The sequence below is a fragment of the Geodermatophilus chilensis genome (genome assembly GCF_002802985.1).
In the GTDB taxonomy this organism is placed as follows: domain Bacteria; phylum Actinomycetota; class Actinomycetes; order Mycobacteriales; family Geodermatophilaceae; genus Geodermatophilus; species Geodermatophilus chilensis.
In genome coordinates this window covers 1-57,308 of sequence record NZ_NVPT01000006.1, presented here as the reverse complement: position 1 = coordinate 57,308, position 57,308 = coordinate 1, and the positions used below count along the sequence as shown (strand labels likewise).

Genomic DNA, 57,308 nt, shown 5'->3' with positions numbered 1-57,308 from the left:
GCTGTGGCTCGGATCGCCCGCGTCCTGAGCCGGAACGCGCCGGTAGCGTCGCCGGACATGCGGGGGATCATCCTGGCCGGGGGCACCGGCAGCCGCCTGTTCCCGATTACGCAGGCGGTCAGCAAGCAGCTGATGCCGGTCTACGACAAGCCGATGGTCTACTACCCGCTCTCCACGCTGATGATGGCCGGCGTCCGCGAGGTGCTGGTGATCACCACGCCCGGCGACCAGGAGGCGTTCCGCGCGCTGCTGGGCGACGGCACCCGGCTGGGCATGCGGATCGAGTACGCCGTCCAGCCGCAGCCCGAGGGGCTGGCCCAGGCCTTCCTGATCGGCGCCGAGTTCGTCGGCGACTCCTCGGTGGCCCTGGTGCTCGGCGACAACATCTTCTACGGCGCGGGCCTCGGCACGGCCCTGGGCCGGCTGCCCGACCCCGACGGCGGGCACGTCTTCGCCTACCACGTGGCCAACCCGCAGGACTACGGCGTTGTCGAGTTCGACGCCGACCGACGCGTGCTGTCCATCGAGGAGAAGCCGGCGGTGCCCAAGAGCTCCTACGCCGTCCCCGGGCTGTACTTCTACGAGTCCTCGGTGATCGACGTGGCGCGCGGCATCCGGCCCAGCGCCCGCGGCGAGCTGGAGATCACCGCGGTCAACGAGCACTACCTGCGCCAGGGCCGGCTCACCGTGACCGTCCTCGACCGCGGCACGGCGTGGCTGGACACCGGCACCTTCGCCTCGCTGCGTCAGGCCACCGAGTTCGTGTCGGTGGTCGAGGAGCGACAGGGCCTGAAGATCGGCTGCATCGAGGAGGTCGCCTGGCGGCAGGGCTGGCTGGACGACGACGGCCTGCGCCGCGCCGCCGAGCCGCTGGGCAAGAGCGGCTACGGCGACTACCTGCTCCGCCTGCTCGACGACCCGGTGATGTAGTTCGGGCAGGCTGCGGCCCAGAGGGCGGCCCCCTTGCAGGGCCCCGCCGCGAGCCTGCGAGCGGTGGGGGGCAAGGGGGTCCTCTCAGAGGCGGCGGTAGTCGGTCGGGGCGTTGCGCGGGCCGCGCTTGGGCGGGCGGCTGCCGCCGATGCCCAGCAGCCGGACGACGCGCTGCCGCTGCCCGCGCCAGGGCTCGAGCAGCTCCATCATCCCGTCGTCGTCGGTCTTGCGGCCGGCCAGCGACCAGCCCACCAGGTTCTTCAGGTGGTAGTCGCCGTAGCTGACCGTGTCCGGGCAGCCGAACACCCGCTGCACCACCTCGGCCGCCGTCCAGACGCCGATGCCCGGCACCGTCTGCAGCCGGCGCTGCAGGTCGGCGCAGTCCACGGCCTCCTCCGGCTCCAGCCGCGCGGCGACGCTCGCCACGGCCCGCAGCGCCCGGCGACGGGCGCCGTCCAGGCCGCAGCGGTGCCACTCCCAGTCGGTCACCGCCAGCACCCGCTGGGGGGTCGGCGGCACGCGCATCCCCTCGGGGGCCGGGCCCGGCGCGGGCTCGCCGGCCAGCCGCAGCAGCGCGCGCCACACGCGGTGCGCCTCGATGACGGTCACCTTCTGCTCGAGCACGGCGGGCACCAGGGCGTCCCAGGTGCGCCCCGTCCGGCTCAGCCGCAGCCACGGGGAGACGCGGTGCACGCGGGAGAGCAGCGGGTGCCCGCGCGGCTCGAACTCCTCGGGCCGGTCCTCGGCGCCCAGCCATGCGGGCACCGCCGCCCCGGCCCGCTCGGCGCCGGGCCCCCACGCCGTCACCCGCACCTCGCCGCCGCGGACGGTCAGGTGCACCGTCGCCGGGCCGTCGGGCGTGCTGACCGCCCGCCAGCAGCCGTCGTCGACGTGGCGCAGCGCCGGGTCGCCGGTGCTGCGCTGGTGCGGGAAGAGGGTGCGCCGGACGTCGAGCGGCCAGGCCGGCCGCCAGACGTCCTGGAACGCCGGGGCCTCGAGGGTGGTGCTGGTCAGGACGTGCTCCCTGGGGAAGAGGGCCGTGCAGGCGCCGCCGGCGCCGGGGCGAGCGTAGGCCCGGCGCCGGCCCCGGCCCAGGCCGCGGGAGTGCGGGGCGGGGACGCCGGCTCGCCGGCCGGGCCCAGGTCCATCGGCGCGGTCGCGTCGTGCACCGGCGGCTCGTCCTCGACCGCCGGACCGGGGCCCGTCCCCGCCGTCCGCCGGTCCAGCAGCAGGAGCACCGCCGCCACACTGACGGCGACGGCCGGCCAGTAGACGAACCGGTAGTCGTAGCCGATGACCATCGGCAGGTAGGTCACGACATAGACGACCGAGGACGCCCCCAGGGCGACCACGACGCCGGCGTGCTCCGCCGACTCCCGCCTGCGCCAGCCGAGCCCCAGCACGAGCACCGCGGCGAGCAGCCAAGCCCAGGGCATGAAGACGAACCCGAAGTCCCGCGTCGTCGCGCCCACGTAGGACTCCAGCGTCCGCGATGCCGGGTTGGGCCCGAACGCGAGGCCGTACGGGTTGGCACCGATCGTGAACCAGGAGACGAACACCTCGTCGGGCGGCGTGTGCAGGAACTCGCCGAAGACGCGGAGCCGGAAGGTGGCGTAGTCCAGCGGGTGCTCGGCGATGCCGCTGAGGTAGAGGTCCCGCAGCTCGTCGGCGTGCGTCAGGAAGACCGACGGGATGGTCCCCGTCGTGTTCGCGCACCGCCACGTGTAGTTGACGTCGCGGGTCTCCGGTGGGCAGGTGGTCGCCAACGTGACCAGGTAGTCGCGCAGCGGCGGGCTGACGTCGGCCGACCGGAGCTCGTCGAGCGAGTAGAGGTGCAGGACGTCGTCCAGCATGACGCTGGCGGCCGGGTGGGTCTCCTGGACCGGGCGGACGGCGTCGATGACCGGCGTCGCCACCAGCGCGCCGACGACGGCGGCGCCGGCGAGCGCGAGCCGGTACCGCCGGGCCGGCCGCGGCGCGGGCCAGGTCAGGAGGAACAGCAGCGGGATGATCGCCGGGAGCGCGTTGTAGCGGACGGCGCCGGCGTAGGCGCACAGCAGGACGGCCACGGCCACCGCCGTCCAGCGCAGCCAGGTGTGCTCGACCCCACGGCGGACGAACAGCAGGAGGACGACCGCGCCGAGCAGCGCGAAGGCGAGCTGGCCGTCCTTCCAGATCACCGCGGACATGCTGGCGACGTGCGGCAGCACCCCCAGGAGCAGCGGCAGCAGGGAGAGCAGTCGGCGACCGCTGCGCCGGAAGACGTACACCGCCAGCAGGGTCAGGGCCGCCCAGAGCAGGCCGAGCTGCGCGACGAGCATGCTGCCGACGCTGCCGCCGGTCAGCACCATGAGCAGCCACCACGACGCCGTCATGACCGGTGGGTGCCAGTCGGCCAGGGTCGACGGGTCCAGCGCCTGCCCCAGCTGCACGACCGAGTCGAAGGACATGAAGCCCGGGTAGAAGGGCAGCACGTTGCCGACCAGGAGCACCGCGCCGAGGACCACCAGGGTCGACGTCCAGTGCCTCGCCGGCCAGGAGCGCTCGACCCGGGCCCGGACCCGCGACGGCACCCCGCGGCGCCGGTCGGGCGCCTGCCCCGGTGCGGAGTCGGTCGCCGTGGTGGTGTGCGCCATGGGTCTGGACCGCTCCCTGTGTGGACGGCTCCGCCGGCCGTCACCCCCGGGCGCCGCCCCTCAGCGGCCCCGCGGAGCGACTGTAGGCGGGCCGGACGGCGCCGGGCCGGGTCCTCCCCCGTGTCCGCACCACCCGCCCCACCAGGCCCGCGCGTGCCCCGGCGGGCAGGTCAGCGCGGCGCCATCCGCAGGGCGCCGTCCATCCGGATGACCTCGCCGTTGAGGTAGCCGTGCGCCACGATGTCGAGCGCCAGCTGCGCGAAGTCCTCGGGGCGGCCGAGGCGCTTGGGGAACGGGATCCCGGCCGCCAGCGCCTGCCGCGCCTCCTCCGGCAGGCTGCCCAGCAGCGGGGTGTCCACCAGCCCGGGGGCGATGGTGCAGACCCGGACGCCGACGCTGGACAGGTCGCGCGCCGCCGGCAGGGTCAGGCCGACGATGCCGCCCTTCGAGGCCGAGTAGGCCACCTGCCCGATCTGCCCGTCGTAGGCGGCGATCGAGGCGGTGTTCACGACCACCCCTCGCTCGCCGTCCTCCTCCGGCTCGGTCGCGGCCATCGCGGCGGCGGCCAGCCGCAGCACGTTGAAGGTGCCGACCAGGTTGACCATGACGGTGCGGACGAACGGGTCGAGGTCGTGCGGCACGTTGCCCTTGCCCACGGTGCGCTGGGCCCAGCCGATGCCGGCGCAGTTGACCGCGATGCGCAGCGGCCGGTCCTTGCCCGTGGCGTCGGCGACCGCGGCCTGCACGGAGTCGGCGTCGGTGACGTCGGTGCGGACAAAGGTGGTGTGCCCGCCCAGCTCGGCGGCGAGCTCCTTCCCCTTCTCCTCCTGCAGGTCGAGGATGGTCACGGCCGCGCCCCGCGCGGCCAGGGCCCGGACGGTGGCCTCCCCGAGGCCGGAGGCCCCACCGGAGACGACCGCGGCGACGTCGAAGCTCTTCACGTCCCGGAGGCTATCGGCGCGCTCAGCTGAAGCGTGACCCGTGTCTCTCCTCGACGGCGGCGAGCAGCTGCTTGACCCGCTCGGCGTCGGACACCGGGCAGACCATCGTCACGTCGGCGGTGTGGACGACGACGCTGCCGCGGACGCCGACGAGGGCCACCAGGTGGTCGGGGTCGTCGCTGAAGACGATGTTGCCGGCGCTGTCGACGGTCACCGCGAGCCCGGAGACGGCGTCCTCCCCCGCCCGCTCGAGCGTCTGCGCCAGCGCGGGCCAGGAGCCGACGTCGAGCCAGTCGACGTCGAGGTCGGCGACCAGCACCCGGCCCGGCTCGGTCGCCGCGGGCTCGAGGACGGCGTAGTCGACGCTGATCCTCGGCAGCGTCGGGAAGACCTCGGCCAGGACGGCGTCGCGCTGCGGCCCGGCCGGGACGGCGACCACGCGGGCCAGGCCCTCGGCGCTGGCGGGCAGGTGCTCGGCGAGCGCCTCGAGGACCGTGGCCGCCCGCCAGACGAACATGCCTGAGTTCCACAGGTACTCCCCCGAGGCCAGGTAGGCCTCGGCGGTGGCGCGGTCGGGCTTCTCGCGGAACGACGCCGCCTCCGCGACGCCGGGCACCCCGGTCGGCGCGCCGCGCTGCACGTACCCGAAGCCGGTGGCCGGCGCGGTGGGCCGGATGCCCAGGGTCACCAGGGAGCGGGGCCGTGCGGCGAGGGCGTCGTAGGCGGTGGTCAGCGCCGCGGCGAAGCGCTCGACCGGGCGGATGACGTGGTCGGCGCTGACGACCGCCAGCTCGGCGTCGGGGTCGACGTCGGCGACGAGGGCCGCGGTCAGGCCGACGGCGTTGGCGGTGTCGCGGGCCACCGGCTCGAGCACCAGCCGGTCGGGGCGCAGCCGCGGCAGCGCGGCCTGCACCTGCGCGCCGTACCGGGCGGCGGTGCAGACCCAGATCCGGTCGGCCGGCAGCACCGTCTCCAGCCGGGCGAAGGCCTCGGCGAGCAGGCTGTGCGGCGGGCCGTCCCCGCTCGCGACGACACCGCCCACGCCGCCGCTGAGGATGTCGAGCAGCTGCTTGGGCCGCCCGCTGCGCGACAGCGGCCACAGCCGCGTCCCCGAGCCGCCGGCCATGACGACCGCGTGCCGCACGTCAGCTCCTCCTGCGCCGCCGCGCGGTGCGGCCGACACCCTCGGCACGGCGCTGGAAGCGGGCGCCGGCGGCCACCCGGCCGCTCACGTAGGACACGAGCATCCGGCCGCCCAGCCCGGCGCGCAGGGCCAGCCGCAGCGGGGCGTGCCGGCGCAGCGGGTACTGCCCGGAGAGGTAGCGCAGCGCGCTGGTGTGGTGCACCCGCTGCATGCGGTGCGGCTGGCGGCGGGTGGCGTGCCCGCCCTCGTGCTCCACCACCGCCGACGGGGCGTAGACGTGCAGCCAGCCGCGCCGCGACAGCCGCTCGGCGAGGTCGACGTCCTCGAAGTACATGAAGTAGCCGGGGTCGAAGCCGCCGACCGACCAGAAGGCCGCGACGTCCACCAGCAGGCACGAGCCCGACAGCCACCCGGCCGGACGCTCCCGCGGTGCCTCGCGCTCGCGGCGGTAGCGCGCCGTCCAGGGGTTGCCCGGCCAGGCCCAGCCGAGCAGCGCGTGCCCGGCACCCGTGGACAGCCGCGGCAGGTCGCGGGCCGAGGGGTAGAGCTCGCCCTCCGGCGTGCGGATGGCCGGGCCGACGGTGGCCGCGCGGGGCCAGCGGGCGGCCACGGCCAGCAGCTCGTCGACCGAGCCCGGGTCGAAGCGGACGTCGGGGTTGGCGACGACGGCGTAGCCCTCGGTCAGCCCGGCCATCCCGGCGTTCACCGCGGCGCCGTAGCCGATGTTGCCGCCGGTGCGCAGCAGCCGCACGTGGGGGTGGCGGGCCACGGCGCGCTCCGGCGCGCCGTCGGTCGAGCCGTTGTCGGCCAGGACCACCTCGACCGGTCGCGTCGTGGCCTCGGCCAGCGACTCGACGAACCCCTCCAGGGCCTCGCCCGGGGAGTAGGTCACCGCGACCACGCGGAGGGGGACGTCCGGCGGTGGTGCGCTCACGCCGGGAACCCTACGAGGCCCGCCCGAGCACCGCCGGGCGCACCCGGGGACCGGGGTCGTCGGGCCTCGTGGGGCTCGAGGGAACCGGTGTGACGAGGGGGACGGTCCCGTCACACCACTCCCCGTTTCGGCCCGGCGGGGCCGTTCTGCGCCGGTACAGTCGCCAAGCGTGACTCAAGCCAGTCCTGATCTCGTCGTCGTCGGCTCCGGGTTCTTCGGCCTCACGGTCGCCGAGCGGGTCGCCACCCAGCTGGACAAGCGCGTGCTGGTCATCGACCGCCGCAGCCACATCGGGGGCAACGCCTACTCCGAGCCCGAGCCCGAGACGGGCATCGAGGTGCACGTCTACGGCGCGCACCTGTTCCACACGTCCAACGAGCGGGTCTGGCAGTACGTCAACCAGTTCACCGAGTTCACGAACTACCAGCACCGGGTCTTCAGCATCTACCAGGACAAGACCTACTCGCTGCCGATCAATCTGGCCACCATCTGCCAGTACTTCGGCAAGAGCTTCTCCCCCGAGCAGGCCCGCGCCCTCGTCGCCGAGCAGTCCGGCGAGATCGACACCGCCGAGGCCACCAACCTCGAGGAGAAGGCGATCTCGCTGATCGGCCGCCCGTTGTACGAGGCCTTCATCCGCGGCTACACGAAGAAGCAGTGGCAGACCGACCCCACCGAGCTGCCCGCCGCGGTCATCGCCCGCCTCCCGGTGCGGTACACGTTCGACAACCGGTACTTCAACGACACCTACGAGGGTCTGCCGAAGGACGGCTACACCGCCTGGCTGCAGCGGATGGCCGACCACCCGAACATCGAGGTGCGGCTGGACACCGACTACTTCGACGTCCGCGACCAGCTGCCGACGGACGTGCCGACGGTCTTCACCGGCCCGATCGACAAGTACTTCGACTACGAGGCCGGCGAGCTCGGCTGGCGCACGCTGGACTTCGAGACCGAGGTCCTGCCGATCGGCGACTTCCAGGGCACCTCGGTCATGAACTACGCCGACGAGGACGTGCCCTTCACCCGGATCCACGAGTTCCGGCACTTCCACCCCGAGCGCGACTACCCGACGGACAAGACGGTCGTCGTCCGCGAGTACTCCCGCTCCGCCCAGACCGGCGACGAGCCGTACTACCCGATCAACACCCCCGAGGACCGCGCCAAGCTGGAGCGCTACCGCGAGCTGGCCGCGAAGGAGGCCGCCGAGAAGCGCGTCCTCTTCGGTGGGCGCCTCGGCACCTACAAGTACCTCGACATGCACATGGCGATCGGCTCGGCGCTGACGATGTACGAGAACCGCATCCGCCCGTTCTTCGTCGAGGGCGGCTCCCTCGACGGCCGCCTGGAGGACTGAACCAGCCATGACCATGACAACCAACGAGCCAGTGTCACCGGAGCTGGTGAGCGAGCCCAGTCTCGCGGAGCTGGCGTCAGGCAAGGCAGTCACCCAGCTGCAGCGCGTCATCCTCCCGCGCACCGGTGACCCGCTGAAGGTCCGGTCCCTCTACGTCGACGAGGCCCGGGACAAGCGGGCCAAGGTCGCGGACCGCTCCTCGGCGACGATCACCGCCGGGAGCGAGGTCTCCTTCGGCACCTACTTCAACGCCTTCCCCGCCAGTTACTGGCGGCGCTGGACCGTCCTGGACCGCGTGGTACTCGGCATGCGGGTCTCCGGCGCCGGCCGCATCGACGTCTACCGCTCGAAGGCCGACGGCAGCATCATCCACGTCACCGGGACGACCACGGCCGGCGACGACCGCTCGCTGGAGCTCGAGCTGGACCTCGCGCCCTTCGAGGACGGCGGCTGGTACTGGTTCGACCTCACGGCTGACGAGGACGACCTCGTGCTCCACGACGCCGCCTGGTGTGCCGCCGAGCCCCCGGCCCAGGACGCGCGGCTGTCCATCGGGATCTGCACCTTCAACCGGCCGACCGACTGCGTCGCCGCGCTGGCAGCCCTGACCGACGACCCCGTCGTCGACAAGCTGGTCTCCGCGGTCATCGTGGCCGACCAGGGCACGAAGAAGGTCCGCGACGCCGCAGGGTTCGCCGAGGCCGAGGCCGCCCTCGGCGACCGGCTGTCCCTTGTCGAGCAGGCCAACCTCGGCGGCAGCGGCGGCTTCGCGCGGACGATGCACGAGATGCGCATCCACACCGACGCGACGCACCACCTGCTACTCGACGACGATATCCAACTGGAGCCGGATTGCGTCGCCCGCGCTTTCGCGTTCGCCCGGTTCGCGAAGAAGCCCATGGTGGTCGGCGGGCAGATGCTGACGCTGCAGGACCGCTCGGTGCTGCACGCGATGGGTGAGGTCGTCGACCGCGAGCAGTTCTCTTGGCGCCCCGCCCCACACACCCACTACGGGCACGACTTCGCGCACCGCAATCTGCGCTGGGCGGGGATGATGCACCGCCGGATCGACGTGGACTATGCCGGCTGGTGGATGTGCCTGATCCCGCGCGAGGCGATCGAGGAGATCGGCTACGCGCTCCCGTTGTTCATCAAGTGGGACGACGCGGAGTTTTCTATTCGAGCCGGCAAGGCCGGGTTTCCCACGGTGAGCCTCCCGGGTGTAGCCGTCTGGCACCTTTCCTGGACGGACAAGGACGACACGGCCGGCTGGCAGGGGTACTTCCACGCCCGTAATCGGCTGGTGGCCGCGGCGCTGCACAGCCCGTACAAGCGGGGCAGGAGGCTGGTGCGCCACCTGCTCCGGCAGGACCTGCGAACGCTGGTGATGTTGCAGTACGGCACCTCGGCACTGCACCACCGAGCCTACGAGGACTTCCTCGCTGGCCCGGACGAGCTGTTCCGCTCGCTTCCTACGGCGCTGCCGGAGGCGCGCAAGCGCCAGGGGGACTACCCGGACGGCGTGGTTCTCGCCTCCTCGTCCGACCTGCCCCGCCCCGCCATGGGCGCCATCCAGGCCGAGCGCTTCAGCCGGCCGCCGACGACCCCGCTGGCCATCGGTCGGACCTTCGGCGCGGCGCTGCTGCACAACCTGCTGCCGCTGCGGGCCGGGTCCCACGTGCGGCCGCAGATGAACGTCAGCGCGCAGGACGCGCAGTGGTTCCTGCTGTCACGCCTCGACAGCGCGACCGTCGGCACGGCTGACGGTCGCGGGGTGACGTTCCGCCGTCGCAAGCCGAAGGCGTTCTGGCGGCTGCTGCGGGAATCGATGGTCACCCACGCCCGTCTGTACCGGGAGTTCCCGCGCATGCGGAAGCTGTACCGGACGCACGCCGAGCAGCTGACCGGGCCCGAGGCCTGGGAGCAGGCGTTCCAGGCCGGCTCGAGGGACCCCGCGCCCACGGCCTGACCGCCCTTCGTCCACGAACGGCTCGGCCCCCACCTCGAGAGGTGGGGGCCGAGCCGTTCTCGTGAGGTGTGTTGTGGTCGTTCGCCGTGCATGCGGGCCGGCCGGGCTCAGCTGGGGAGCCGGAACCGTTCCTGCCGGCCGCTCCATATCAGGCCCAGCCACTCGCGATACCCGGGCACGTCGCGCCGGGTGACGAGGAAGAACCAGGAGAAGCGGACCAGCTCCAGCGGGAAGAGCCAGCGCATCCCCGGCTGGCGCATCAGGTACCCGCGGTTGCGGTAGGTGTAGAAGCGCTTCCAGGCGGTCTCGGGGTACTGGGCGGACAGCCGCCCCCCGAGGATCGGCTTGAACTCGTCGCGGCCGTTGGGGTGCAGGTAGGTCGCGTTCAGCGCGGTGCCGAAGGGCAGCCCCGCGCGCACCAGCCGGCGGTGGATCTCGGTCTCGTCGCCGCGGGCGAACAGCCGCAGGTCCGGCACACCGGTCCGGGCCAGGGTGCCGGCGGCGAACAGCGCGCCGTTGAAGAGGGAGGCGTAGCCGGGCAGGAAGTCCTCGCCGCCCAGGCGGTCGCGCTCGCCCTTCCAGCGCAGCCCCGTGCGCACCGGGAAGGCGAAGGCCTCCGGGCGGTCGATGTCGGCGACGGCGGGCGAGACCTCGGCCAGCCCGCGCTCGCGCGCCACCGACAGCAGCGTGGCCAGCACGTGCTCGTCGGCGGGCCGGCCGTCGTCGTCGGCGCACCACACCCAGTCCGCGCCCTCGGCCAGGGCCGTGAGCATGCCCAGGGCGAAGCCACCGGCCCCGCCGAGGTTGGCCTGCGAGAGCAGGTAGGTGTGCGGCAGCCCGCTGGCCCGCACGACCTCCTCGGCCGGCTCCTCGGGCCCGTTGTCGACCACGACGACGGAGTCGACGGGCCGGGTCTGCACCGCCAGCGCCTTGAGCGCCTGGCCGAGGGACTCCGGCCGGTGCCGGGTCACGATGACCGCGATGACGCGCTCGTCGTCCGGGCGGGCGGGGGTCCGGGGCGCCGCCTCGGACACTCAGCCCCCCGAGGCCGCGCGCTCGCGGCCCTTGTACGCGTCGAGGACCTCCTCGAGCGGGCCCTGCTGCTTGATGCTGCCGTGCTCCATCCAGAGCGCCGAGGTGCACAGCTGCTTGAGCAGGTCGTTGGAGTGCGAGGCGAAGACCAGCAGGCCGGCGCGGTCCACGAGGTCCTTCAGCCGCCCCTTGGCCCGCTCGAGGAACGCCGCGTCGACCGCGCCGATGCCCTCGTCCAGCAGCAGGATCTCGGGGTCGATGCTGGTGACGACCCCCAGGGCGAGGCGCACCCGCATACCGGTGGAGTAGGTGCGCAGCGGCATGTGCAGGAAGTTGCCGAGCTCGGTGAACTCGGCGATGTCGTCGACCCGCGCCTCCATCTGCTTGCGGCTCATCCCGAGGAACAGGCCGCGCACGAGGATGTTCTCCAGGCCGGAGATCTCCGGGTCCATGCCTACGCCGAGGTCGAAGACCGGCGCCACGCGCCCGTTGACCAGGGCCTGCCCACTGGTGGGCTCGTAGATGCCCGACAGCAGCCGCAGCAGGGTGGACTTGCCGGCCCCGTTGTGGCCGACCAGCGCCAGCCGGTCGCCCTCGGAGACGTGCAGGTTGATGTTGTGCAGCGCCTCGATGACGACGACCTTGCGCTCGTTGGCCGCGACGTTGCCGCCCACCACGCCCAGCACGGTGTGCTTCAGGGACCGCGACTTGGCGTCGAAGATGGGGAAGTCCACGCTCGCGTCGCGGACGTCGATGCTGACCATGGTGGCGTCCTCCTCAGACCCAGTACGCGACGCGGCCGCGGTAGCGACGCATGACCAGCAACGTCAGGGCCCAGCCGACCACGGCGATCCCGATGACGATGAACCAGGTGCGCCACTGCTGGTCCTGGCCCAGCATCGGCCGGCGGATGAGCTCCACGAAGTGGAACAGCGGGTTGATCTCGACCCACCGTGCCCGCTCGGCGACGGCCGGGTTCTCCAGCAGGACGTCGTACATCCACACGATCGGGGTCAGGAAGAACAGCAGCTGCACGATGCTCTGGGTCACCGGCGGCAGGTCGCGGAACCGGGTGCTCACGATGCCGATCAGCAGGGCCACCCAGATGCCGTTGGCGATCAGCAGGGCCATGGCCGGGAACACCGACAGATCGGTCCACCGCAGCGGCTGCGGGAAGACGATGAGCATGACGGCGTAGACGATGAGGTTGTGGGCGAAGAACAGGGTCTGGCGCCACACCAGCCGGTACACGTGGATGCTGATCGGCGCCGGGAGGTGGGTGATCAGTCCGGAGTTGGAGACGAACACCTCCGAGCCCTCGGCGATGCAGCCGGAGATGAAGCCCCACACGATCATCCCGACGAGGACGTGCGGCAGCAGCTCCGCGAGCTCGATGCCGAACAGCCCCGAGTAGAGGATCCCCAGCGCGATGGCGGTGACCGCCATGCTGATGGTGATCCAGATCGGGCCGAGGACCGAGCGCCGGTAGCGCTGGCGGATGTCCTGCCAGCCCAGCTGCAGCCACAGCTCCCGCTGTTCCCAGCCCCGGCGCAGGTCGGCGAAGGCCGACCGGAAGTCGCGGCCGGGCGGCCTCGGCGCCGCCGGCGTGTTCGCGGCACCGGCCGCGGTGGAACCCGGCACGGTCGTGCTCCTGGTGGGCATCCCGACTACTCAGCCCCGCCGTCGAACAGCCGACGCCAGTTGTCCCGGCTGGTCAGCTCGGGCAGCGCCTGCCGGTAGGCCGCGGCGACGGCCCGGCCCTCCTTGGCCAGGCGCAGGCAGGCGGCCGCTCCCTCGCGGACCAGGCGCACGGCCGTCTGCCGGTCGAACTCGCGGATCCGCACGCCCTCCTGCGAGGCGTCGGTGACCACGACCTTGCGGAACCGGGAGACGTGCCACCACTGCGCGTCCTCGAGCGTGACGTTGGCCGACCCGGCGTTGCGGTCGGTCAGCTGCCAGATCAGCCGCTTGGCCAGCACCGCCTTGAGCATCGACGGGTCCGGGGCGGCCCGCTCGGTGGGCTCGCCGCGCAGCGACACACCCGGGACGTCGGAGGCGCTGTGCTTGACGGTCTCGGGGTAGGCCCGGCGCAGCTCGCGCACCTCCGCCAGGGCCCGCTGGCCGCCGTCCTCCAGCATCCCGGGGCCGCCGAGGAAGTCGAGGATGCCCTTCGTCGCCGTGGCGGCCAGGCCGTACTGCATCGAGGTGACGTACGCCAGCATGCGACTGAACAGCACCCGCGCCAGGCCCCGGCTGTCAAACTCCGAGTGCAGCGCGGCGGTGATCAGGCTGTTGCGGACGCTGAAGTACCGCGCCCAGTCGTCCTGGTCCTTCCACGTGAAGTCGGCGTGCCAGACACCGGCGCCGGGCAGCGTGACCGTGGTGAAGCCGTTCTCGCGGGCCCGGTAGCCGTACTCGATGTCGTCCCACTGGAAGAAGACCGGCAACGGGTAGCCGGTGGCCGAGACGATCTCCGACGGCAGGATGGCGCTCCACCAGGCGTTGTAGACCGCGTCGACCCGGACCTCCTGGTTCTCCTCCGTCATGTCGGCGTTCCACATCGCCCGCGGGACGACCTTGCCCGCCTCCAGGGTGCCCAGGTCGGCGTACTCCGCGCTGGTGTGCAGCCGCTTCGGGTGCAGGGCGTAGAGCATCTGCGCGCCGACGATGATCGGCTGGCGCGCCGAGTTGGCGAAGGCGGTCAGCCGGGTGATCGACTCCGGCTCCAGCACGATGTCGTCGTCCATGAACAGGACGTTGGCGTGGTGCTCGGCCTGGACCTCGGTGATCTCGTACATGCCGCGCGTGAAGCCGCCGGCACCGCCGAGGTTGGCCTGGGTGATGTAGCGGAGCCGGCCGGCGAGGTCGGCCTGGATCTGCTCGAACTCCGGCTGCGCCGAGACGCGCTTGTCGCCCTGGTCGATGACGTACACCATGTCCAGCGCGTCCAGCGCCGGGAGGTCCGCGGCCAGCGCCTGCAGCGTCTTGACGCAGTCCGTGGGGCGGTTGTGGGTGCAGATGACGACGGCGGTCTTCCGCGGGCGGGGCGGGTGCGGGATCGTCCAGCGGGCGCCGGAGACGCTCAGGCTGCCCTCGGCGGCGCGGAAGTCGGCCCAGATCGCACCGCCGTCGACGAACTTGTCGATGGCCACGGCGAGGGAGACCCGCCCCTCGCCGCGCAGTTCCTGCCCACCCACGGTCCGCGGCTCGCCCTGGAAGTCGCTGGCGAAGAGCTCGACGACGCCCTCACCGGAGAACTCGGCCTCGAAGGTCATCTCCGTGACACCGGTCCAGCGCTGCCAGTACGAGGCCGGGACCCGGCCGAAGTAGGTGTTGGTGGTCAGCGCCGAGTGCGGGTCGAGTGTGAAGGAGGTGCGCCCGAGGTGCACGCGGCCCTGCACCCGCTTGGCGTACAGCTCTGCAGGCAGCCCGAGGGCCGGCGGCAGGGTCAGCACCCGCTGGGCCAGGCTGGCGGAATCCGGCGTCGGTCCGACTTCGGCGACGGTGGACTCTGCGGAGGTGGTGGTCATGGAGATCTGCAGTCCTCGGGACGGTGGCAGGGCGGGTCCGGCTCGCGGCTCTCGGCCGGGGCGGACCGTCCAGCGGCCACGGCGGCGACGTGCGTCCCCCAGCCCGCTTGGATAACGGCAGCATAACCGTGTCGCTGCCCCGCGGCCCGGGCGCGCGCGGGGGACCGGTCCCCTCCCGTCACACGGTCCCCACGGGGCGCTCCACGGCGCCTCCGCCCCAGCCGAACCGGTCCGTCCCGGGCGCCTTGCTAGCGTCGCCCGGTGGCACCAGGACAGACCGCAGCGGGGCTCCCCGGCTCCATGCTGTCCGGCCTCGACGTCGTCGCCGGCCTGGTCGGGGCCCACGCCGCTCGCAGGCCCGTCGAGACGGTCGCGGTCGTCGGGAACGCAGCCGTCGAGCCGGATCCCGCGCGCGCGAAGGCGATCGACGCCGCCGACCTGGTCATCCGGGTCAACGGCTTCGCCCTCGACGGTCCGCAGCACCCCCGGGGGCTGGGCACCCGCGCGGACGTCGTCGTCGTGCAGTGGGCCCTGCAGGCCACGCCGTGGGTCTTCGCCGGTTACCGCTCCCGGCTCTACCTCTACAACGAGCCCGGGATGATGTACGCCGACGTGGAGCGGCTGCCGGCCTGGTGGCCCCCGGACCTCGGCCTGGTGCCGATCCCCAACCGCGAGGTCCACCAGCCGCTGTCCCGCGCGCTCGGCTTCGACCCGACCCAGCCACGGTGGGCGACGACGGGCACGGCGGCGGCCTGGCTGGTCCGCCTGCTCCACCCGGACGCGCGGCTGCTGCTCGCCGGGTTCTCCTTCATCTGGACCCCGGTGCAGTCGTCCTGGGACCACGCCTACGGCGGGGCCTCGGTCCTGACCGGGGACCACGAGCTCATCGCGGAGGCCACCATGCTGCGCAGCTGGATCGAGGACGGCAGCGCGGAGTACCTGTCGTGAGCGGCGGCCCGGTGCGTCGGCTCGCGCTGGCGGTGCGGGTCAACCCGGTGTGGGCGCGCGTGCAGCGCAAGCTCGACGCCGTCGTCGCCGTCCGGACCGACCCGGCCCTGCAGGGTGTGCACGAGCGGGTGGCGCACCTGGATGCCGACGTCCGCGCGCAGCTGCGGGCCGAGCTCGACGGTCTGCGCCACCACGTCGACGAGCGCTGCGACGCCCTCGCCGGCGACGTGCGGCGTCTCGAGGACGAGCTGCGCCGCGTGGCCGACGAGCTGGCCCAGCTGCGGGAGCAGCACGGCCGGGTCTCCTTCGACGTCGACCGGCTGGGGCCGCACGTCGCCGCCCTCGAGGTCCGGATCGCCGACCGGGAGCGGTCGGAGGGTCCGGTCGAGGTCGGCTCACCCGAGGACGCCTCCGAGGCGCGCCGCCTGCTCGACGAGGTCGTGCGCGAGCACGAGCGGATCCGGGTGCGGTTCAGTGGCATCGCGCTCTACGAGGAGCGGCTGCGCAAGCTGGAGGCCGCCCGCTGGCCCGCCCCCGCGAACGGCTCCGACGGCGCCGGCACCGCCTGACCGACCGCACACACGACGGCGGCCGCCGGTCCCCTCGGCAGGGGTCCGGCGGCCGCCGTCGTCGTCGTACCGGTCAGTGCCAGCGGGCGCTGGCCACCCGGTTCTCCACCACGATCTCGCCGTTCTCGAACTCGGTGCGGGTCCCCGACGGCGTCTCGACCGTGTCCGCGATCGGGTAGCCGAGCGCCGACCTCGTCTCGCCCACCTCGACGTAGTGCCTGGCGGCCTCGCCCTCGACCACGTGGGCGCCGGTCGTGGGTGACCAGTAGACGGCCCCGCCCTCCAGCGCGGCCTTGGCGCCGCGGTCGCCGGGCGCGGGCCCGTCGTCGGTCGTCGGGTAGCCCAGCTCCGCCGGGCCGCCGGCGGCCACGTAGCGCTCGAGGATCGCGCCGCGCATCACCCGCGCCCCGGTGGCCGGCGACCAGTACACGGTGCCGCCGCGGAAGGTGGTCAGGTACCCGCCGTTCGGCGCGGCCGCGTCGTCCCCGGTCGGGTAGCCCAGGGCGCCGGACTCCGCACCCCACTGCCGCCACTTCGCGAGGATGTTCCCGCGCACGACGCGCGCCCCGGTCGCGGACGACCAGTAGATGGCCCCGTTCTGCAGCTCGACCTTGGCGCCACCGTTCGCCGCCGCGACGTCGTCGGTGCTCGGGTAGCCCAGCGCCGCCGGGCCGCCGGCGGCCACGTAGCGCTGCAGGATGGCGCCGCGCACCACCTTCGCGCCGGTGACCGGAGACCAGTACACGGTGCCGCCGCGGAAGGTGGTCAGGTACCCGCCGTTCGGCGCGGCCGCGTCGTCCCCGGTCGGGTAGCCCAGGGCGCCGGACTCCGCACCCCACTGCCGCCACTTCGCGAGGATGTCGCCGCGCACGACGTGGGCGCCGGTGGCCGACGACCAGTAGATCGCCCCGCCCTGCACCTCCGCCTTGGCGCCGCCGCCCGCCGCCGCGACGTCGTCCGTCGTCGGGAAGCCGAGCACCGGCGCGCCGCCGTGGGCGAGGTAGCGGTCGAGGACGGCCCCGCGCAGCACCCTCGCGCCGGTCGGCTTCGACCAGTAGACGTGCCCACCCTGGAAGGTGGTCCGGGAGCCGGAGGCGTACGCCTGGTCGTCGCCGGTCGGGTAGCCGAGGGCGCCGGACTCCGCACCCCACTGCCGCCACTTCGCGAGGATGTCGCCACGGACGACGCGGGCCCCGGTCGCCGAGCTCCAGTAGACCGCCCCGCCGGTGAGGTCGACGGCCGCGCCGCTGCGCGCCGTGGGGCGCTCGTCGGCCGTCGGGAAGCCGAGCACCCGGGGACCGCCCGCGGCCTCGTACCGCTCGAGCAGCGCGCCGCGGACCATCCGGGCGCCGGTGGCCTGCGACCAGTAGAGGGTCCCGCCCTGGAAGCGGCTGCGGAAGCCGCCGGGGACGGCCTCGTCGCCGCCCACCGGGTAGCCGAGCACGCCGGCCTGGGCGCCCTTGGCGCGCCACGCGTCGAGCAGGTTGCCGCGCACCTCCCGGGCCCCGGTCGCTTCCGACCAGTAGATCGACCCGCTCTGGAAGTCGGTGAAGTACCCGGGGTTCACCGGCGCCGCGGTGTCGTCACCGGTCGGGTAGCCGAGGAAGGGCACCCCGCCGAGGGCGAGGAAGTGCTCGAGGATCGCGCCGCGGACGACTTTCGCACCGGTGTACTGCGACCAGAAGATGGTGCCGTGCTGCCAGCTGCGCCGGCAGCCGTCGCCGGGCAGGTCGCAGACCACCTCGGAGGTGGGCGCGCCCAGGTCCACGCCGGAGGCCTTGAGCGCGGAGTACTTGTCGTCGACCGACGACGGGCCCGACTGGGGGCTGCCGAACCAGTCGGTGTAGTAGAGGAAGAAGTTCCGGTTGCCGTACGTGGAGCAGCGGTCGCCGGCGCGGTAGCCGGCGTCCAGCGCGGCCTGGTTCGGCATGTAGGGCGTGTAGTTGTACAGCCCGGCGGTGGCCTGGTTGCGGATGTAGACCGAGACCTTGCCGCAGTCCCGGCTCTGGTAGTTGAAGTCGTTCGCCGTCGGACCCTCCGGGAAGTACCGGATGTCCACGGTCATCCCCGGGCGGTGCGCGAACCTCGTCGGGTTGCCCGCGTAGTACTGGAACCGGCGGGCGGAGCTGTAGACCTGGTTGGCGAACCCGTTGTAGGCCGGGTTGCAGGTGCCGTTGTCGGGGCAGGCGTAGCCCATCGCCTCGCGGTAGCGCCGGGCGTAGAGGGCGTCGCCACCGCTGGTGGTGACCAGGGACTGCTCCTTCTGCAGGATCACCAGCAGCACCTCCTGGCTGATCCCGCAGGCCTGGCCGACCTTGGCGATGATCTCGGCCGCGGTCTCCTGGGGGCGGCCGGCGTACGGGCCGCAGTACTGGTCCGCCGGCTTGTCGACCGTGTCCTGCCGGTAGTTCTTCAGGCACGGGGTCCCGTCGCTCCCCGTCCGGCAGTTCACGCCCTTCGCGTCGATGAACGCCTGCACCTCGCCGACGTCCATCGCCGACCCGGCGAAGAACAGGTCGTCGCTGATGATGTTGCCCGGGTCGTACAGGCGCGCGTCGGCCGACTCGTGCAGGTCCGCCGGTTGCGGCGAGGACCCGGCGACGAAGGCGAGCGCCAGCCCGAGGGCGATCAGGCAGGGGGCGACCAGGCGGAGGCGGGACCTCACGGGACCACGACCTCACTGACCGCGGACTCCCCGACCGAGGTGTCCGACGTGTAGCTGAGCACGGCCTCCCACGTCCCCGAGGTCAGCGCGTCGCCGCCCACCCGCACCTCGCCGCAGTCGGTCGTGGTCACGTTGGCCGTGCCGAGCGACTCGCCGCGCAGCTCCACGCCGTCGCGGCGCAGCACGAGGGTGCAGGTGGCGTCCTCCTCCACGACGCCGTCGGCGTACCCGCCGGCGACGACGGCCGCGGCGGCGGCGTCGTAGCCGGTGTAGCTCAGCGAGACGGCGACCGCCGCGAGCCCGCCGGCGACCTCGTCCTCCTCGGGCTCCGGCGCGGTGGTGGTCGCGGTCGGCCGCGACGACGGCTCCGCGTCGGCATCCCCCTCGTCGGCGGCGGCGTCCGCGGACGGTGCGCTCGACGACGGCCCGGACGTCGACGGTGCAGCCGCCGACGTGGCGGGCGTGGGGACCTCGGCCGCGGCCGGGGCGGGGTCCTCGGACCGGGTCCAGAGCACGAACGCCCCGGCGGCCAGGAGCAGGGTCACGAGGACCAGCAGGGGACGACGGCGGCTACGGCGGGTCTTGCGGGACATGGGCACTCCCAGGTCGACCCACGGCGGGGTCGGTCATCGGCGTCCGGGCGGGGGACGGCGCTGTCCGCTCGCGCGGTGGTCGCGGCCACAGGTGCGTAGCCGTGTTCGAGAGGCTACTGCCAGTGAAGACCCGCAGCGTGGAGCGACGCGGGGACGGCGCCGTCCGGGGTCACTGCGACACGGCGACGGCCCCGCTCGTGGCGTTCCACGTCATCGAGCCGCGCTCGAAGTCGGTGCGCAGCCCGCCGGCGATGGCATAGCTCGACCGGGTCGGGAAGCCCAGCGCCGAGGAGCTGCCCCCCCGCTGCCAGTAGGTCTTCGCCATCGCGCCGGACACCACCTGGGCGCCGGTCGCCGGCGACCAGTACACGTCCCCGCCGGTGAAGCGGACGACGTAGCCGCGGCCGTCGGCGGTCTTCGCGTCGCTGATGGTCGGGAAGCCCAGCGACCCGGTCGCGCCCCCGGCGGCCAGCCAGGTGGACAGGATCGACCCGCGGACGACCTGCGTCCCGGTCGTGGGCGACCAGTAGACGTCGCCGCTCTGGAACCGGACGTAGGCGCCCTTGCCGGGGACGGGGGTGTCGCTGGTCATCGGGAAGCCCAGCGGCCCGGTTGCCCCACCCGTGGCGAGCCAGGTGGTCAGGATCGAGCCGCGCACGATGCGGGGGCCGGTCGCGGCCGACCAGTAGATGTCCCCGCCCTGGAAGCGGACGAAGTAGCCCCGCCCGTCCTTCGTCGCCGCGTCACTGGTGGTCGGGTAACCCAGGAAACCGGTCGGCCCACCGGCGGACCGGTAGGCGTCGAGGATGTTGCCCCGCACGATGCGGGTCCCGGTCGTCGGCGACCACAGCACCTCGCCGCCCTGGAAGCGGACGAACGCGCCCTTGCCGGCCGGGGTGTCGCTGGTCGTCGGGAAGCCGAGGTAGCCCCCGGAGCCACCGGTGGCCAGCCAGGTGTCCCGGATCGAACCCATGACGATGCGGGCGCCGGTCGTCGGCGACCAGTAGATGTCCCCGCCCTGGAACCGCACGAAGTAACCGCGCCCGTCCGGCGTGGGCGCGTCGCTGGTGGTCGGGAAGCCCAGTCCCCCGGTCGGCCCGCCGGCAGTCCGGTAGGCGTCGAGGATGTTGCCGCGGACGATGTGGGTCCCGGTCGTCGGCGACCACAGCACCTCGCCGCCCTGGAACCGGACGTAGGCGCCCTTGCCGGCGGGCGTGTCGCTCGTCGTCGGGAAGCCGAGGAAGCCCGTCGGCCCGCCGGCGGCCAGCCAGGTGTCCCGGATGGAGCCGAGGACGGTGCGGGCACCGGTGGCCTGCGACCAGTAGATGTCGCCGCCCTGGAAGCGCACGACGTAGCCGCCGCCCCCCGGCGTGAGCGCGTCGCTCGTCGTCGGGAACCCCAGGCCCCCGGTCGCGCCGCCGGCGGCGAGCCAGGCGGCGAGGATGTTGCCACGGACCAGCTGCGAGCCGGTCTCGGGCGACCAGTAGACGTCGCCGTGCTGGAAGCGGACGAAGGCACCGCGGCCGCCGGGCGTGGGCGCGTCGTCGGTGATCGGCGGCCCGAGCACCGCCGGCCCACCCGCCGCGAGGTAGCGGTCGAGGATGCCGCCGAGCACCAGCCGGACCCCACCGGTCGGCGAGGAGTACAGCCGCGCGCCGTTGGTATAGACCTGCCAGGTGACGCCGGCTTCGGACTGCTCGTCGCCCACCGGTGCACCGAGCCAGGCGCGCAGGCCGGCGTCGGAGTCGTAGCGGGTGGCGATCGGGGACTTGGTGTCCGCCATCCGGGCGGCGACCTTGTCGCGGATCTCGCCCATCCGCGCGTAGCCGTACTTTCCGGGACACGCCGTGTACTTGGTGTCGCGGTGCGCGAAGACCGTGGGCAGCGTCGCCCGGGCACCCGCCGCGAACTTGTCCGTGCCGCCCGAGGTGAGCGTCGTCGTCCCGCGCGGGTCGACGCCGTACAGCGAGAACTTCCACGCGATGATCGCCGCGACCGAGTCGACCATGGCCTGCGGGGTGTCGACCACGTCGTAGTTGCCCATCATCGACACCCCGAAGGTGCTGGTGTTGAACCCGCCGGCGTGGGCCCCGACCACCGTGCTGGACAGCCCGCCGGCACGGCCCTCCCAGAGCCGGCCGAACTTGTCGACGAGGACGTTGTAGCCGATGTCGCCCCAGCCCAGGCTCTTGGCGTGGTACGCGTACGTCGAGCGCAGGATCGCCGGCACCTGGTCGGCGGTGTAGTCGTTCGACCCGGCGGTGTGGTGCAGCGTCGCGGCCTTGATGGTGCTGGCGTACTGCGGGGTCCAGCTCATCATCTTCTCGTCGGCGCCCCACTGGGCCCGCGAGAACACCGGCGGCATCGCCACGGCCGCGTCGGCGGTCTCGGTGATGTCCGGGGTGCCGAGGGAGCCGTCGGCCGCGCTGTCCCCCGGGTCGACCAGGTCCAGCTGGACGTCGGTGGGCTGGGCGCCCGCGCGGGTCACCAGCTCGGCCTCGACCGCGGTGGCCGGGCCGGTCCACAGCGGCGCCGTGCCGCCCCGGACGGGGCTGCCGGTCTCGGCGTCGGCGGCCTGCTCGACGCCTTCCGCCTCGACCTCGGTCCACGTCCCCCAGTTCCCGGCGAGGTCGCGCACCCGCACCTGCACGATCGTGTCGGTGACCGCCGGGTCCAGCGCCCAGGTGACGCCGACCAGCGAGAACTCCGCCACCTCGGTGGCGCGCACCGACAGCGTGGGGACGGTGTCGGGCACGCCGGCGACCGGGGCGGTGGTGCCCTCCTGCACCTGCGCCTCGGGCGCGGGGGCGGTGAACGACCCCATCGCGACCGCTGCCACCGACGTCTCGACGGGCACGGCCTCGGGGGCCGGCTCGGAGTAGACGGGCAGCACCAGGACGACGCCGGTGAGGGCGACGAAGGCGGTGGTTCCGGCGAGCAGTCGACGACGCACGGGCGTTGGTCCTCCGGTGGAGCGTGGCGGCTGCGCCCGGCACGCGGGCGCATCTGTCCACGGAGAGCATCGGCTCGAATCCGCACGGTCTTGAGCCGACGCGGCCGACGATCCAGGAGAACCGGTCCGTCCCGACCCGCTGACCACTGCGGTCCCACGGGATCCGCGGTCAGCGGGGCGGCCACTCCCGCAGCGCGAGGTGCAGCGCCGTCCGCCACGGCCGGGGCGCCGGCAGCCCGGCCGCCAGCCACGCGCTGCCGTCGAGCACCGACCACGCCGGGCGGGGCGCCGGGCGCGGGAACGCCGCGGTCGTCGTCGGGGTCACCAGGGCCGCGTCGGCGCCGACCTCCTCGTAGACGGCGCGGGCCAGGCCGTACCAGCTGACCGCCCCGGCGTCGGTGCGGTGCAGCACCGGCGGCACCGGCCCGGGCCGGGCCCCGAGCGCGACCAGGCCAGACGCCAGGTCGGCCGCCCACGTCGGCGAGCCGACCTGGTCGTCGACCACCGAGACCGGGGCGCCGTCGAGGGCGCGGCCGGCCATGGTGCGCACGAAGTTGCCGCCGTGCGCGCCGTACACCCACGCGGTGCGGACGACGGTGGCGTCGCCCCCCGCGGCCGCGACCGCCCGCTCCCCCGCCGCCTTGGTGCGGCCGTAGGCCGAGCGCGGCGCGACCGGGGCGTCGACCGGATAGGGCGCGGTGGCCGCCCCGTCGAAGACGTAGTCGGTGGAGACATGCACCAGCCGCCCGCGTCCGGCCAGCTCCTCGGCCAGCCACCCGGGGGCGCGGCCGTTGACCAGCAGCGCGGTCTCCTCGTCGGTCTCCGCGGCGTCGACGGCGGTGTAGGCGGCGGCGTTGAGGACGACGGGACGGGCCCCGCGGACGCCGTCCAGCCAGTGCCGGACGACGTCGCGGACCTGCCGCTCGTCGGTCAGGTCGAGCTCGGCGCGCCCGAGCGCGGTCACGGTGTCCCCGGGCCGGCCGGCCAGGACGGCGAGCAGGTCGCCGCCGAGCTGCCCGCGGGCGCCGGTGACCAGCCAGGCGGTCGGCGGGACGGCCCCGCTCATGCCCGGGCGGTGGCCGCGGTGTCCACGAGTCGGACCTTGAGCGGCTCCCACCAGGCCCGGTTGTCCCGGTACCACTGCACGGTCAGTGCGAGCCCGTCCTCGAAGGTCGTCCGCGGCGCGTAGCCGAGCGCGGCGGTCTTCGAGTAGTCCACCGAGTAGCGCAGGTCGTGCCCCCCGCCGCGGGGGTCGACGATGTGCTCGACGTAGCTCCAGTCGCGGCCGGTGGCCTCGAGCAGCTTCTCGGTCAGCTCCCGGTTGGACAGCTCGCGGCCGCCGCCGATGTTGTAGAACTCGCCGGCCTGCCCCTTCTCCAGCACCAGCTGGATGCCACGGCAGTGGTCGTCGACGAACAGCCAGTCGCGCACGTTGGCGCCCTCGCCGTACAGCGGCACCCGGTGCCCGTCGAGCAGGTTGGTGACGAACAGCGGGATGACCTTCTCGGGAAAGTGGTAGGGCCCGTAGTTGTTGCTGCAGCGGGTGACCGAGATGTCCAGGCCGTAGGTCCTTGCGTAGGCCCGGGCGATCAGGTCGCCGCCGGCCTTGGCCGCCGAGTACGGCGAGTTGGGCTCCAGGAGGTGGTCCTCGGTCCACGACCCCTCGTTGATCGAGCCGTACACCTCGTCGGTGGAGACGTGCACGACCCGGCGGACGCCGTGCCGCAGGGCGGCCTCGAACACCTGCTGGGCGCCGAGCACGTTGGTGAGCACGAACTCCGACGCCCCGGTGATCGAGCGGTCGACGTGCGACTCGGCGGCGAAGTTGACGACGACGTCGTGGCCGGGCAGCGCGGCGTCGAGGTCGGCGGCGTCGCAGATGTCCCCCCGCACGAAGCGGTAGCGCGGCGAGTCCGCCACCGCCGCCAGGTTGGCCGGGTTGCCGGCGTAGGTGAGCTTGTCGAAGACGGTGACCTCGCCGTCCTCGAAGCCGGGGTAGCCGCCGGTCAGCATGGTCCGGACGTAGTGCGAGCCGATGAAGCCCGCTCCCCCGGTGACGAGCACGCGCATGCGTCGATCCTCCCGCGCCGCGGTGCGGGCTTCACCCTCCGGCGGGATGAGGCGTGTCGTGGCGCGCTGTTAGCGTCGCCGCATGCCGGCTCCGGGGGACGCACCGCGGGTGGTCGCCGTCGTCCCGGCGCGGGCCGGCTCGCAGGGCCTGCCCGGCAAGAACCTCGCCCGGATCGGCGGGCTCTCCCTCGTCGGCCACGCCGTCCGCGCCGCACGGGACGCCGGCGTGTCCGAGGTCGTCGTCACCACCGACGGCGCCGACATCGCGGCCGAGGCCCGTGAGCTCGGGTGCACCGTCGTCGACCGGCCGGCCGAGCTGGCCACCGGCGACAGCCGCACGGTGGACGCCGTCCTGCACGCCGTCCGCACGCTGGCGCTGCCCGACGACGCGCTCGTGCTGCTGCTGCAGCCCACCTCGCCGCTGCGCACGGGGGACGACGTGCGCGCCGTCCTGGACCGGCACGCCGCCGGCGACGTGGGCAGCACGCTCACCGGGTGCGCGGTCGCCCACCATCCGCTCAAGCAGCTGCTCGTCGACGACGCGGGGACGGCGTCCCCGGTGCGCACCTGGGCCGACCTCGAGGCGCCGCGCCAGCAGCTGCCCCGCGCGTTGCGCCCGAACGGCGCGGTCTACGTGACCGCCGGCGGCGCCATGGCCGCGGCCGGCGCCGTCCTGGTGCCCCCGCTCGCAGTGGTCGAGATGCCCGAGGAGCGCAGCCTCGACGTCGACACCGCCGAGGACCTGGCCGCCGCCCGCGCACGCGTCGAGGGTTAGACGCCCTCGGCCAGCGGCCGGTCGACGAAGCGCTTCTGCAGCCCGAGGGCCCACACCTCGTCCCCGCAGACCGCCTCGACGATCCGGCCGGCGGCGCCGACGGAGCCGAAGTGCTCCTCGGGCCGGCTGCGCCCCGCGGCCCGGGCGGCGCGGATCGCGCCGGCCACCTCCTCGGCGACCGCCTGCACGTGCCGGACCGAGGCCGCCGGGGAGCGGTCGGTCTGCCGCGAGCCGACGTCGACCGAGGGCGTGCCCAGCACCGGCGCCTCCCGGACGCCGCTGCTGGAGTTGCCGACGACGACCTCCGCGTGCCGGACCAGCGTCAGGTAGGCGCGGAAGCGCATCGACGGCAGGCGGACGACGTCCGGGCGGCCGTCGAGCCGCTCGAGCGCTGCCCGCACGTCGTGGGTGCCCTCGTCGTTGTTGGGGTCGATGACCACCCACGAGCCGCCGGCCGCGAGCACACCGTCCACGACCGCCTCGGCGTGCCGCCGGTTGAGCTCCGGCTCGGTGGTCACCGGGTGCAGCGCGAGGACGCCGTAGGGCGGGGCCGGGGTGCCGTAGTGGGCGCGCACCGGCGCCAGGTCCGACTCCGCCGCGACCGCGAGCGCGTCGGCCTCGGGGCTGCCGACGACGAGCACCCGGTCGCCCTCCTCCCCCAGCTGCAGCAGCCGGGCGCGCGCGTGCTCGTTGGCCACGAAGTGCACGTGCGCGTGCTTGCTCAGCGAGTGCCGGATGGTGTCGTCGATGGTCCCCGAGACCTCGCCACCCTCGACGTGCGCGACGCGGGTGTTGGTGAGGCTGCCGGCCAGCGCCCCGGCCAGGGCCTCGACCCGGTCGCCGTGCACCAGCACCATGTCCGCCGACTCGGCCAGCAGCAGCCGGGTGATCGAGTTGATGCTGTTGGCCAGCACGAGCGCCATCGGCTCGTCCTCGACCTGGTTGGGCACGTGGTGCAGGGCCCGCAGGCCGGCCCGCTCGATCTCCCGCAGCGTGTACCCGTACCGGTGCAGCAGGTGCATGCCGGTGACGACCAGGGAGAAGTCGATGCCCGGGGCCTCCTGCAGCCCCAGGTAGACGTCACGCATCTTGCCGAAGTCCGCGCGCGTGCCGGTGAGGCCGACGACGCGGCGGGGCCGTGCCGCGTCCGTCACGCCGGGGTCAGGTCGGCCCACGCCACCTGCACGTCGGCGGGCAGGTCGCGGCTCGCCCGCCGGCCGAGGAGCTCGTCGTAGTGCTTGGCCACGACCTCGCCGGTGCCGGGCCGCTTGACCCACAGGTTGTCGACGGTGAACTCCGCACCCGCAGCGACCGGCTTCGTCGTCACGACGCAGGCGTAGGCGAAGTCGATGGTGGGCTGCTCCTCCGGGAGGATCTCCTTGCGCCCGCCGCGGGCCAGGCCGAGCAGGTCGGCGCCCTCGATGAGCCGGGCGAACTCCTCCGGGGTGCTGGAGATCGGGATGTCCGGACCGCTCCAGCTCAGGTCCGAGGTGAAGTGCCGCTCGAGCACCGCGGCGCCGACGGCGACCGCGCCGAGGCAGGCGTAGATCGACGTGGTGTGGTCCGACAGGCCCAGGACGGCGTCGGGGAAGGCCTCGCCCAGCTCGGTGATCCCGCCGAGGCGGACCTTCTCCGGCGGGGTCGGGTACATGCTCGTGCAGTGCATCAGCGCGAACGGCACCCCGCTGGCGCGCAGCAGCTCCACCGACGGGCGGATGGTGCTGACGTCGTTCATCCCCGTGCTCAGCAGCACCGGCTTGCCGAACGAGGCGATGTGCCGGACCAGCGGGTAGTTGTTGCACTCCCCCGAGCCGATCTTGAACGCCGGGACGTCGAGCCCGGCCAGCCGGTCGGCCGCGGCCCGGCTGAACGGCGTGGACAGCGCCAGCATGCCGCGCTCGTGCGCGTGGGCGAACACCTCGCGCTCCTCGCTCGCCGAGAGCGCGCAGCGCTGCATCATCCCGTAGATCGACTCGTCGGCGTTCCCGGGGACGACGTCGTTGGGGATCATCTCGTCCTCGACGACGTGCGACTGGAACTTGACGCACTCCACCCCGGCGTCGGCGGCGTCGTCGATCATGCGGTGCATCCGGTCGAGGTCGCCGTCGTGGTTGATGCCCAGCTCGGCGACCACCAGGGGTCGCTCGCCGGGACCGACCCGGCGGGTGCCGATGGACAGGGTCCCCGGGGTGTTCGTCATGCCGCCACGGTACGAGCCGGACCCCCGCCGTCCGCGACCGCTGCGTCGCCCCAGCACCGCTCGTCACACCTGTCCCGTTTCGCCACGTGACGCGAGCCGGGCGCGGGTCCCGGCACCTAGCATCGCCCTCAGCCTCCGGGTCGACGCCCGCCGCTCCTGACGGCGGCCGCACCCAGGCCGGCCCCGGTCACGACGGATCGGCGTCGTGTCCGCGTGGACGAGCGAGGAAGGACCCCCGTGAGACGAGAGAACCCCGGATCTGGTGGTGACCGGCAGGTGCCGGCGCGCCTGGACCCGCGGGCCGGCCGCACCGGCTCGAGCCGTACCCGCTCGCAGGCGGCCGACGCATCGGCCGAGGAGGGCGCCGCGCCGGCGCACCGGCGCACCGGCCGCGCCGCCACCGCCGCCACCGCAGCCCGCGCCGTCGCCGGGGTGCTCTCGGTCGTGCTGCTCGCCGGGTCCGGCTGGGGCTGGTACCTCGGTCAGGTCGCCGAGGCGACGGTCAACCGCACCGACGCCATCCCGACCGACGGCAACGACGGCACCGGGGACGCGCCGGAGGCGGTGAACCTGCTGCTGGTCGGCAACGACAGCCGCGCCAACCTCACCGACGAGCAGCTGGCGAGCCTCAACGCCGGCACCGATGCGGGCATCAACACCGACACGATGATCCTGGTGCACATCCCGGCCGACGGGTCGCGCGCCTCCTTCGTCTCCTTCCCCCGCGACTCCTACGTGGCGATCCCCGGCTACGGGATGGACAAGCTCAACGCCGCCTACGCCTACGGCTACGCGGAGACCCCGGAGACCGCCTCCGCCGAGGCCCGCCAGGCCGGTGGCGCCCAGCTGCTGGTGCAGACGATCAGCGGGCTGACCGGCCTGCAGATCGACCACTACGCCGAGGTCGACCTGCTCGGCTTCTTCAACCTCAGCTCCGTCGTCGGCGGCGTCGAGGTCAACCTGTGCAAGGCCGTCGACGACTCCAAGTGGTCCGGCGCGGTGTTCCCCGCCGGCGTCCAGACGATCAGCGGCGCCGAGGCGCTGGAGTTCGTCCGCCAGCGGCACGGTCTGCCGCGCGGCGACTTCGACCGGATCGTCCGCCAGCAGGTCTTCATCGCCGGCGTGCTGCGCAAGATGCTCTCCGACGAGGTCATGCTCGACCTGGGCCGGCAGCGCCAGCTGGTCGAGGCGGCGTCCCAGTCGCTGACCATCGACCAGGGCCTGGACCTGTTCCAGCTGGCCGAGCAGATGCAGTCGGTGACCGCCGGCAGCATCGAGTTCCAGACCATCCCGTTCGTCGGGACCGACCGCGACGAGCGGGACCGCTCGATCATCCGGCTCGAGGACGAGGACACCCTCCACCAGTTCTTCGCCGAGCTGTCGGCCGAGCCCGAGGCGCCGGCCGCGGCGACGCCTGCCGCGCCGAAGACGGTCGCGCCGTCCGCGGTCACCGTCGACGTCTACAACGGCTCCGGCACCTCCGGGCTGGCCGCCCAGGCCGCCGGCGCGCTGGAGACCGCCGGGTTCGCCGTCGGCACGACCGGCAACGCCGACTCCTCCGACTACGACGCGACGCTCATCCGGTTCGCCGCGGGTGACGAGGCGCTGGCGCAGACGCTGGCCGCCGCCATCCCCGGGGCCAAGACGCAGAAGAGCCAGGACGCCGACTCCGGCACCGTGCAGCTCGTCCTGGGCTCGGACTTCAACGCCGTCGGCCAGGCCGTCGACCCGGCCGCCCCGGCGGCCCCGGCCGAGGGCGAGGACGCCCGCACCGCGGCGGACACCGGCTGCATCAACTGACGACCGCGCCGGGCACGATGGGGGCATGACCCCCGCCGACCTGCTCGCCGCCACGCTGCGCCGCGCACCGGCGGCGCCGCTGCTGACCTCCTACGACGACCTCGGCGGGGGGCGGGTCGAGCTGTCGGCGGCCACCCTGGCCAACTGGGTGGCCAAGACGGCGAACCTCCTCCAGGACGAGTTCGACGTCACCCGCGGCAGCACGGTCGCCGTCGCGCTGCCGGTGCACTGGCAGACCGCGGCGGTGCTGCTGGGGGTGTGGAGCTGCGGGGCCACGGTCCTCGACACCGCGGCCGAGGACGACGGCCGGCTCGACGACGCCGACGTCGTCCTGGCCGCGCAGGACCGGCTCCCACCGCTCGAGGAGCAGGACCTGCCCGAGCTGCTGGGCCTGTCCCTGCACCCGCTGGGGATGGGCATGACCGGGTACACCGGCCCGGCCCGCGACTTCGCCCTCGAGGTGCGCGGGCACGGCGACGCCTTCACCCCGTGGCAGCGGCCGGACCCGGCCGCGCCCGGCCTGCTGCTGGGCGGCCTGGAGCTGACCCTCGGCGGCCTGGTGGACACCGCCCGCGAGCTGGCCGGGCGGCTGGGCCTGGTCGAGGGCGACCGGGTGCTGGCCGACGACCGCACCGCCGCCGAGACCGGCCCCGTCACGTGGCTGCTCGCCCCGCTGGCCGCCGGTGCGTCCATCGTGCTGGCCCGCTCCCCCGACCCCTCGCTGCTGCCGGGGCGCGCCGCGGCGGAGCGGGTCACCGCTACGCTCGGCCGGACGATCGACGGCATCCGCGAGCTGGGCCGTCCTGCCTGACGCAGCTACCCAGCCGCCCGGACGGACGGACGGTGTTCCTGCATGGACAAGGTGGTGGGCAGCGCCGCTGAGGCGGTCGCGGACATCGGGGACGGCGCGGTGCTCGCCGTCGGCGGTTTCGGGTTGTGCGGTGTGCCGGTGGCCCTGATCGACGCGCTGCTGGAGCAGGGCGCCTCGCGGCTGACGACGATCAGCAACAACTGCGGCGTGGACGACAAGGCGCTCGGCGTGCTGCTCTACGCGGGGCGCATCAGCCGCACGATCAGCTCGTTCGTCGGGGGCAACAAGGAGCTGGCCCGGCTGTACCTGAGCGGGGAGCTCTCGGTGGAGCTGACCCCGCAGGGCACGCTGGCCGAGCGGCTGCGCGCCGGCGGCACCGGCATCCCCGCCTTCTACACCCCCACCGGCGTGGGCACGATGGTGGCCGACGGCGGGATCCCGGTCCGCTACGACAGCGACGGCAACGTCGCCGAGACCTCCGCGCCCAAGGAGATCCGCGAGTTCGGCGGCCGCCAGTACGTGCTGGAGACCGCGCTGACCGCCGACTTCGGGCTGGTCCGCGCCGCGGTCGGCGACCGGCACGGCAACCTGGTGTTCCACGAGTCCGCGCGCAACTTCAACCCGCTGGCCGGCATGGCCGGGCGGGTGACCATCGCCGAGGTCGAGACCCTCGTGGAGCCCGGCGAGATCACGCCCGAGGACGTGCACCTGCCCGGGGTCTTCGTCGACCGGGTGGTCGTCGTCGGACCTGCGGGCAAGGCCATCGAGAAGCGCACCACCCGCCCCCGCCCGTCGGACGCGCCGCTCGCGGCCGCCGGCGAGGAGGCCACCGTCGAGGGAGAGCAGTGACCATGGCCCTGACCCGCGACCAGCTCGCCGCGCGCGTCGCCCTCGAGCTCGAGGACGGCCAGTACGTCAACCTCGGCATCGGCATGCCGACCCTGGTGCCCAACTTCGTGCCCGACGGCGTCCACGTCGTCCTGCACTCGGAGAACGGCATCCTCGGGGTGGGCCCCTACCCGTTCGAGGGCGAGGAGGACCCGGACCTGATCAACGCCGGCAAGGAGACCGTCACGATCCTGCCCGGGGCCTCCTTCTTCGACTCCTCGCTGTCCTTCGGCATGATCCGCGGCCAGCACCTCGACGTCGCCGTCCTCGGGGCGATGCAGGTCAACCCCCGCGGGGACCTCGCCAACTGGCTGATCCCCGGGAAGATGGTCAACGGCATGGGCGGCGCGATGGACCTCGTCCACGGCGCCCGCAAGGTGATCATCATGATGGAGCACGTCGCCCGCGACGGGTCCCCGAAGCTGGTCCAGGAGTGCACCCTGCCGCTGACCGGCAAGAGCTGCGTCGACCGGGTGGTCACCGACCTCGCCGTCGTCGACGTCACCGACGCCGGCTTCCTGCTCCGCGAGACCGCCCCCGGCGTCAGCGTCGAGGACGTGCAGGCGGCCACCGGCGCCCCGCTCACCGTGGCCGACGACGTCCGTGAGATGCCGCTCCCGGCGACTGTGTGACCGCACCGGCGGGGTCACCGGGAGACACAGCAGCTCAGCTCACGGGGTCGACGAGCGCCGGCGGGGCGGTGCGGTGACCTTCTCCGTCGTCGCGCGCGACCCGGCGACCGGTGAGCTGGGCATCGCGGTGTCGTCGTGCATCCTCGCCGTCGGCCGGGCGGTGCCCAGCGCCCGGCCGGGGGTCGGGGTGGTCGCGGTCCAGGCGCGCAGCCGGCGCGGGCTCGGCCCGGCGCTGCTGGCCGGCCTCGCCGACGGCGCCGACCCGGCCGACCTGGTCCGGGCGGCGGCGCACGCGGCCGAGGACGTCGACCGGCAGATCGCCGTCCTGGACGCCACCGGCCGGGTCGCCGCCGACACCGGTCGCGGCTCGTTCCCGGTCAGCGGCCATCTGGTCGGCGACCAGGTGAGCGTGCAGGGCAACATGCTGGCCTCGCCGGAGGTGCTGCCGGCGATGGTCCAGGCCTACGCCGCCGCCCGCGGCGACCTGCCCGACCGGCTGCTGGCGGCGCTGACCGCCGGGCAGGACGCCGGTGGCGACGTCCGCGGCCGGCAGTCCGCGTCGCTGCTGGTGGTCAGCGGGACGCCGGCCAGCGACGAGGACGACGGCGTGCGGATGGACCTGCGGGTCGACGACTCCGGCGACCCGGTGGCGCAGTTGCGGATGCTGCGCAACCTGCAGCGCGCCTACGACGAGCGCGACTACGAGATCCTCGCCCTGTTCGCCCCCGAGGGCGCTCGCGACCTCTACGCCGCGCTGGCCGCCTCCCAGCGCGGGGACCGAGACGCGGCCCGCGCGGCGCTGGAGGCGATGCGGGCCCGGCCGGGCTGGGCGGCGTGGCTGGCCGCGATGGCCGGCGACGCCCGGCTGGCCGGGGTGTCGCGGCTGCTGGAGTGAGCGCGGGGGGCCGGGCCGGTCCCCCGCCCTCCCCGGCCGCCCCCGGCGCGCTCAGGCGGGCTCGACGCCGAAGGTCTGCGCCAGCCGCTCGATCTTGCGGGCCCGGCCGAGCCGGGGCTTGTCGCTGCCGTCGCGGATGACCCGGCCGCGGGCCTCGAAGTCGGCCAGGAAGTCCCGCGCCCACGCGACGTCCGACGGCGTCGGGCTGATGACCTCGTTGATCACCGGCGTCTGCTCCGGGTCGAGGCAGAGCTTGCCGGTGAGCCCGAGGGAGACCGTGACGGCGGTCTGCTCGCGCAGCACCGGGTGGCTGCTGCTGACCGTCGGGCCGTCGATCGGCCCGGGCAGGCCGCCGATCCGGCTGGCCAGGACCAGCCGGGAGCGCGGGTAGGCCATGGCCAGGTCGTCGGCGCTGGTACCGGTGTCGCGGCGGTAGTCGCCGCTGCCGAAGGCCAGCCGGAAGGCGCCGCGGGCGCGGGCGATGGAGACGGCCTCCTCGATGCCCAGCGCCGACTCGACCAGCGCGAGGACGGGGGTGGAGCCGCCGAGCCGGTCGGCGGTCTCGGTGACCTGCTCCGCGGCCTCGGTCTTGGCCAGCATGACGCCGAGCAGGCCCGGGGCTCCGGACAGCTTGGCGACGTCGTCGTCCCAGAACTCCGTGGAGCGGTCGTTGATGCGCACCCAGGCCGAGCGGTCGCCGCGCGAGAGCCACTCGATGACGCCGGCGCGGGCGTCGTCCTTGTGCGCAGGATCCACCGCGTCCTCGATGTCGAGCACGATCTGGTCGGCCCGCGAGTCGGCGGCCCGGTCGAACAGGTCGGTACGGGCGCCGTTGACCAGCAGCCAGGAGCGCGCGTCCTCGGGGCCCACCTTGCGTTGTCTCACCACGCGCCCATCCTCGTACCGTGTCCCGGGCCACTCTCGACCGGGCCGGGTCGCGGTCGGCTCGAGTCGAACGCCACCGGCGGAATCCCGCGGAGCAGTCCACGCCGTAGGCTGCCGTCGCCGCACCGCACGACGGGGCGGGCATGACCGAGCCCGGCAGCTGCGCGTCCGTCGGCGTCTGCGACCAGCATCCGATCGGCGGGGTCAGCGGCGCTCGCAGTACTCCTTGAGCCCGCGGACGCCATCCTCGAGGGCCGGGCCCATCGTGCCGGCCAGGTCGTCTGGCGTGATCTCGGTGCCGTACACGACCAGGCTGCGGCCGTCGTCGAGAGCGTGCACGTCGACGGTGCCCAGGTGGGTGTCCGCCGGCACCCCGCCGCCGACGATGCGGTACTGGAACCGGCGCAGTCCGGGGTCGTTGGTGACGATCTCCTCCTCCAGCGGGACGCCGCCCTCCAGTTCGCAGCTACGGACGTTCCCGTTCGCCGTCGAGGTCAGGACGGCCGGCATCCACTCCGAGATGCGGCCGGCGTCACTGACGACGGCCCACACCTCGTCGGCGGGGCGGTCGATCGTGATGTCGCTGCGCAGCGTGGCCATGAGCGCTCCTGTTCGTCGTCGGGTCCGATGCGGTGAGCCTCACCCGGAGGCGGCTCCCGCGCGCAGCGGACTGTCAGCGGCGTGACAGTCCGCCGTCGCCGCGGGGCAGGTCTGTCATCAGGCTGACAGTGCGCCCTCGGTCAACCGCGGCGAGGTGTTCCCCGTCCGACGCGGTGTCCGGCCGGCCGAGGCGGACCCCGGGAGGAGGGAGTTGCAGATGGACGACGTGCGCGACTACGACGTGATCGTGCTCGGAGGCGGGTCCACGGGTGAGAACGCCGCGTGGTATGCCTCGGTCAACGGGCTGCGCGCGGTCGTGGTGGAGTCCGAGCTCGTCGGTGGCGAGTGCTCGTACTGGGCCTGCATGCCCAGCAAGGCACTGCTCCGTCCCGGTGAGGTGCTGGCCGCGGCCCGCCGCGTACCGGCTGCGCGGGCAGGCGTCGGACAGCTCGACGTCGACCGCGCGCTCGTCACCCGGGACTCCTTCGCGAGCGGTTGGGACGACGCCGCGCAGGCCGGCTGGCTCGCCGGGATCGACGTCGACCTCGTACGCGGGCGCGGCCGGCTCGCCGGCGAGCGCACCGTCGTGGTGGACACACCGGGCGGGGAACGGGTCACGTTGACGGCCCGCCGAGCCGTCGTGGTCGCCACCGGGTCCTCGGCCGCCGTCCCACCCATCGAGGGGCTGCGTGACGTCGACGGCTGGGACAACCGGGCTGTCACCTCGGCGAAGGAGATCCCGCGGCGGCTGCTGGTGCTCGGCGGCGGCGTGGTCGGCGTCGAGATGGCGCAGGCCTTCCGCTGGCTCGGTGCCGAGGAGGTGACCGTCGTCGAACGGTCCGAGCGGCTGCTCTCCACCGAGGAGCCGTTCGCCGGCGAAGAACTGGCGAAGGCGCTGTCCGCCATCGGTGTCCGGGTGCTCACCGGGGCGGAGGCCACCTCCGCGGACCGGCCCGGTCCGGACGGGCCGGTCACCCTCACCCTCGCCGACGGCACCGAGCTCACCGGCGACGAGCTGCTCGTCGCCACCGGTCGCCGGGCGAATACCGACGACATCGGGCTGGACACCATCGGGCTGACTCCGGGCGGCTACCTGGACGTCGACGACGAACTCCGGGTGCGTGGTGTGGACGGCGGCTGGTTGTACGCCGCCGGCGACGTCAACGGGCGGGCGCTCCTGACCCACCAGGGCAAGTACCAAGCCCGCCTCGTCGGAGACATCGTCGCGGGCCGCCGCCGGCAGGCCTGGGCAGATCACGTGGCGGTGCCCCGGGTCACCTTCACCGATCCGCAGGTGGCCGCCGTCGGGATGACCGAGGCGCGGGCTCGCTCGGAGGGGATCGACGTGCGGACCGTCGCGTACGACATCGGCGCGACCGCGGCGGGCGCCCTGGCGGGCAAGGACGTCCACGGCACCGCGCAGCTGGTCATCGACGCCGACCGCCGGCTGGTGGTCGGCGCGACCTTCGTCGGACCCGGGGTCGGCGAGCTGCTGCACGCGGCCACCGTCGCGATCGTCGGCCGAGTGCCGATCGACACCCTCTGGCACGCGGTACCGGCGTTCCCCACCCTCAGCGAGGTGTGGCTGCGCCTGCTGGAACAGGAGCGCGGCGTGTCCTGACGCATCATGGTCCGGCCGGCGACGTCCCACCGGCCGGACCACTCGCTCGTCGTCGGCGGCGCCAGGCCAGCGCCAGCTCCCGCGGCGGCGACCACCGGCAGGGACACGCCGAGGGCACCGCGCAGGGGAGCTGACGAGGCCGGGAGACATCCGGGGTCCCCACTCCCGAGCCGTGCGCACGGGAACGTCAGCACGGGAACGCGGCCGGCCGGGACCCGGCCGGAGTCCGCGCTCGAGATCCCGGAGCCCGAGAAGACGCTGATGCGCCATCTGCACCGGACAGCAGATCCCGCAGCCCGGCGTCGTCGGCGAGCGCCGAGACGTAGGCGGTGATCAGCTCCGGCTGTGCCACCGACAGGGGGACGGTCCGCGCAGCAGGACCCGGTCGGACCCGAGGATCGGCCGCGCCGTCTCGTGAGGCGGCGAGAGACGCCGACGAGGACGGCGTCGTGGCCGCACGGAGCAGGTGGGTCACCGGTCGTCTGTTCAGTGGTGGGAGCGGGTCCGGTGGGACTGCTCGGGTCGTCCGGCCGCTGGTCCCCTCCGGGGGTCTGCCCGGCGGAGAGTGCCGGTGCCGGCCACGGTGGCTCGATGATCGGACCACGGGATCTCAGGCGTCGCGCACCCGTTGCAGGCGGTCCTCGTCCAGCAGCCGGATGGCTCCGTAGCCGAGTGCGACCAGGCCGCGCCGTTCGAGGTCCTTGAGCACCTTGTTGAGCGAGGGCCGGGCCACGCCGAGCATCGCTGCCAGGGTGCGCTGCGGCAGCTGGACCGTCCCGTCCTCGGCCTCGTCGAGGAGGAGCCCCGCCAGCTGTGCCACCAGGGGGCGGCCGAGCAGGGAGACCAGTCGGCCGTGGCTGGTGGCCAGCCGCTGGGCCACGCTGGAAAGCCAGCGCCGGGACACCGCTGGATGTCGGATCAGCAGCGAATCGAAGTCGGCCGGTGACAGCACCAGGCAGACGGTCTCGTCCACCGCGTGTGCGGCGTACGGCACGGGGATGCCGAGCAGGAGCGGTACGTCCCCGTCCACGTCCCCCGGACGCAGGACCCCGACGACCACCCGCCCCCGTGGGGTCGCGACGCTGAGTTCCACGTGCCCCGTGCGGACGATGCAGACGCCAGGCCGCCCTCCGCCGCCGTCGCCGAAGATCCGTTCTCCCCGCTGGAACCCCACGGGCGAGATCCGGCTGGCGAGGGCGGCCACGTCCTCGGGCCCGAGGGGGGCCGTCGCCCCGCGGCCGACGCACCGGGCGATCCACGCGGCGTCCCGGATCTGCACCTCGCGGGGGGTCAGGCGCGTCGCGTCGGCGCGGGGCAGCGCCGTCCACCGCGCCAGATCCATGCTGCGGATCATCTCAGCCGGGAAGCGCCGTCAGGTCCTCGCATCGACCGAGGCGACGTCCGCGCAGATGACCGTGACGTCGTCCCACCGGCGTCGCCGCGCCCGCAGGCCGTCAGACGCAGCATCGACCGGCCGGCGTCCGGCGCGACGACCCGGCCGGTCCGGTCCACCGCGGCAGGTGGCGCCGGTGCGGTGCCGCAACCGTGGTCGGACACCGGGTCACCAGGTCGAGGTCCCGGGGCGTCGATGGCGGCCACGCGCACGACCGGTGGACCGGCCACTCCAGCGACAGCAGGTCGTACGGGAAGGGGAACCTGGCGTCCGGCTCGGGACGGCCCGGCAGGAGGGACCGGATCGGGCGCATGCCTGGCATCCCCGGCGCGGGAACACCACGTCGTCGTCACGGGGTTCCCGGGGCATGTCGACTCCGCCGGCCGAAGCCGCCGAGCACCGAGCCGACCTCTTCCGCCGGCACGTCGAGCCAGAGCTGGAGGTCCTGCTCCGGGTCGCCCGCACGCTGACCGGGTCGTGGGCGGAGGCGGAGGACCTGACCCAGGAGACGCTGGTGCGGGCCTGGCGGGCCCTGGACCGTTTCGACGGTGCGCACCCGCGTGCGTGGCTGCTGACGATCCTCCGACACACCCAGGTGAACATGAACCGCAGACGCAGACCGGACCCGGTCGAGGACATCGGCATCCTGCCCGGAGCTCGCCCGGCGTTCGGGGCGGCAGCCGACCCCAGCCCCGAGGAGCAGATCGTGCTGCAGATCCTTCCGGACGACTTGGAGCGGGCCATCCACAGCCTGGACCCGAAGTTCCAGACCGTCCTGGTCCTCGTGGACGTCAACGGCCTCACCTACGCGGAGGTCTCCGAGCTGCTCGGTGTGCCGCTCGGCACGGTGATGTCGCGGCTGAGCCGGGCCCGCCAGCGTGTGCGCGCCCACCTGCACGCCGCTGCCTCGCACGAGGGGAGCCTGCGGTGACCTCCGGCATCCGCAGGGTGCTGTCCTGCCACTTCACCGCCAAGCGCCTCCAGCGCTACCTCGACGCCGACCCCTCCGCGCCCCTGGACCCCGCCGAGATCCGCCGCCTGGAGGCCCACCTGGCCGAGTGCGCCCGCTGCGCGGCGGCGGTCGAGGACTTCCGGTCGATGCGTTGGGCCATGCTGCGCCTGTCCCGGCTCGTCGGCCCCGACCCGGCGGCGGTCGCGCGCCTGCACCGTTCCGTCGACGAGTTGCTCGAGGAGGACCGCGGATGACTGCAGCACCCGTCGTGTCGGCCCTGGCGACCTGCATGTCGGCGGCGGCACGGCCGGCCTCGTCGACGCCGCGACGACCGCGGGCCTGAGAGCCCGCGTCCTGCTCATCGAGCGGGACCGCATCCGCACCGGCGACCTCTGTCCGGGCGGCTGGTCGCCCGCCCCAGGCGGCTTCCCGGTGACCAGACCCCGCGGCTACCCGACCGGCTCCGTCGTCCGCCGGGATGAACCGGCACCCCCTACCGGGTTCCCGTCCCGTCCTGGCCCCCAGCACCGAGGAGACCGCATGGCCCGCATCCCCGTCCACAGCGTCGACAGCGCCCCGGAGCCCAGCCGCGACGCACTCAAGGCCCTGCAGGCGAAGTTCGGCAAGGTGCTCAACATCCACGGCGAGATGGCCCACTCCCCCGTCGTGCTCAACGCGTACGCAGCGCTCCAGCAGGTGATCGCCGAGCACGGCACCTTCGACGCAGCGACCCGGGAGGCCATCGCCCTCGTCGTGGGCAACGTCGACCGGTGCTCCTACTGCCAGTCCGCGCACACCCTGGGCGCGAAGGCGGCCGGCCTGGCGACCGAGCAGACCGTGGCCATCAGGGACGGCTCCTACCAGGACGACCCCAGGCTCGCCGCGCTCCTGGCGCTGGTCCGGGAGTCCGCGGGCGCCGTGGGGTCGGTCGAGGACAGCACCTGGCAGGCCGCGGTGGACGCCGGTTGGAGCGACACCGAGCTCACCGAGGTGTCGGTGCACATCGCGCTCAACCTGTTCACCAACCACTTCAACCACCTGGTGGAGACAGACCTGGACATCCCCGCCGCTCCCGGCCTCTGACCGGCCGCCCGGTCTGCCGTCGGGAGCGCACGATCCGTGGATTGCTCCGGCGGCAGACCGGGCACGGCCTCAGGAAAGGCCTCAGGAGGACAGCGGAATGCGAACGACAGCGTCACGACAGCGCCCCGCCGGGCCGCCGGCGGCATCCGTACGGCCTCGGAGCGGCGGGGTGGGCCGATCGGGCTCCGCGGCGGCGGAGCGAGTCAGCGACGACCTTCGACGGGGCACCGGCAGCTTCCTGGAGCAGCGTCGCTGGGTCGCGGGGCTGACCTCGCTCGCCTCGGCGGCACTCGGAGTCGTCGGTCTCTACCAGTTCGGCCTGCTGCGCCAGGTGCCCGAGCCGTCGCTGCCCTTCCTCGACGCCGATGCGGTCGACGCATCCGGCGAGGCCTACCAGGAGCTGAAGACCCCCGATGCCGCATTGGGGCTGCTCAGCGCCGGCGTCACCCTCGTCCTGGCCGGGATGGGTGACCGCGACCGGGCCCGGACCCAGCCGTGGGTTCCGCTCGCGCTGGCCGCGAAGACCGCGGCCGACGCCGGCGGCGGCCTGTACCTGCTGGCCGAGCAGATCACCAAGCACCGCAAGGTCTGCTCCTGGTGCACCGTCGCCGCGCTGGCCCAGCTCGCCACCCTGCCGATCGCGCTGCCCGAGGCCCGGGCCGCCGTGCGCCGCCTGGGTGGCCGCTCGTGACCGGCCTGGGCGTGCACCTGCACGAGGACCTGCTCGACGGCGAGCCGATCCGCTGGCTGGAGCACGGCGAGGGCTCCCCCGTCGTCCTCGTGCACGGCATCCCCACCTCGCCACGGCTGTGGCGCCACGTGCTGCCTCTGGTGCGCGGCCGCAGCCTGGCGCTGGAGATGGTCGGCTACGGCAGCTCCATCCCCGACGGGGAGGGCCGCGACCTCGGCCTGGCCGCCCAGGCCGACCGGCTGCTCCGCTGGCTGGACACCGTCGGCGTCGAGGCGCCGGTGCTCGTGGGGCACGACCTCGGCGGCGGGGTCGCGCAGATCGCCGCGGTCCGGGCACCCGACCGGTTCTCCGGGATCGTGCTGACCAACGCTGTCTGCTACGACTCCTGGCCGATCCCGAGCGTCAAGGCGATGCAGCGCGCGGCTCCGGTGCTACGCCACCTGCCGGAGACCGCGCTCTACCCGTCGTTCGTCCAGCTGATCCACCGGGGGCACGACGACCGGGCCCGCGCCCTTGAATCCATCGGCGTCCACTGGCAGCACTACGTCGCCCACGGCGCCGCCCGGAGCTTGATGCGCCAGGTCAGCGCGCTCCGCGTCGAGGACACGATCGCGGTCGCCGACCGGCTGCCCTCGCTCGGCCTGCCGGCTCGGGTGGTCTGGGGCGAGGCCGACCAGTTCCAGAAGGTGCAGTACGGCCGCCGCCTCGCCGCGGACCTGGGGACGGCGCTGCAACCCATCCCGGGCGGGAAGCACTTCACCCCCGAGGACCATCCCGAGGTCGTCGCCGCAGCCGTCAACGAACTGCTCGTGCCACGTCGCGCAGAGCCCGGGTCGACCGCCGGTGCACCCGAACGAGGAGGTTCCGGTGGGCGATGACGTCGGCGGGTTCGTGGGCTACCCGATGGTGGAGGAGGCCGAAGCGACCGGTGGCGTCGCCGCCGTCTACGCCGACCTTCTGGAGTCCATGCCGTTCGTCCCCAGCCTGTTCAAGTCGCTGGCCCTCTGTCCGGGCTATCTCGTGCTCGCCCACGAGCAGGCCGCTGGAGTGCTGTCGCACCCCTCCTTCGCCGGGGCAGCGCAGCAACTGGTCTCCTCGGTGCGGGACGCGGCGAGGCCACCCGCCGACGCCGAGGTCCGCGGCACACTCGCGGAGTTCGCCGGGCCCCTGAGCCGCATGCTCCTGCTGGCCGCCGGCCTGCAGATCGCGCTCGGCGGCGAACTGGACGCACCGCCCGCGGCCGGGCAGGCACCCGAGCCGCGCCCGGTCCAGCCGCGCGACCCGGCACCATCACCACAGGACGTCCCGGCCCCGAGGCTCTACGGCCGGATCCGCGCCGAACTCGAGACGCCCATCGTCAACAGCATCTGGCGCAGCCTGGCCGGGCGCGGTCTGCTGGAGGCCGCCTGGAACCACCTGGGTCCCCAGGTCCCCGTCACCCGGCCGGCCGCCGACGACCTGCAGCGCCGGGCGTCCGAGGCCGCCCGGCTGCTGCCCTGGCACGTCGCGGCCGGCCCCGCCGCGCTGGAGCAGGCCGGGCTCGGCGACGCCCGCCCCGGCATGGCCGCCGTCCTCGGGGCCTATTCCACGACCCTTCCGCGGGTCCTCGTGCTGGTCGCCTCCAGCACCGAACTGCGATGACCGTGCCCTCCACCGCCGACCTCCCAGGAGTCCCGATGGCCCCCTCGCCGTCCGTGATCGTCTTCGACGTCAACGAGACCCTGTCCGACATGAGCCCGATGGCCCAGCGCTTCGAGGACATCGGCGCCCCGGCGCAGCTGGCCAAGCTGTGGTTCGCCACCCTGCTGCGCGACGGGTTCGCCCTGACCGCCGCCGGCGCATCGCGCCCCTTCGCCGAGCTCGGGGCCGACGCGTTGCGCACCGTGCTGCACGGCGTGGACCTCGACCGCGACGTCGACGCGGCGGTCGACCACGTCATGAGCGGCTTCGCCGAGCTGGCGGTCCACCCCGATGTGCCCGACGGGATTCGCGCGCTACGGGCTTCGGGACGGCGCCTGGTCACCCTCACCAACGGGTCGACGCGGGTCTCGGAGAAGCTGCTGGGCGACGCCGGCATCCGGGACGAGTTCGAGGCCCTGCTGTCGGTCGAGGACGCCGGGGCCTGGAAGCCGGCCCGCACCGCCTACGAGTACGCCGCCCGGACCTGCGGAACCGAGCCGGGCGACATGCTGCTGGTCGCCGTGCACCCGTGGGACATCGACGGCGCCGCCCGCGCCGGCCTGGCCACCGCGTGGATCGACCGCGCCGGCACCCCCTACCCCGACTCCTTCACCGCACCGACGCTGCGCGGCACCGGGATCACCGGCCTCGCCGATCAGTTGCCCTGACCGTCAGGCGCCGACCTGCACCTCGACGTCCTCGCCGTCGAAGGACCGGTGGCCCGCCGCGGGCAGAGCCTCCAGCAGCGGCTCCCGGTAGCACCAGGCCGCGTCCTCGTACCGCCGTCCGGCGACGACCACGTGCTCGTAGGTGGCCACGCCCTTGTACGGGCAGACCGACGTCGTCGGGCTCGGCTCCAGGACGCCGTCGCGGATGTCGGTCTCGGGCACGTACCACCGCACCGGCATCCCGGTCTCGGCCACCGCGACCGGCGACCGGGTCTCGGCGACCACCTCGCCGCTGACACGGACCACCACGTGCCGGGACGAGCGGCGGGCGTCGACCCGGTGGAACGGGTCGCGCGGATGGCCGATCTGCTTCTCGTCCTCGACCAACCAGGTGTCCACCTTCTCGAAGTAGAAGGACACCAGTCCGGCCAGGGGCGGACAGCCGTCCACCGGGTCGGGGTAGGACCAGGCCGCGTCCTCCATCCGGTGGCTGTCCACCTCCAGATCCCAGTAGTGCGCCTCCCCCTTGAACGGGCAGTCGGTGCGCGTGTTGCTGGGCCGGAGCAGCCCCGGGGCCACGTCGGTCTCCGGCAGGTACCAGCGCGGCAATAGCCCGGTCTCGTGCAGCATCACCGCGCCCGTCGTGTCCACCACCGTCCGCCCGCCCAGGATGCCCCGGATCCGCTCCTGCAGCGGATGGAGGTACAGCGCGTGTGCGGGCGCGACCGACCACAGATCGGCGTTCAGCTGGCCTGTTGAGGGCCGGGCGAGGGGTCCGGTGCCGAGGGTCAGCGACATGGCCGACCGTAGGCGTGCTCCCGGGCCTGCGCTCGGCCGTCGTGGGCGGTGGGGTGGACGGGCGACGGCGGGCCGCGGGGCCGGGCAGGCTCACCGCCGGGATGCCAGCGCCACGGCTGCGCCGGCGATGCCCAGACCGGCGACGAGCGATCGGCGGTGCAGGCTGAGCGGCAGCTGGAGGCTGCGGCTGTGGGACTGGTCGTCGAACGGGCCGTGGGTCCCGTGGTCACCGGGCACCGGGGAGAACAGGTAGTCGGGCGCATCCGGGTCGGCCGACTCGTCAGTCTGCTGCGAGGAGTAGCCGGTGCGGCCCAGGTAGTGGTCGAGCAGCCCACCGGCCAGGCGGCTGCCGAGGATCGTGCCGACCGTGGAGGCCCCCACCCAGATCTCCCGGCGCCGGTGCTGGCTGGCCCAGACGACGGCCCTCGCGGCGACCTCCGGCTGGTAGATCGGCGGCACCGGCTGTGCCTTGCGGGGCATCTTGGCCAGGCCCAGCCGGAACTGGGGGGTGTTCATGGCGGGCATGTGCACCGACGTGATCTGCACCCGGCTGCCGTCGTGCAGCAGCTCGGCACGCAACGAGTCGTAGAGGCCGTTGAGTGCGTGCTTGGAGGCGCAGTACACCGACTGCAGCGGGATGCCGCGGAAGGCCAGCGAGGAGCCGATCTGGATGAGGTGGCCGGCGTCGCGCTCGGTCATCCGGCGGAGCGCGGCGCGCGCGCCGTTGACCGAACCGAGGAAGGTGACCTCCACACCGCGCCGGTACTCCTCGGGCGTGACCTCGAGGAACGGCGCGAACACGGCGGCCATCGCGTTGTTCACCCAGACGTCGATCGGGCCCAGCTCGCGCTCCACCCGCTCGGCGGCCGCCTCGACCTGGCTGTCATCGGCGACATCCACCTCCACGGCCAGCGGCTGTCCGCCACGGGCACGGACCTCCTGCGCGGCCGCCTCCAGCCCCGTCCCGTTGCGGGCGAGCAGCGCCACCCGATCGCCGCGGTCGGCGAAGGCGTGGGCGATGGCCCGCCCGAGTCCGGCGCTGGCGCCGGTCACCACGACCACCTTCGGCTGACGATCTCCTCGGACCATGCTGTCTCCTTCTCTCGGGGAGCGAGGTGGGGCCCGCTCCGGTGGGGTGACCCCTGGAGGGGCATCACTGGACGTCGTCGAGGTCCCGCCCGGAGGTGCACTCCGTCAGCCGCCAGGCGGCGTTGACCAGGCCGACGTGGGAGAAGGCCTGCGGGTAGTTGCCCAGCTGCTCGCCGGTGCCCGGGTCGATCTCCTCGGCGAAGAGCCCGAGGTCGTTGCCGCACTGGAGAAGATGGGTGAACCAGTCGTCGGCCTCGTCGACCTTGCCGGCCAGCGCCAGGCACTCGACCAGCCAGAAGCTGCAGATCACGAACCCGCCGGTGTCCCCGGCCCAGCGGCGCACGAGCCGGCCCTCGGTGAGCCGGTCGCGGATCGCCTCGATCGTGGCGAGCATCCGGGGGTCGTCGGCCGGCAGGAACCCGACGAGTGGCATCAGCAACACCAAGGCATCCAGGTCGTCCGAGCCGAAGGCCCCGGCGTAGGCACCGGCCCGGTCGCTCCAGGCCTGCTTCAGCACGGCCTCGCGGATCTCGTCGCGGGCCCGCGCCCAGTCCTCGGGGCGAGCCCCGTACCCGAGGTCGTCGGCCAGCGCGATCGCCCGATCGAGCGCCACCCAGCACATGACCTTCCCCGACGTGTAGTGGCGGGGTTCGTCGCGTGCCTCCCACATCCCTGCGCCGGGCAGCCGCCAGTCCCGGACCGCCTGGTCCGCCAGGGTGACCAGCAGGTCACGTGTCGGCTCGTCGAAGGGACGGAGCTGGTCGCGCAGCAGGTGGGCGGCGAAGAGGATCTCGCCGAGCACGTCGAGCTGGCGCTGCTTCCAGGCGTCGTTCCCTACTCGTACCGGTCGGCTGCCGCGGTAGCCGGTGAGGTGGCCGAGGGTGTGTTCGGTGAGGTCGCGTTCGCCCTCGACGCCGTACATGATCTGCAGCGGCGCCTCACCCACGTGCCCGACCGCGGCGGCCAGCCAGTCGAAGAACCGGTCGGCCTCGTGCGGGCAGGCGGCCACCCACAGCGCCTGCAGGGTGAGGCTGACGTCTCGCAGCCAAGCGAAGCGGTAGTCCCAGTTCAGCTCGCCGCCGAGCTCCTCGGGAAGGGACGTGGTGGCGGCGGCGGCGACCGCGCCGGTCTTCTGGTAGGTCAGCCCCTGCAGGACCAGGGCGCTGCGGCGCACCGCCGCCAGGTGCCGGCCCTCGTAGCCCCGGTGCTCGGCGGCCCACGACCGCCAGGCTGCGACCGTGTCCTGCAGGCCCTCCCCCGCGTCGATGTCCAGGCCGTCGTCGTCCTCGTAGGGTGGTGCGTACGCCAGGCAGAACCCGACCCGCTCCCCCGCCCGGACGGCGAAGGCACCACTGAGATCTCCCGCCTCCGCGGTCAGCTCAACGTCGCCGGTCAACCGGAGGCCCACCGGCCCGACGTGTACCGACCAGGACCCAGGATCCCGCCGCCAGCGCGGGACGGTCAGCCCGTACTCGAAGCGCGGAGCGACCGTCGTCCGCAGGTCGGCCGTGCCCTCGAGCCCCTCGACGAGGCGCAGCAGGACGTGGGGTGAGCGGAGGCCGATGTCGTGGCCCCGGGCCCCCGGCTGCAAGGCCAGCGCATCGGTCACGGCGACGGCCCCCGACTCCGTCCGGAACACCGTCCGCAGGGCCAGGGAGTCCTCGACGTAGTCGCGTTCCGCGGAGAACGCACTCTCTGGTGCCACCTCCCAGTACCCGGCGTCGGGGTCGAGCAGCCGGCCGAACACCGACGGCGAGTCGAAGCGGGGCAGGCACCACCAGTCGACCGACCCGCCGGTGCTGACCAGCGCAGCGGACGAGCAGTCGGACAGGAAGCCGTAGGCACTGATGGCAGGCGCGCGTCCGTCCGGCACGTGGGCGGTCATGGAATCTGCCTCTCCGTTCTGTCGATCACGGTGCGCCGACCTCGGGGCGGCCCGTGTCCGGGTGCCCGGGAAAGGCCGCCCGGACACTCAGGCGACGACGAGGCCGTGCACCAACCCCCCGCGACGGGGCCGTACAGGACGTGGCCCATCACCAGCCCGGGCGGAGTGGCACCGACGTCGTTCTCCTGAGCAACACGGGCCGGAGCTCGACGACACCTCCGGATCCGGAGCCGGGTACTTCCCTCGCTTCCTCGCTGCGGCCCCACCGCCACGACGGAATGTCCCAGCAGGGATGCGGGGAACGCAGATGGTCAGCGGGGCGACAGTCCGAGTCGACCAGGGGCACCTCAGTGCGCGGGTGGAGGCGCGTCAGGGAGCCTCGTAGACCTCGATCTCGGCCGCGCCGGTGTTGCCGCCGGTGGTCTGGACGGCGTCGATGCGCAGCACCCGGCCGATGAGGTCGACCTCCGTGACCGGCCCGCCGGTGCCCGCGTCGAACGGCCCGTGGACCAGGCCGCCGTCGGTGGTGACGGTGAAGGTCTGCACGACCGAGGAGCCGTCTCCCATCGACCGGCTGCGCAACGCCAGGCCGGCCACCCGGACCTGCCGGCCCAGGTCGATGGTCATCCACGCGTCGTCCCCGTCGCCCGCGCTGGACCACTCGGTCGACAGGTCGCCGTCCACCGCGCGGGACGCGGCGAACGCATCGGAGAACTCCGAGCTGACCCCGACCACGTCCGCGCCCTCGGCCACGTTCTCCCCCGCAGGCGCCGCGGTGTCCGCCGCGGGAGTCCGGAAGCTCATGAGCTCGCTCCGGTACAGAGCGCCGTCGGCACCCGAGCCCTGCACGCGGTACCAGTACTCGGTGTCCGGCTCCAGCCCGCTCATCACCGCGCGGTGCTGGGTGTGCGGCCCACCGCCCATGTCGGTGTCGGTGGCGATCCCCTCGCCCAGCGACTCGTCCCGGCCGAAGACCACCGCGCAGGCCATGTCGATGTCGGTGGACACCTGCACCGTGGCGGAGGTACCGGAGGGGTCGGGCACCACCACCGGGGCCTCGTCGAACACCTGCTCCGCCGCCCGGACCTCCTGATCGGCGGTGGGGCCGGCGGAGGAGCCGCCGCAGCCCGCCAGGACGACGAGGGCAGCGGCGGTGACCGGCAGGCGGAACAGCAGCGGGGACCTCACGGTCGCCCAACGGTGCCGCACCACCCGGGGTTCCTCCGGACCGCCACCCGTGGCCATCAGCGGGCCGCTGGCACCGCTGCCGAGGCGTCGTGCGCCGTCGGGGCAGCATGTCCACCGTGACCGCGACCGACCCGGGCCCCGGCCTGCGCGCACTGCTGCGCCGTCCTGCGTACCGGCGGCTGTGGCTGGCCCGCACGATCAGTCAGGTCGGCGACGTCGCGCAGTTCACGACGCTCGGGCTGCTGCTCATCGCGCTGACCGACTCGGGGCTGGGAGTGGCCGGGGCGGTGCTGGCCGAGATTGCGCCGGTGCTGCTGCTGGCGCCGCTGGCCGGCAGCCTCGTCGACCGGCTCCCCCGGGTCCGGGTCATGGTCGCCGCCGACCTGGTCCGCGTGGCCCTGGCCGCGACGCTCGCGCTCTGGCACGACGGCCCGGGCATGGCCTACGCCGTCGCGTTCGGCCTGTCCGCCGGACAGGTGTTCTTCTCCCCGGCCGCGCAGTCGCTGCTGCCGACCGTGGTCGACGACGAGGAGCTGGTCGCGGCCAACAGCGGCATCTGGACCGCGGCGGTCGTCGCGCAGATCGCCACCGCCCCGGTCGCGGCTCTGCTGGCGGTCGACGTCGGGTTCGGACCGGCGTTCGCGGTCAACGCGGTGTCCTTCGCCCTGTCCGCAGTCGTGCTCCGCAGCCTGCCCGAACCCGACCGCCCCCGGCCGGTCTCGGTCAGCAGCCCCTTCGCCCACGCCCGCGAGGCGCTGGCCGCCCTCACCCGGATCCCGTTGCTCAAGGCGCTGGCCGCCGGTCAGTTCCTGGCCGCGCTGTCGGCCGGGGCGACCAGCGCGCTGCTGGTCGTGCTCGCGCAGGAGCGCCTCGGCGGTGGCGAGGGCTTCGGGGTGCTCATCGCCTGCATCGGCATCGGTGCGGCGCTCGGCCCGCTGCTGCTGCTCCGTCGCATCCGGGATCCGCGGCGGCCGCTGTTCGTGTTCGGGCCCTACGCGGTGCGGGGCGTGGTCGACCTGGTGCTGGCGGCGGTGACCGGGCTGCCGCTGGCCGCTGCGGCCCTGGTCGTGTACGGGCTGTCGACCTCGACCGGCGCCGTCACCTTCAGCAGCCTGGTGCAGTCCCGCGTCCCCGATGAGCTGCGCGGCCGCGCGTTCGCCGGCTTCGACGTGCTGTGGCAGACCGGACGGCTGCTGAGCCTGCTCGGCGGCGGGCTGCTCGCCGACGCCGTCGGCATCCAGGCCGTGTACCTGCTGGGGGGACTGCTGCTGGTGGCCGCGGCGGCGGTCGGCGCAGTGGGAGCACGAGCCGGCTGACCGGCGGCGGACGACGTCGTCCCGGCCGAGCCGCGGGACGCCGGCGGCGCCGGACCTGCAGCCCGACGCCGCCCCGCCGTGCTCAGTGGTGCACGTGCCCGTCGCCGCGGTCGTCGGTCGTCGGCTCGTCGGAGGCCTCGTGCCCACGGCACCTGGACGCCGGTGTCCCGGCAGGGGCACCAGGGACTCCTGCGCTCGGCCGACGGCGGGCGCAGGTCCACCGACGTGCTCAGCGACTGACGGCAGCCGGCGGGGCTCCGTCACGTCGCCCCGGGGCGCGCGGATACCACCGCAGGCCCCGCCTGGCAGGAGCCGACGACGTGTCGAGGCCGCGCCGCGAACACGGCGCGAGCCCGTTCGGGGCCAGGACCCCGATGAGCACCGAGGTCGCGACGACGCGTGCTACCGACAGCACGTCAGTCAGCGCCGGACGCCACGCTGAGCCACACACCGGCGCCCACGCCGAGGAGGACCGACCCCACCGCTGCAGCGTGGAGGATCACCGCCGGCGTGCCCCGGACCTCCTGCGCCGTCCCCGCCGCGGTGCGGGGACCGGTGCGCACCGGCCCCTCCGCCGTGACCGGTGCGGCGGGCACCCCGGCGAATGCGGGGGCGATCCACCGCAGGTAGTAGAAGAGGCTGGCGACGGTGTTCACGGCCGCCACGACGACGAGCCACGCCAGCGCGCCGTCCCAGGCGGCGACGAACACGGCGAGCTTGCCGACGAAGACCGCCGTCGGTGGGGTCCCCACCAGGCCGAGCAGGCAGACCACGAGGCTCATCACCAGCCAGCGGTGTCGCGCCACCGCGGTCGCCCAATCGGTGATGGTGCGCGCAGCGGGGGTGGCGGCGACGGCGGCGAAGGCGCCGATGTTGGTGATGGCGTAGCCAGCGAGGTAGACGGCCAGGGCGGAGACGGCGAGGTCGCTGCGGCTCGCCACTGCGACCACCATGAGGAGGTAGCCGACCTGGCTGATCGTGGAGTAGGCCAACAGCCGGAGCACGTCGGTCTGAGCGAAGGCGGCCAGGTTGCCGAGGGTCATGCTGACCGCGGCGATGACAGCGACGAGCATCGGGACGTCGAGCGGCAGCCCGGCGAAGGGCTCGGCGAGCAGCCGGAACGCAGCTGCGACGGCGCCGATCTTGGGGATCGTGGTGATGTACGCCGCCATCGGTGGAGTGGTCCCGGCAGTCACGTCGGGCACCCAGAAGTGCACCGGGACGGCGCCGGCCTTGAAGGCCACGCCGGCGAGCACGCCGAGGACCCCGACGGCCAGCAGAGCCGGGGATGCACCCGGCAGCAGCGCGGCGAGGTCGACGTAGCCGGTGGTGCCGGAGGCGAGCACCAGGGCGGCGACGCCGACCAGCAGGAGGACGCCGACGAAGGCGCCCATGAGGTAGTACTTCATCGTGGCCTCGGTCCCGCGAGGGTCCTTCGCGAAGCCCGCGAGGGCGTAGAGCGGGACGCTGGTCAGCAGGTAGGCGGCGACGAGCAGCAGCAGGTCGCCGCTGGCGGCCAGTGCGACCGTGCCGAGCCCGCCGAGCAGCATCAGGACGTAGGCCTCGGTCTCCCGCGGATGGCCGGCCACGGAGGGTGCGGCCATCCAGACGAGGACGGCCACCCCGAGCGCGACGACGATCCGCACCACGCCGGTTGTGGGGTCCACGACCCAGGTGCCCTCGAAGACGCGCTCCGCCGGTCCCGGCAGCGCCAGCGCGGCGGCCGCCGCGCTGGCGAGGCAGGCAGCGGTGACCAGGAGCCGGACCCGCCACTGGCGGCGCTGCGGTGTCCACAGGCCGAGCAGTAGCCCACCGACAGCGCCGAGCAGGAGCAGCGCCTCCGGCAGCAGGGCCGGCCACGCCTCCGCGCCGCCGGACATGCCCGTCACCGGGCCACCAGCTCGACCACCGCCGCCGCGGCCGGCTCGAGGACGTCGAGGAGGACCCGCGGCAGGAGCCCGAGGACCAGGGCCAGGGCGAGCAGCGGCACGATCGAGGCCGTCTCGTGGCCGCGCAGGTCCCGGATCCGTGTCGCCGTCGGCGGCCGGACGGTGGTCGCAACGGCCCTACCCGCACGCGCCGGCTCCTCCTCCGGGCGCACCGACTCGCCGCCGTCCTCCGGCTCGGCGGACGGGACGGTGGTGTCACCGGTGAGCAGCCGCTGCAGCGCCAGCAGGAACAGTCCGGCGGTCACGAGGATGCCGACGACGGCGATCACCGTAGCGACCGGTGTGGCCTGCAGGGCACCGGTGAAGACCTGGAACTCGGCGATGAACCCGGAGAACCCGGGCAGCCCGAGGGAGCCGAAGGCGGCGACCGCGAGGCAGGCGGCGAACACCGGAGCCGGGCGGGCCAGCCCGCCCCACCGGTCGAAGGCGTAGGTGTGCCCGTGCGACCAGAACCAGCCGCTGAGCAGGAACAGCGCCCCCGTGAGCAGGCCGTGGCTGACCATCTGGTACATCGCGCCCACGGTGGCCACGGTCCGGGCCCCCTCGTCGGCGGAGGCCACCAGGCCGGCTGCGCCGAGGCCGAGCAGGACGTAGCCCATGTGGTTCACCGAGGTGTAGGCGATCATCCGCTTGACGTCGGTCTGCGCCAGCGCGACGAACGCTCCCCACAGCACGCTGATCACGCCGACGATGACGGCGACCATCGCCCAGCGCTGCCACGCGTCAGGCAGGATCGGCATCGCGATCCGCACGAAGCCGTACGTGCCGAGCTTCAGCAGGATGCCGGCCAGCACCGCCGACCCGGCAGCAGGCGCGTCGGTGTGCGCGTCGGGCAGCCAGGTGTGGAAGGGGAACAGCGGGGTCTTCACCGCCAACCCCAGCCCGATGGCCAGCAGCACGAGACCGCCGGCCAGTGGGGAGTCGGCCAGGGGCGGGTCAGCCGCCAGCGCCACCATGTCGAAGGTGCGTTCCTCGCTGCCGAGGAAGAGCCCGATGAAGCCGACCAGCAGGGCCAGCGATCCGATGAAGGTGTAGAGGAAGAACTTCAGCGCGCTGCGCCGGGCATCGCCGTGCCCCCACCCGGCGATGACGAAGTACATCCCGACGATCGTCAGGTCGAAGAAGACGAAGAACAGGATGAGGTCCAGCGACGCGAACGTGCCCAGGCACGCGCTCTGCAGGAAGAGGAACAGCGCCGCGTAGGTGCGCGGCCGGTCGGGTTCGCGCAGCGAGTAGACGGCGCAGGCGAGGAACAGCACGCCGGTGAGGGCCAGCAGCGGCAGGGACAGGCCGTCGACGCCGATGTGGTAGCCGGCGTCCACGGTGGGGATCCACTGCAGGTCGACCTCGTAGGCGAGGCCGTCCACGACGCCGGAGGCGCCCGTCCCGGGCTCGAAGCGCCACCACATCCAGCCGACCAGCAGGAGGTCCACGGCCGAGGCGGCGACCCAGAGCCCGATCGCCGCCCGCCCGGCCAGCCCCGGGGCGGCCACCAGCACACCCGCCGCCAGGAGCGGCAGGAAGACCACGACGGTCAGCAGCACGGTCTCGTCCCCTCCTCGCTGACGCTCGTCGGAGTCGAGTCCGACGGTGCCGTATCCCTGCAGGACCTCGCACGCTCGGTCACTGGCGCACCACGAGCAGCAGGACGAGCAGGACGCCGAGGCCGGCGGCGGCCTGGGCGTAGTACTGGTGCAGCAGCCCCGTCTGCGGTCGGCGGGCCGCGGCACCGGCCCGGCGGACGGCTCGCGCGATCCCCCGGACGGCGCCGTCCACCAGGCCGGCGTCGGTACGGGCCGAGACCGCCGCGGCCCGCCGGGTCCCGGAGGCCACAGCGGTGACCGCCCGGTCGATCCCGCGGTCGTCCACGGCGGCCAGCAGTCGGGCCACGGCGAGGGCAGGCCGGGGTGACAGCAGGTGTCCGAGCCCGGCCCAGGAGGACAGCGGGCTCCGCTCGACGGCCCGGACGAAGGCCGGCCGGGCCCGGCTCACGGCGACGGTCAGCGCCAGCGCCGCCACGGCGAGCCCTCCGGAGAGCAGCAGATCTCCGAGACCTGGGGACGGCTCCCCCTGCGCGCCCAGCAGGTCCTCCAAGGGATCCGCCACGGCGGGCAGGGCGAAGACACCGAGCCCCGCGGCGAACACCGCGAGGACGCCGGCCGCCGTCCGGGTGAGCACCGGCACCCGGCGGGTTCCCGGCTCCTCCTCGTCGAGGGCCTCCTCCTCCGTGGGCCGGGCCAGGACGACGGCGAGGATCCGCCCGGCGTAGACCGCCGAGATCACCGCGGCTGCGAGCCCCACCACGGTCAGCGCCGTCCCCTGCACGCCCGCGAGCACCTCGTCCTTCGTCGCCCACAGCGACAGCGGTGGCACACCGGCCAGGGCGAGGGCGGCGACGGTCGCCGCGGCCCCGACCCCCGGGTACCGACGGGCGGCGCCGCGCAGCCCGGCCAACTGCTTCGTGCCCAGGGCGGTCAGCCACGCGCCGGCCGCGACGAACAGCCCGGCCTTCACCGCGGCGTGGGCCACCAGCTGCGCGGTCCCTCCGGCGGTGGCCCCGACCCCCGCGGCCAGCACGACGAAGCCGATCTGCGCAGCGGTGCTCGCGGCCAGCAGCTGCTTGAGGTCGGACTGCGCGACGGCGACCGCCCCCAGGACCAGCGCCGTGAGCGCCCCGGCCCACGCGGCCGCGGTCGCTGCCCAGCCGGTCGTCGCCAGCAGCGGCTGCACCCGGAGCAACAGGTACCCGCCGGCGGCGACCATCGTCGCCGAGTGCAGCAGGGCACTGACCGGGCTGGGGCCCTGCATGGCCGCCGAGAGCCAGGCCGAGAACGGGAGCTGTGCCGACTTGCCGAGCGCGGCGACGAGCACGCCGGCGGCGGCGAGGTCCGCCCAGCCCCCCTCGGCCGTGTCCAGGTCGGCGAGCACGAGGCTGCCGGTGGCCGCCAGCGCGGCCCCCGCCGCCACGTACAACCCGAGGTCGCCGGCTCGGGTGGTGACGAACGCCCGCGTGCCGGCCGCCAGCTTCCCGCGCTCCTCCCACCGGAAGCCGATGAGCGCGTAGGAGGTCGCGCCCATGACCTCCCAGGCAAGCAGCAACGCGGGAACCGTGGCCGCGGTGACGGTGGCGAGCATGGCCGCGACGAACAGCAGCAGGTATCCGAAGAACCGACCGCGTGCGGCGTCGTCCGGGAGGTCGGCGACCGCGAAGCCGGTGACCAGCAGCGCGATCCCCGCGACGAGCAGCACCAGGACGGCCGACAACCCGTCGACCGCCAGCCGGAGGTCACCGCCCTCGACGACGCCGAGGAAGGGCAGCGACAGCCGCGGTCGCGCGATCGCCACGGTGGCGGCGAGCAGCAGGGCGACCGCGGTGACGGCGACTGCGAGGAGTCCGGCGACGCGGTCGGCTCGGCGTCCGGAGAGCAGCAGCCCCACCCCGCTGACCGCGGGTACCAGCACGAGCGCGGCGAGAGCGGCGCTCATCCGTTCAGGTCCGTGGCCATGTCGACCATGTCCACCTGGCGGGCCCGGTAGATGGCGATGGTCACCGCGAAGCCCATCGCCATCTCCACGGCCATGACCACCAGCGCGACGACGGCCAACATCTGCGCGTCGGGCAGCTCCGGAGCCAGGGAGAACCAGGCCGCTCCCCCGGCCAGCAGCACCCCGTTGAGGACGAGCTCCAGGCCCATCATCACCATGACGATCGACTGCTGGGACAGCGCGCCGAACAGGCCGACGCCGATCAGGCCGGCGGCGACGGTCAGCACGATCTGCAGGACCAGCTCCGCGGTCATCGGGGCAGCCCCCCGGGGACCGGGTCGTCGGGTCGCCGTGCGGCGAGGTCTGCGCCGAACCGGTCGTAGCGACCGCGCGCGGTCGCCAGCACGGTCCCGGCCAGGATCGTGGCGAACAGCCCGATGCCGACGATCAGCATGACCAGCATGTGACTGCCCATGACTGCCTCGCCGAGCTGACGGGTGCTGTCCGTGGGCAGCTGCCCGCGGCGGGCCGGCCAGTCGATCGTCCAGATCCCCACGGTCAGGACGACGAACGCCCCCGCACCGACCACGGCCGAGCCCTTCGGGTTGTGCACCATCGTCATCGGCATGAGCCCGGCCGGGTTCATCATGAACATGACCATGAAGACGGCCATGATCGCCATCTCGATCGTCATCATCAGCGCCGTCACCACGGCCAGGTACACCAGGTCGAACGCCAGCAGGACACCGGCGACGGCCAGGAACGACCCGAGCAACGCGAACGTCGCCCGAGCCATCGAGTCCACGACGAAGACCGCGACCCCCGACGCCACTGACAGCAGGCCCAGCACGGCGACCGTGGCGATCACCCAGCCCGAGAGATCGGTCAGCATCCGGCCCTCCTCACGCGTAGAACCCGCTCAGGACGAGCACGGCGACGACCAGCGCCTGCACCAGCGTCAACGGCACCAGGACCATCCAGCCGACCTCCACGGTCCGGTCGGGGCGCAGCACGGGCAGCCTCCGGCCGACCCACACCAGCGCCGTCACCACAGCCAGCGTCTTGAGCAGCTGCCACAGCGGCCCGGGCAGCCAGGGTCCGGAGTCCCCGCCGAGGAAGAGGGCCGCGGCCATCGCCGCGGTGGCGCCGAGGAAGACGCCCCGCCCGGCCTCGACCAGCAGCCTGTCCACCCCCGACAGCTCGGAGGTCACTCCGCCGGCGATGTCCGCCGAGGTCGGGGCGGCGAAGGGCCCCCAGAACGCGAAGGCGGCCGCGCTGGCGACGAAGACCGCGAAGGCCACCGGCATGGTCACCACGAACCACAGGCCGTCCTGGGCGGCGAGCACGTCGGTGGTGCGCAGGGAGCCGGCGGCCACGCCAACGGTGACCAGGGCGAACATCAGCGGCAGCTCGTAGGCGAGCCCCTGGGCCAGGAACCGGTAGCCGCCGGCCAGCGCGTGGAAGGCGTTGGGTCCCCAACCCACCAGCCAGATCGCGGCCCACAGCAGCGCTTCCATCGCGTTGAACCACACGAGGTCCGCGCTGGTGGACCAGAGCGTGCGGCCGCCCACCGGGACGACGGCGAGGGACAGCAGCGCCAGCACCGGCACCGCCACGCAGCCGAGCCGCCACAGGAGCCTGTCCGGCGCCAGGGTCGTCCGCCGCTGCTCCAGCAGGAGGCGAGCCCCCTCCCGCAGCGGCTCGAGGACCGCCCCGCGGGTCCGGCCGGCGAGGACGGCGCGGTCGACCGAGGCCACCACCAGGCCCAGACCGACGCCGACGAGGGCGACGGCCAGGACGGCCGGCAGCACGCCCCAGGCCTCGGGCAGCGTCGCCGTCGCCGTCTCACGCACCGGCCGACTCCGGGACCCGCTGTGAGGTGACGGGGTCGAGGCCGAGGCTGGCAACGATCAGCCGCGCCGTCCCGATCTCGGTGCCCTCGAGCGAGGCAGCGAGATCCTGCAGCGAGGGTGTGGGCGGGTTGGCGGAGTCCCGACCGACCGCCAGGTCGCACCAGTGGCGCAGGCGGCCCAGCACCGGGTGGGCGGAGGATGTGCCTCGGTCACGCTGCGAACGGCCCGCGCCGGCGATCGCCCAGGCCAGCGTGCGAGAGCCGAGGACCTTGCCGGTCACCTCCTCGGCGAGCCGTTGGGCGGCCGTCCGCCGAGCATGCTCCTCGGAGCGGAGCCCGTCCCGGGCCCTGCGGGCGTCCCGGGCGGCCGTGGGCCAGCCGGCCACGACGAGGAAGCGGGCGAGATGGTCGAGCGCGGACTGTCGAGCGTCGAGGGACGGCCCCACCTCGGACACGGACTCCGCGTCGATCCACGAGAGGTCGGCGCCGGCGAGGACGTCGCCCTGCAGCTCGGCGCGGAGGACGAGGCCGGTCGGCCAACCGGGATGGACGGGCCCCAGGGAGACCTTGAGGACGTCGAGCTCGAGTCCGTCCCGGTCGGGCCCCGTCATCGCCATCGGCAGCCCGGCGACTTCACCGCCGTGGTGCATGTGGTGCCCCTCGTGACCACCACCGTGGTCCATGCCCTCGTGACCACCGTCGTCACTGCCCAGGAACGAAGCCGGAGGCGGCCGCCCGACCTCGCGCGCTGACGACCCTGCCCTCCCGAGCAGGTCCTGCACGCCCCGGTCGAGGGCGACGGCGACATCGACGCCGTCGCGCACGTACATCCGATGCCGGGGCGCCGGAACCTGGCTCCACACCACGTCGACGGCATGCGCGAGTTGCGGTCCCGGCTCGCCCAGGATCACGACGAGGTCGGCTTGCGCCGGGGACACGGCGTGAGTCCACCCGCGACGGTCCAGTTCGGCTTCGAGGGACCAGCGGAGTCCTGTCGTGCCCGGAGCGTCGACGAGCAGAACCCGCGGCCGGGCCAACGCCCAGCTCCGCAGTCGGCCGATCAGGTCCATCGCAGCGCGCCCTCACGCCAGACGTAGGTCACGCCGACGAGCAGGACCGCGAGGAAGCCGAACATCTCGATGACGGCTTGCGCGCCCATCTCCGCGACGACGACGGCCCACGGGTACATGAAGATCATCTCCATGTCGAAGGCGAGGAAGAGGATCGTCACCGCGTACCAACGCACGTGATAGCGCGAGACGGCGTGCTGCAGCGGTGGCAGTCCGGACTCGAACGGCAGGACGGCGGCCTGCTGCTTCGTCGTGCGCATCGCGAACGAAGCGGCGTAGAGCCCTGCGACGCCCGCCATGACGACGATGAACAGGGACAAGACGGCGATCATGGCGAGCCTCCTGCACCTGGGAGCACATGTGCGCGGTGACCGGGAGTGGCCTCACGGAGTCGTCACATCCGGACGACCGTACGGCTGTTGTGACTGTAGGGCTGGCCGCGAGGTCCTGCTGACCGTGAGTGCGACACCACGGTGCCTCGCATCAGCCTGTACGGCGCCCCCGCGAGGCTCTCTGTGCAGCGCCGTGGGGTGTGCACTGAGGAAAGCCCCCGGCTGCTGGAAGCGCACTCGGGGAGGACCACGTCCTCCTCTCCGGTCAGCGGACCGCAGCCGTCTTCCGCGGCACACCACTGACGGCGCCTTCTCCACCTGGGTGGTCGGTGGCCGGCGCGGTCCCTTGGACTGGCGCGGACGACGTGGGCCCTCCTGAGCGCTGACGCTCATACACACCTGACGCCGCCCACCACCCCTCCCGCGTATCTTCAGCCGCTCACCGTATCTCCAGCCCGACGCCTCACCACATCAACTATCTGTCCTCCTGCTCACCTA

General features: G+C 73.8%; 52 protein-coding genes (1 of these 52 running past the window's edge). 21 read left to right on the top strand and 31 right to left on the bottom strand.

The annotated features are described in order from the left end of the window. Positions 1–28: the end of a coenzyme F420-0:L-glutamate ligase gene (locus CNO22_RS01985; RefSeq protein ID WP_408609684.1), read on the top strand. It extends 1,073 nt beyond the left edge of the window; 28 of the gene's 1,101 nt are visible here — the last part of the coding sequence; its start codon lies beyond the left edge, outside the window; it ends in the stop codon at positions 26–28. A 29-nt stretch (positions 29–57) separates the two neighbouring features. Further along, entirely contained in the window at positions 58–930 is an 873-nt protein-coding gene (gene rfbA / locus CNO22_RS01980; RefSeq protein WP_100497691.1) for a glucose-1-phosphate thymidylyltransferase RfbA, read from the top strand. Positions 931–1,014: 84 nt separating this feature from the next. Here rfbA and CNO22_RS01975 read toward each other — a convergent pair whose 3' ends face one another. From CNO22_RS01975 to CNO22_RS01955, 5 genes are all read right to left on the bottom strand, one after another. Further along, on the bottom strand, positions 1,015–1,770 hold the full coding sequence (locus tag CNO22_RS01975; protein WP_232806727.1) for a DNA-3-methyladenine glycosylase family protein: 756 nt from the start codon (positions 1,768–1,770) through the stop codon (positions 1,015–1,017). Between the two features lie 170 nt (positions 1,771–1,940). Beyond that, a complete protein-coding gene (locus CNO22_RS01970) occupies positions 1,941–3,566 on the bottom strand; it encodes a hypothetical protein (protein ID WP_100497679.1) in 1,626 nt (541 codons plus the stop codon). Positions 3,567–3,736: 170 nt separating this feature from the next. Continuing rightward, the gene (locus CNO22_RS01965; RefSeq protein ID WP_100497678.1) at positions 3,737–4,507 is read right to left on the bottom strand and encodes an SDR family NAD(P)-dependent oxidoreductase; all 771 of its coding nucleotides are present in this window, start codon (positions 4,505–4,507) and stop codon (positions 3,737–3,739) included. A gap of 22 nt (positions 4,508–4,529) precedes the next feature. Beyond that, a complete protein-coding gene (locus CNO22_RS01960) occupies positions 4,530–5,651 on the bottom strand; it encodes a mannose-1-phosphate guanylyltransferase (RefSeq protein WP_100497677.1) in 1,122 nt (373 codons plus the stop codon). 1 nt (position 5,652) lies between these two features. Further along, on the bottom strand, positions 5,653–6,585 hold the full coding sequence (locus CNO22_RS01955) for a glycosyltransferase family 2 protein (RefSeq protein ID WP_100497676.1): 933 nt from the start codon (positions 6,583–6,585) through the stop codon (positions 5,653–5,655). A gap of 169 nt (positions 6,586–6,754) precedes the next feature. Between CNO22_RS01955 and glf the strand changes: the two genes are divergently transcribed. Beyond that, the gene (gene glf / locus CNO22_RS01950) at positions 6,755–7,942 is read left to right on the top strand and encodes a UDP-galactopyranose mutase (protein ID WP_100497675.1); all 1,188 of its coding nucleotides are present in this window, start codon (positions 6,755–6,757) and stop codon (positions 7,940–7,942) included. A gap of 46 nt (positions 7,943–7,988) precedes the next feature. Further along, a complete protein-coding gene (locus tag CNO22_RS01945) occupies positions 7,989–9,911 on the top strand; it encodes a glycosyltransferase (RefSeq protein WP_232806726.1) in 1,923 nt (640 codons plus the stop codon). 107 nt (positions 9,912–10,018) lie between these two features. On the opposite strand, the gene glfT1 is transcribed toward CNO22_RS01945, so the two are convergent. Genes glfT1 through CNO22_RS01925 form a run of 4 tightly spaced genes read right to left on the bottom strand, consistent with a single transcriptional unit; the run spans position 10,019 to position 14,473 of the window. Next, positions 10,019–10,945: a galactofuranosyltransferase GlfT1 gene (gene glfT1 / locus CNO22_RS01940; protein ID WP_100497674.1), complete on the bottom strand. Its 927-nt coding sequence runs from the start codon at positions 10,943–10,945 to the stop codon at positions 10,019–10,021. Next, entirely contained in the window at positions 10,946–11,707 is a 762-nt protein-coding gene (gene wzt / locus CNO22_RS01935; protein WP_100497673.1) for a galactan export ABC transporter ATP-binding subunit Wzt/RfbE, read from the bottom strand. It lies immediately after the preceding gene. 13 nt (positions 11,708–11,720) lie between these two features. Further along, a complete protein-coding gene (gene wzm, locus CNO22_RS01930) occupies positions 11,721–12,584 on the bottom strand; it encodes a galactan export ABC transporter permease subunit Wzm/RfbD (protein ID WP_100497672.1) in 864 nt (287 codons plus the stop codon). 26 nt (positions 12,585–12,610) lie between these two features. Beyond that, positions 12,611–14,473, bottom strand: coding sequence for a glycosyltransferase (locus tag CNO22_RS01925; RefSeq protein WP_100497671.1), 1,863 nt, complete (start codon positions 14,471–14,473; stop codon positions 12,611–12,613). 261 nt (positions 14,474–14,734) lie between these two features. Here CNO22_RS01925 and CNO22_RS01920 point away from each other — a divergent pair, with 261 nt between their 5' ends. Continuing rightward, positions 14,735–15,421: a hypothetical protein gene (locus CNO22_RS01920; RefSeq protein ID WP_232806725.1), complete on the top strand. Its 687-nt coding sequence runs from the start codon at positions 14,735–14,737 to the stop codon at positions 15,419–15,421. Next, positions 15,418–15,990, top strand: a complete 573-nt coding sequence (locus CNO22_RS01915; protein ID WP_100497669.1) for a hypothetical protein — start codon at positions 15,418–15,420, stop codon at positions 15,988–15,990. The genes CNO22_RS01920 and CNO22_RS01915 overlap by 4 nt, the downstream gene beginning before the upstream one ends. Before the next feature lie 73 nt (positions 15,991–16,063). Here the strand turns inward: CNO22_RS01915 and CNO22_RS01910 are convergent, their stop codons facing one another. The 5 genes from CNO22_RS01910 to rfbB all read right to left on the bottom strand — a co-directional run bounded on the left by CNO22_RS01910 (position 16,064) and on the right by rfbB (position 24,271). Further along, positions 16,064–18,655 carry a hypothetical protein gene (locus CNO22_RS01910; protein ID WP_100497668.1) on the bottom strand — a complete coding sequence of 864 codons (2,592 nt, stop codon included), beginning with the start codon at positions 18,653–18,655 and terminating at the stop codon, positions 16,064–16,066. Then, the gene (locus tag CNO22_RS01905; protein WP_100497667.1) at positions 18,652–19,248 is read right to left on the bottom strand and encodes a hypothetical protein; all 597 of its coding nucleotides are present in this window, start codon (positions 19,246–19,248) and stop codon (positions 18,652–18,654) included. The genes CNO22_RS01910 and CNO22_RS01905 overlap by 4 nt, the downstream gene beginning before the upstream one ends. 169 nt (positions 19,249–19,417) lie before the next feature. Further along, positions 19,418–22,201, bottom strand: coding sequence for an N-acetylmuramoyl-L-alanine amidase (locus tag CNO22_RS01900; protein ID WP_100497666.1), 2,784 nt, complete (start codon positions 22,199–22,201; stop codon positions 19,418–19,420). A gap of 169 nt (positions 22,202–22,370) precedes the next feature. Next, entirely contained in the window at positions 22,371–23,267 is an 897-nt protein-coding gene (gene rfbD, locus CNO22_RS01895) for a dTDP-4-dehydrorhamnose reductase (RefSeq protein WP_100497665.1), read from the bottom strand. Further along, positions 23,264–24,271 (bottom strand): dTDP-glucose 4,6-dehydratase, encoded by a 1,008-nt coding sequence (rfbB, locus tag CNO22_RS01890; protein WP_100497664.1) that lies wholly within the window; start codon positions 24,269–24,271, stop codon positions 23,264–23,266. The genes rfbD and rfbB overlap by 4 nt, the downstream gene beginning before the upstream one ends. An 82-nt stretch (positions 24,272–24,353) precedes the next feature. Between rfbB and CNO22_RS01885 the strand changes: the two genes are divergently transcribed. Then, complete coding sequence (locus CNO22_RS01885; RefSeq protein WP_100497663.1) at positions 24,354–25,046, top strand: acylneuraminate cytidylyltransferase family protein; 693 nt, start codon at positions 24,354–24,356, stop codon at positions 25,044–25,046. On the opposite strand, the gene neuC is transcribed toward CNO22_RS01885, so the two are convergent. Beyond that, positions 25,043–26,200, bottom strand: a complete 1,158-nt coding sequence (gene neuC / locus CNO22_RS01880) for a UDP-N-acetylglucosamine 2-epimerase (protein ID WP_100497662.1) — start codon at positions 26,198–26,200, stop codon at positions 25,043–25,045. The genes CNO22_RS01885 and neuC overlap by 4 nt on opposite strands. After that, the gene (locus CNO22_RS01875) at positions 26,197–27,246 is read right to left on the bottom strand and encodes an N-acetylneuraminate synthase family protein (RefSeq protein ID WP_100497661.1); all 1,050 of its coding nucleotides are present in this window, start codon (positions 27,244–27,246) and stop codon (positions 26,197–26,199) included. Before CNO22_RS01875 ends, neuC begins: the two co-directional genes overlap by 4 nt. Positions 27,247–27,522: 276 nt before the next feature. Between CNO22_RS01875 and CNO22_RS01870 the strand changes: the two genes are divergently transcribed. The 5 genes from CNO22_RS01870 (at position 27,523) to CNO22_RS01850 (ending at position 32,272) form a co-directional block, all read left to right on the top strand. Continuing rightward, positions 27,523–29,046, top strand: coding sequence for an LCP family protein (locus CNO22_RS01870; RefSeq protein ID WP_232806724.1), 1,524 nt, complete (start codon positions 27,523–27,525; stop codon positions 29,044–29,046). A 25-nt stretch (positions 29,047–29,071) separates the two neighbouring features. Beyond that, a complete protein-coding gene (locus CNO22_RS01865; protein WP_100497659.1) occupies positions 29,072–29,857 on the top strand; it encodes a TIGR03089 family protein in 786 nt (261 codons plus the stop codon). 42 nt (positions 29,858–29,899) lie between these two features. After that, the gene (locus tag CNO22_RS01860; protein ID WP_100497658.1) at positions 29,900–30,706 is read left to right on the top strand and encodes a CoA transferase subunit A; all 807 of its coding nucleotides are present in this window, start codon (positions 29,900–29,902) and stop codon (positions 30,704–30,706) included. A 2-nt stretch (positions 30,707–30,708) separates the two neighbouring features. Continuing rightward, the gene (locus CNO22_RS01855; protein WP_100497688.1) at positions 30,709–31,377 is read left to right on the top strand and encodes a CoA transferase subunit B; all 669 of its coding nucleotides are present in this window, start codon (positions 30,709–30,711) and stop codon (positions 31,375–31,377) included. A 73-nt stretch (positions 31,378–31,450) separates the two neighbouring features. Beyond that, positions 31,451–32,272: a DUF1028 domain-containing protein gene (locus tag CNO22_RS01850; protein ID WP_100497657.1), complete on the top strand. Its 822-nt coding sequence runs from the start codon at positions 31,451–31,453 to the stop codon at positions 32,270–32,272. A 51-nt stretch (positions 32,273–32,323) separates the two neighbouring features. Here CNO22_RS01850 and CNO22_RS01845 read toward each other — a convergent pair whose 3' ends face one another. Beyond that, the gene (locus tag CNO22_RS01845) at positions 32,324–33,157 is read right to left on the bottom strand and encodes an HpcH/HpaI aldolase/citrate lyase family protein (protein WP_232806723.1); all 834 of its coding nucleotides are present in this window, start codon (positions 33,155–33,157) and stop codon (positions 32,324–32,326) included. Between the two features lie 204 nt (positions 33,158–33,361). Then, positions 33,362–33,757, bottom strand: a complete 396-nt coding sequence (locus CNO22_RS01840; RefSeq protein WP_100497655.1) for an SRPBCC family protein — start codon at positions 33,755–33,757, stop codon at positions 33,362–33,364. A gap of 217 nt (positions 33,758–33,974) precedes the next feature. Between CNO22_RS01840 and CNO22_RS01835 the strand changes: the two genes are divergently transcribed. Further along, positions 33,975–35,378 carry a dihydrolipoyl dehydrogenase family protein gene (locus tag CNO22_RS01835; protein ID WP_100497654.1) on the top strand — a complete coding sequence of 468 codons (1,404 nt, stop codon included), beginning with the start codon at positions 33,975–33,977 and terminating at the stop codon, positions 35,376–35,378. 610 nt (positions 35,379–35,988) lie between these two features. Here the strand turns inward: CNO22_RS01835 and CNO22_RS01830 are convergent. Continuing rightward, positions 35,989–36,720 (bottom strand): Crp/Fnr family transcriptional regulator, encoded by a 732-nt coding sequence (locus tag CNO22_RS01830; protein WP_100497687.1) that lies wholly within the window; start codon positions 36,718–36,720, stop codon positions 35,989–35,991. Positions 36,721–37,138: 418 nt separating this feature from the next. On the opposite strand from CNO22_RS01830, the gene CNO22_RS01820 reads away from it, so the two are divergent. The 7 genes from CNO22_RS01820 to CNO22_RS01790 all read left to right on the top strand — a co-directional run bounded on the left by CNO22_RS01820 (position 37,139) and on the right by CNO22_RS01790 (position 41,845). Next, positions 37,139–37,702, top strand: coding sequence for an RNA polymerase sigma factor (locus tag CNO22_RS01820; protein ID WP_100497652.1), 564 nt, complete (start codon positions 37,139–37,141; stop codon positions 37,700–37,702). Then, complete coding sequence (locus CNO22_RS01815) at positions 37,699–37,977, top strand: anti-sigma factor family protein (protein ID WP_100497651.1); 279 nt, start codon at positions 37,699–37,701, stop codon at positions 37,975–37,977. Before CNO22_RS01820 ends, CNO22_RS01815 begins: the two co-directional genes overlap by 4 nt. Before the next feature lie 286 nt (positions 37,978–38,263). Next, positions 38,264–38,806: a carboxymuconolactone decarboxylase family protein gene (locus CNO22_RS01810; protein WP_100497650.1), complete on the top strand. Its 543-nt coding sequence runs from the start codon at positions 38,264–38,266 to the stop codon at positions 38,804–38,806. Between the two features lie 169 nt (positions 38,807–38,975). Continuing rightward, a complete protein-coding gene (locus CNO22_RS01805; RefSeq protein WP_198588044.1) occupies positions 38,976–39,497 on the top strand; it encodes a vitamin K epoxide reductase family protein in 522 nt (173 codons plus the stop codon). Then, complete coding sequence (locus CNO22_RS01800) at positions 39,494–40,375, top strand: alpha/beta fold hydrolase (RefSeq protein WP_232806722.1); 882 nt, start codon at positions 39,494–39,496, stop codon at positions 40,373–40,375. The genes CNO22_RS01805 and CNO22_RS01800 overlap by 4 nt, the downstream gene beginning before the upstream one ends. Then, positions 40,365–41,138, top strand: coding sequence for a hypothetical protein (locus tag CNO22_RS01795; RefSeq protein ID WP_100497648.1), 774 nt, complete (start codon positions 40,365–40,367; stop codon positions 41,136–41,138). Before CNO22_RS01800 ends, CNO22_RS01795 begins: the two co-directional genes overlap by 11 nt. Positions 41,139–41,173: 35 nt before the next feature. Further along, complete coding sequence (locus tag CNO22_RS01790; RefSeq protein ID WP_198588043.1) at positions 41,174–41,845, top strand: haloacid dehalogenase type II; 672 nt, start codon at positions 41,174–41,176, stop codon at positions 41,843–41,845. Positions 41,846–41,848: 3 nt separating this feature from the next. On the opposite strand, the gene CNO22_RS01785 is transcribed toward CNO22_RS01790, so the two are convergent. The 4 genes from CNO22_RS01785 to CNO22_RS01770 form a co-directional block, all read right to left on the bottom strand. After that, positions 41,849–42,643 (bottom strand): DUF427 domain-containing protein, encoded by a 795-nt coding sequence (locus CNO22_RS01785; RefSeq protein ID WP_100497646.1) that lies wholly within the window; start codon positions 42,641–42,643, stop codon positions 41,849–41,851. Between the two features lie 90 nt (positions 42,644–42,733). Continuing rightward, a complete protein-coding gene (locus CNO22_RS01780; RefSeq protein ID WP_100497645.1) occupies positions 42,734–43,732 on the bottom strand; it encodes an SDR family oxidoreductase in 999 nt (332 codons plus the stop codon). A gap of 64 nt (positions 43,733–43,796) precedes the next feature. Then, on the bottom strand, positions 43,797–45,617 hold the full coding sequence (locus tag CNO22_RS01775; RefSeq protein WP_100497644.1) for a glycoside hydrolase family 15 protein: 1,821 nt from the start codon (positions 45,615–45,617) through the stop codon (positions 43,797–43,799). Positions 45,618–45,986: 369 nt separating this feature from the next. Further along, complete coding sequence (locus CNO22_RS01770) at positions 45,987–46,805, bottom strand: discoidin domain-containing protein (RefSeq protein ID WP_198588042.1); 819 nt, start codon at positions 46,803–46,805, stop codon at positions 45,987–45,989. 116 nt (positions 46,806–46,921) lie between these two features. Here CNO22_RS01770 and CNO22_RS01765 point away from each other — a divergent pair, with 116 nt between their 5' ends. Beyond that, entirely contained in the window at positions 46,922–48,121 is a 1,200-nt protein-coding gene (locus tag CNO22_RS01765; protein ID WP_232806721.1) for an MFS transporter, read from the top strand. Between the two features lie 416 nt (positions 48,122–48,537). Here CNO22_RS01765 and CNO22_RS01760 read toward each other — a convergent pair whose 3' ends face one another. The 8 genes from CNO22_RS01760 to CNO22_RS01725 all read right to left on the bottom strand — a co-directional run bounded on the left by CNO22_RS01760 (position 48,538) and on the right by CNO22_RS01725 (position 56,810). Next, positions 48,538–50,001 (bottom strand): NADH-quinone oxidoreductase subunit N, encoded by a 1,464-nt coding sequence (locus CNO22_RS01760; RefSeq protein WP_100497686.1) that lies wholly within the window; start codon positions 49,999–50,001, stop codon positions 48,538–48,540. 5 nt (positions 50,002–50,006) lie between these two features. After that, the gene (locus CNO22_RS01755) at positions 50,007–51,614 is read right to left on the bottom strand and encodes a complex I subunit 4 family protein (protein WP_198588041.1); all 1,608 of its coding nucleotides are present in this window, start codon (positions 51,612–51,614) and stop codon (positions 50,007–50,009) included. A gap of 79 nt (positions 51,615–51,693) precedes the next feature. Continuing rightward, positions 51,694–53,556 (bottom strand): proton-conducting transporter transmembrane domain-containing protein, encoded by a 1,863-nt coding sequence (locus CNO22_RS01750; RefSeq protein ID WP_100497641.1) that lies wholly within the window; start codon positions 53,554–53,556, stop codon positions 51,694–51,696. Further along, positions 53,553–53,870 carry an NADH-quinone oxidoreductase subunit NuoK gene (locus CNO22_RS01745; protein ID WP_198588040.1) on the bottom strand — a complete coding sequence of 106 codons (318 nt, stop codon included), beginning with the start codon at positions 53,868–53,870 and terminating at the stop codon, positions 53,553–53,555. The genes CNO22_RS01750 and CNO22_RS01745 overlap by 4 nt, the downstream gene beginning before the upstream one ends. Next, entirely contained in the window at positions 53,867–54,448 is a 582-nt protein-coding gene (locus tag CNO22_RS01740; RefSeq protein ID WP_100497640.1) for an NADH-quinone oxidoreductase subunit J, read from the bottom strand. The genes CNO22_RS01745 and CNO22_RS01740 overlap by 4 nt, the downstream gene beginning before the upstream one ends. 10 nt (positions 54,449–54,458) lie before the next feature. Beyond that, positions 54,459–55,409: an NADH-quinone oxidoreductase subunit H gene (locus CNO22_RS01735; RefSeq protein WP_232806720.1), complete on the bottom strand. Its 951-nt coding sequence runs from the start codon at positions 55,407–55,409 to the stop codon at positions 54,459–54,461. Beyond that, entirely contained in the window at positions 55,402–56,346 is a 945-nt protein-coding gene (locus CNO22_RS01730) for a hypothetical protein (RefSeq protein ID WP_100497639.1), read from the bottom strand. The genes CNO22_RS01735 and CNO22_RS01730 overlap by 8 nt, the downstream gene beginning before the upstream one ends. A gap of 122 nt (positions 56,347–56,468) precedes the next feature. Beyond that, complete coding sequence (locus tag CNO22_RS01725; RefSeq protein ID WP_100497638.1) at positions 56,469–56,810, bottom strand: NADH-quinone oxidoreductase subunit A; 342 nt, start codon at positions 56,808–56,810, stop codon at positions 56,469–56,471. Between the last annotated feature and the right edge of the window lie 498 nt (positions 56,811–57,308).

Excerpts from the sequence above, each read along its gene's own strand:
- CNO22_RS01775 (WP_100497644.1), bottom strand. The coding sequence starts at position 45,617 with ATGACCGCCCACGTGCCGGACGGACGCGCGCCTGCCATCAGTGCCTAC.
- wzt (WP_100497673.1), bottom strand. The coding sequence starts at position 11,707 with ATGGTCAGCATCGACGTCCGCGACGCGAGCGTGGACTTCCCCATCTTC.
- rfbA (WP_100497691.1), top strand. The coding sequence starts at position 58 with ATGCGGGGGATCATCCTGGCCGGGGGCACCGGCAGCCGCCTGTTCCCG.
- CNO22_RS01750 (WP_100497641.1), bottom strand. The coding sequence starts at position 53,556 with ATGAGCGCCGCTCTCGCCGCGCTCGTGCTGGTACCCGCGGTCAGCGGG.
- CNO22_RS01860 (WP_100497658.1), top strand. The coding sequence starts at position 29,900 with ATGGACAAGGTGGTGGGCAGCGCCGCTGAGGCGGTCGCGGACATCGGG.
- CNO22_RS01840 (WP_100497655.1), bottom strand. The coding sequence starts at position 33,757 with ATGGCCACGCTGCGCAGCGACATCACGATCGACCGCCCCGCCGACGAG.
- CNO22_RS01790 (WP_198588043.1), top strand. The coding sequence starts at position 41,174 with ATGGCCCCCTCGCCGTCCGTGATCGTCTTCGACGTCAACGAGACCCTG.
- rfbB (WP_100497664.1), bottom strand. The coding sequence starts at position 24,271 with ATGCGCGTGCTCGTCACCGGGGGAGCGGGCTTCATCGGCTCGCACTAC.
- CNO22_RS01760 (WP_100497686.1), bottom strand. The coding sequence starts at position 50,001 with ATGTCCGGCGGCGCGGAGGCGTGGCCGGCCCTGCTGCCGGAGGCGCTG.
- CNO22_RS01855 (WP_100497688.1), top strand. The coding sequence starts at position 30,709 with ATGGCCCTGACCCGCGACCAGCTCGCCGCGCGCGTCGCCCTCGAGCTC.
- CNO22_RS01745 (WP_198588040.1), bottom strand. The coding sequence starts at position 53,870 with ATGACCGCGGAGCTGGTCCTGCAGATCGTGCTGACCGTCGCCGCCGGC.
- CNO22_RS01780 (WP_100497645.1), bottom strand. The coding sequence starts at position 43,732 with ATGGTCCGAGGAGATCGTCAGCCGAAGGTGGTCGTGGTGACCGGCGCC.
- CNO22_RS01820 (WP_100497652.1), top strand. The coding sequence starts at position 37,139 with ATGTCGACTCCGCCGGCCGAAGCCGCCGAGCACCGAGCCGACCTCTTC.
- CNO22_RS01830 (WP_100497687.1), bottom strand. The coding sequence starts at position 36,720 with ATGGATCTGGCGCGGTGGACGGCGCTGCCCCGCGCCGACGCGACGCGC.
- CNO22_RS01885 (WP_100497663.1), top strand. The coding sequence starts at position 24,354 with ATGCCGGCTCCGGGGGACGCACCGCGGGTGGTCGCCGTCGTCCCGGCG.
- rfbD (WP_100497665.1), bottom strand. The coding sequence starts at position 23,267 with ATGAGCGGGGCCGTCCCGCCGACCGCCTGGCTGGTCACCGGCGCCCGC.
- CNO22_RS01905 (WP_100497667.1), bottom strand. The coding sequence starts at position 19,248 with ATGTCCCGCAAGACCCGCCGTAGCCGCCGTCGTCCCCTGCTGGTCCTC.
- CNO22_RS01835 (WP_100497654.1), top strand. The coding sequence starts at position 33,975 with ATGGACGACGTGCGCGACTACGACGTGATCGTGCTCGGAGGCGGGTCC.
- CNO22_RS01725 (WP_100497638.1), bottom strand. The coding sequence starts at position 56,810 with ATGATCGCCGTCTTGTCCCTGTTCATCGTCGTCATGGCGGGCGTCGCA.
- CNO22_RS01785 (WP_100497646.1), bottom strand. The coding sequence starts at position 42,643 with ATGTCGCTGACCCTCGGCACCGGACCCCTCGCCCGGCCCTCAACAGGC.
- CNO22_RS01810 (WP_100497650.1), top strand. The coding sequence starts at position 38,264 with ATGGCCCGCATCCCCGTCCACAGCGTCGACAGCGCCCCGGAGCCCAGC.
- CNO22_RS01865 (WP_100497659.1), top strand. The coding sequence starts at position 29,072 with ATGACCCCCGCCGACCTGCTCGCCGCCACGCTGCGCCGCGCACCGGCG.
- CNO22_RS01925 (WP_100497671.1), bottom strand. The coding sequence starts at position 14,473 with ATGACCACCACCTCCGCAGAGTCCACCGTCGCCGAAGTCGGACCGACG.
- CNO22_RS01875 (WP_100497661.1), bottom strand. The coding sequence starts at position 27,246 with ATGACGAACACCCCGGGGACCCTGTCCATCGGCACCCGCCGGGTCGGT.
- CNO22_RS01970 (WP_100497679.1), bottom strand. The coding sequence starts at position 3,566 with ATGGCGCACACCACCACGGCGACCGACTCCGCACCGGGGCAGGCGCCC.
- CNO22_RS01740 (WP_100497640.1), bottom strand. The coding sequence starts at position 54,448 with ATGCTGACCGATCTCTCGGGCTGGGTGATCGCCACGGTCGCCGTGCTG.